Raw genomic sequence first — 56603 nt, 5'->3', positions numbered from 1 at the left:
GTGTCGAGACCAACACGGTCCCATCGAGCGGAGATAGGACCGTGTTGGTCTCGACACGCCTCCGCCTAGCGGCTCCGGCGGCTCGACCAGCGATGGTGGGATCAGACCGGGACGAGCTCGACGGCACCGACGGCGTAGCGGGCCAGGATGGTGCGGGCGACCTCGGGGTGGGCGCCCATCGGGTCGCTGACCGCGACGGCGCCGGCCTCGAGGGCGAGCTCCTTGGCGCGGTCGGGCAGCTGCCCGGGAGCCAGGAAGAGCATGCCGACGGCGATGTGGCGGCGGCCCTCGGCGCGGAACGTGCGGACGGCCTCGCCGGTGGCCGGCGGAGCGGCCGAGGCGTACGCAGCCACGACCGGGAGCTTGTGGTGGGCACCCCAGATCCGGGCCAGGCGGGCCACCGACTGGTTGGCCAGCGAGTCCGAGGAGCCGGCGGCGGCCAGGACGAGGGCGTCGAGCTCGCGCACCCGAGCGCCCTTCAGCGACGCCCGCAGCCGCTCGTCGAGCACCTGCAGGAAGACGCTCTCGAGGCCGAGGATCTCGCTGGTGTGGATGCGCAGGCCGGAGTGGCGCGCGGTGGCCTCGGCGATGACGGAGGGTACGTCGACGCGGGCGTGGAAGGCCTCGGTCAGGAGCAGGGGTACGACGACGATCTCGTCGTGGCCGGCCTTGACGAGCTTGTCGACGACGGCCTGGAAACGCGGCCGGGAGTGGTCGAGGAAGGCGGCTTCGATGCGGAGGTCGGGGCGCAGGGCGCGTACCTCGGCAATGAGGGCGTTGATGGTCGCGGCTGACTGCGGATCGCGGCTGCCGTGAGCCAGGGCTACCAGAGCGGGAGCTGCCATTGTCTTCATCCTTCGGTGTTGCAGGGGAGCGGTCGGGAAGTCTGTGTTGTCGTGCGCCCTTCGGCGCCGTCGCCGATCAGGCGTGGATGCCGCACTCGGTCTTGCCGGTGCCGGCCCATCGCCCGCTGCGCGGGTCCTCGCCGGGGGCTACCCGGCGAGTGCACGGCGCGCAGCCGATCGAGGGATACCCGTCGTAGACGAGCGGGTTCACGAGCACTCCGTTGTCCTCGATATATCGCTCGACCTGCTCGTCGGACCATCGCGCCATCGGCGATACCTTGACCTTCTGGCGCTTGGCGTCCCAGCCGATGACCGGTGCGATGACCCGGTTCTTCGTCTCCGCGCGGCGCAGGCCGGTGGCCCAGGCGTCGTAGGAGGCGAGCGAGTCGGCCAGGGGCTTGACCTTGCGCAGCGCGCAGCACAGGTCGGGGTCGGTCCGGTAGAGGTCCTTGCCGTATTCGGCGTCCTGCTCGGCCACGCTCTGCACGGGCGTGATCGTGAGGAGGTTGACCGGCATCGTCGCCTCTACAGCGTCGCGGGTGCCGATCGTCTCGATGAAGTGGTAGCCGGTGTCGAGGAAGACCACGTCGATCCCGGGTACGACCTTCGAGGCGAGATGAGCCAGGACCGCGTCACCCATGGAGGACGTGATCGCGAACCGCTCACCGAAGGTGGCGGCGGCCCACTCGATGATCGTCTCGGCCGGGGCGAGCTCGAGCTCGGCTCCCCAGTGGGAGACGATCTCGCGCAGTTCCTCGGGCGTACGCCCCTCGGCGTCCACCCCGCGGTTGGCCCGGGCGGCTGCTGTGCTGACGCTCATGCCTGCGCCTCCTTCGTGACGTCCCGAGAGATGTGCGGCCGAGAGATCTGGCCAAGTGACTTCAGCTGGAAGGCCCGCAGGCAGGCGCGGCATTCCCAGGACCCGTGCGCGGCCTCGTGCGGCCACAGGTCGGTCTCGCCACAGAACGGGCAGTGGAACGGGGTGCTGGCTCGCTCGCTCATGCCGCCACCTCCGTCGAGGAGAGCAAAGAGTACGGAAGCGGCGGCCTGAGGCCGATTGTCGCTCGCTGGCGCTCGCTCATGCGGTCACCTCGTCCAAGGTCTTCTCGCCGCGCAGCAGGACCTCGTCGGCCCGCGCGGTCCAGGCCGAGAACGTCTCGCCCTCGGTGCGGTCGGCCAGGTAGTTGACCGTCAGCGCGGAGATGTAGTCGTCGAGCCCGGCCGAGGTGACCTTGTGCGCGCGCAGCTTGCGCCCGAAGTTGGCGGTCAGCCCGGTCGCGCCGCCCAGGTGCACCTGGAAGCCCTCGACCTGGTTGCCCTCGTCGTCGAGGACCAGCTGGCCCTTGAGCCCGATGTCGGCGACCTGGGTCCGTGCGCAGGCGTTGGGGCAGCCGTTGACGTTGACGGTGATCGATGCGTCGAGCTCGGGGAACCGCGACTCGAGCGAGGCGATCAGGTCGCGGGCCCGGTCCTTGGTGTCCACGATCGCGAGCTTGCAGAACTCGATCCCGGTGCAGGCCATCGTGTTCTGGCGCCAGTTGGAGGGCCGGGCCGAGAAGCCGATCGCGTCCAGCTCGGTGACCAGGTCCTCCACGACCGCGGGGTCGACACCGATCAGCACGATCTTCTGGTACGGCGTGAGCCGAGCGCCCTCGACGGCGAACTTCTCCATGACGCCGGCGAGCTCGACCAGGTGCGTGCCGGAGATGCGCCCGGCGATCGGTGCCAGGCCGACGTACTTCTTGCCGTCCTTCTGGTCGTGGATGCCGACGTGGTCGCGGTGGCCCAGGGGCGACTCGGGGGACGGGTTGGAGACGAGCTGACGGTCGAGGTACTCGTTCTCGAGGACCTCGCGGAACTTCTCCTTGCCCCAGTCGGCGACCAGGAACTTCAGCCGGGCCCGCGAGCGGAGCCGGCGGTAGCCGTAGTCGCGGAAGATGCCCGCGACACCGGCCCACACGTCGGCGACCTCGTCGATCGGCACCCACACGCCGAGCTTCTCGGCCAGGCGCGGGTTGGTGGAGAGGCCGCCGCCGACCCAGACGTCGAAGCCGGGGCCGTGCTCGGGGTGGACGGTGCCGACGAAGGCGATGTCGTTGATCTCGGGCGCCACGTCGTGGGAGGGGTGGCCGGTCAGCGCGGTCTTGAACTTGCGCGGGAAGTTCGAGAAGGCGGGGTCGCCCAGGTAGCGGGACTCGATCTCGCGCAGCGCCGAGGTGCCGTCGATGATCTCGTCGGCGGCGACGCCGGCGACCGGCGAGCCGAGGAACGGACGCGGCGAGTCGCCGCAGGCCTCGGTCGAGTGCAGCCCGACCTCCTCGAGGCGCGACCAGATCTCCGGGACGTTCTCGATCTCGATCCAGTGGTACTGGATGTTCTCGCGGTCGGTGATGTCGGCCGTGTCCCGCGCGAAGTCGACGCCGATCTGACCCAGGGTGCGCACCGCGGCGGGGGAGAGGAGCTTGCCGTCGGAGCGTACGCGCATCATGAAGTAGCGGTCGTCGAGCTCCTCCTCGTCGAGGATGGCGGTCTTGCCGCCGTCGATCCCGGGCTTGCGCTGGGTGTAGAGGCCGAACCAGCGGAAGCGGCCGCGCATGTCGGCCGGGTCGATCGAGTCGAACCCGCGCTTGGAGTAGGTGTAGAGGATCCGGTCGCGAACGTTGAGCGGGTCGTCGTTCTTCTTCGACTCCTCGTTCTTGTTCAGCGGCTCGGTGTAGCCGAGGGCCCACTGGCCCTCGCCCTTCTTGGGGCGGGGGATCTCGGTGCGGGTGGCGCGCTTGGCCTGAAACCGGTTGTCGCTCATGTCAGAGAAACCTTTGCGTCGGTCGTGGACGCACGGCGGAGCAGGGACGTGCTCGCGGCGGGCGCCCGGGATGTCTGTCGGGCGGCGGGCCAGCGGCTCGACGCGGGGGATGCGGAGCGCTGGGCGTCAGTGGCGCCAACAGATCGAGCTGCGCATGCGGCAATAGTCCACGTGGCGTCGAACCACGAGGTGCGCATGTGTTGCAGCAGTGACCATGTCAAGGAGTCTCAGGTAGCGGACGGCTTTCACGCAATCTGGAATCCCGATATATGAGACATCGGTCCGTTATGTGGGACGTTCCCGCTTGTTCACGCGGGCGGTGTGGCCGAGGTCACCATCTGGTCACGGTCCCTTAACCAGGCTGAGCAGTCGGTCATTCCCGCGGGCGGTGATAGGGGACGTACGCAACGCACCGGGTGACCACGATGCTGCTCTCGTCCGCGCGGCTGACTAGGCTGTGGCCTATGAGCGATCTGTCTGCCCCGGTGAATTCAGGCACTGTGAGTTCTGCCTACAACCAAGCCCTCGAGGTGATCGCCTCTGTGGAGCCCCGCATCGCCGAGGCGACCAAGCAGGAGCTCGCTGACCAGCGCGCCAGCCTCAAGCTGATCGCGAGCGAGAACTACGCGAGCCCCGCCACGCTGATGACGATGGGCACCTGGTTCTCCGACAAGTACGCCGAGGGCACCGTCGGCCACCGCTTCTACGCGGGCTGCCAGAACGTCGACACCGTCGAGCAGATCGCCGCCGAGCACGCCAAGGAGCTCTTCGGCGCCGAGTACGCCTACGTGCAGCCGCACTCCGGCATCGACGCCAACCTGACGGCGTACTGGGCCATCCTCGCCCACCGGGTCGAGGGCCCGTGGCTGGAGAAGATGGCCGTCAAGAACATGAACGAGCTCTCCGAGGCCGACTGGGAGACGCTGCGTGCCGAGCTCGGCAACCAGCGCCTGCTGGGCATGTCGCTGGACGCCGGCGGCCACCTCACCCACGGCTTCCGCCCGAACATCTCCGGCAAGATGTTCCACCAGAACCAGTACGGCACCGACCCGGAGACCGGGCTGCTCGACTACGACTCGCTGCGGGCCAAGGCCAAGGAGTTCCAGCCGCTGATCATCGTGGCCGGCTACTCCGCCTACCCGCGCCGGGTGAACTTCGCCAAGATGCGCGAGATCGCCGACGAGGTCGGCGCCACCCTGATGGTCGACATGGCCCACTTCGCCGGCCTCGTCGCCGGCAAGGTGTTCCAGGGCGAGGAGAACCCGGTTCCTTACGCCGACGTCGTCACCTCGACCTCCCACAAGTCACTTCGCGGCCCGCGTGGCGGCTTCATCCTGGCCACCGAGGAGTACGCCCCGAGCGTCGACCGCGGCTGCCCGATGGTCCTCGGCGGCCCGCTCAGCCACGTCATGGCCGCGAAGGCCGTCGCCTTCGCCGAGGCGAAGCAGGAGAGCTTCCAGACCTACGCCCAGGAGGTCGCCGACAACGCCAAGTCGCTCGCCGAGGGCTTCCTCAAGCGCGGCGCCAAGCTCGTCACCGGCGGCACCGACAACCACCTCGTCCTGCTGGACGTGACCGGCTTCGGCCTCACCGGCCGCCAGGCCGAGTCGGCGCTGCTCGACTCCGGCGTGGTCACCAACCGCAACTCGGTCCCGTCCGACCCGAACGGCGCCTGGTACACCTCGGGCATCCGCCTCGGCACTCCGGCGCTGACCACCCGCGGCTTCGGCGCCGACGAGTTCGACCGCGTCGCCGAGCTCATCGTCGACGTGCTCTCGAAGACGACCCCCGGCACCACGAAGGCCGGCGGCCCGTCCAAGGCGTCCTACGCCATCGAGGACTCCGTCGCCGACAACACCAAGGCCGCCGCGGCGGAGCTGCTCGCGAAGTTCCCGCTGTACCCCGGTCTCGACCTCGCCTGAGCCCGTGCCTGCACCGAAGCGGCCCAGCTCGATCCCCGGCGTCGGGGCCCCTGAGAAGGTGGTCCCGACGGCGGCGGTACGTGTCGTCGTCGAGGACGAGTGGCCGGCGCTCAAGAAGGTGCGCCTTGCGGCTCTCCAAGACACCCCTCGTGCTTTCTGGGCCTCCTACGACGAGGTGGTGACCTGGCCAGACGAGCGTTGGCGGCTGTGGGCCGCGTCGGGTTCGGCTTACATCGCCTGGCTCGGCGAGAAGCCCTCTGGGCTCGCCGCCGGAATCATCCATGAAGACGAGCACCACCTGATCAACATGTGGCTCGCCCCCGAGGCGCGTGGTCACGGCCTCGCCGAGGGACTCATCCTGGCCGTCGCCGGCTGGGCGCGTCGTGACGGTGCCTCCGTGCTGACCTTGTGGGTCGTCGACGGCAACGAGTCCGGGCGCCGCCTCTACGAGCGCCTCGGCTTCGAGCTCACCGGTGAGACGCAGCCCTTCCCCGAGGGCGACCCGCGCACCGAGTCGAAGATGGCGCTCCGTCTCACCTGACCGCGATGGCCGACCCACGCGAGGGCGTGACCCCCGAGGGTCTGATCGTCACGGGAGCGCGCCGTGACCGGGTGCCGTCCGCGTACGAGCCGGTCCTGGCATACGTCCTCGGGCGGGTGCCGCCGGAGGTGTCGGTCCACGTCTACGGCTCGGTGGCCAACGGCACGGCCGCCGAGCCCACCTCCGACGTCGACCTGCTGACGATCGGACTCCCGGCGGCGGAGGCTGCCGCGCTCGGTGCCGAGGCGTCGGCGGCGTTCGCCGGCGTTTGCCGCGGCGTGGAGATGGCCGCGGTGTTCTCGGACGACTACCTCGGCGACGGCGACGAGGCGTACGGCAACCGGGTCTTCCTGCGCCACTACTGCGCCCATCTCGCAGGCCCCGACCCGGGCGAAGCCCTTCCGGGGTTCCCCGCAGACGCTCGTGCCGCGCGTGGCTTCAACGGCGATATCGGCCGTGCCCTGCGCAGGTGGCGAGGCGCCCTCGGCCGCGACGATGCGGCCGATCTGTCGCGTCGGATCGCCCGCAAGTCCCTCCTCGCCGTGGCCGGTCTGGTCAGCGTCCACGACGGCACCTGGACGACCGACCGGGCGGCGGCTGCCGCCCGGTGGAGCGAGATCGAGCCGTCCCTCGCGGTGGATCTGGAGCGGCTCGAGACGCTGTGCGACCGCGGTGGGGCCTCCGCGGAGGAGACCTCGGGCCTGCTCGGTGCGCACGGCGTGATCGAGCAGGTCACTGGCCGCTTCGCCGCCGACATCGGGCTCTGGCCAGACACCTAGAATCGGTCCAGTTACGGACCGGGCTGATCAGCGACGCGGCGAAGGTCGCAGCGTCGCGCTGGCAGGCGGCGTACGCTCCGGAGCATGACGCCCGCTGAGGTCGACGCCTACGTCGCGACTCTGGAGGGCTGCAGTCGCAAGCCGCGAGGCTGGTACGTACACCACACCCGTCTCGTCGCCAGGCTGACCGACCCGACAACGCTGCTGGTCCGCGTTCCGATCGAGCAGCGTGACGCGCTGATCGAGCGCTGGCCGGACGCGTTCGGCATCCCGCCGAGGCTGGAGGCGCACCACAAGATCGAGGCCTATCTCGACCGCGCCGCTCCCGAAGCCGTCCGGGAGGCGATCCGTCTCGCCTGGCACTTCCAGAGCTGATCCCGCCGGCGTAGCGGCCACGACGAGCGCGAAATCGCTCGCGACACGCCGGTATGTCGGAGTGTCGTGGCGCTCCTCGGTCGGTACGTGGCCGCTCAGCCGAGGAGGGCGGCGATGTCGACCGGGACCTCGACGTCGCCATAGGTCAGTGTCGCCGACCCGTCCGTGAAGCGGCCGGTCTCGACGAAGTACCCGTCCTCGAGGCGGTGGGTGAGGATCACGTGGTCACGAGGGTCGACGATCCAGTAGCACGGCGCGCCCCACTGCGCGTAGCGGTTGAGCTTGCCGACGAGGTCGTCGCGACGGTTGCTGGCGAGGATCTCGACGACCAGGTGCGGAGTGGCCCGCAGGGTACGCTGCTCGTCCGTCTCAAGTCTCGCCGATCCTCGGTTGAGGGTCCAGCGCTATCGGGGTCTCCGCCACACAGAGACGTGGCTGCTGGACTCGCTGGTGAACGCCGAGCGGTCCCAGCCGGCGTGCCTCGCCTCCAGCGTCATCCCGGCCAACCGCGCCATCAGGTCGAGCTCGGAGGGCCACACGAACCGGAAGTTGTGTGCCCCGTACCGGAAGCGGCCGTCGGCCTCGCGGGTGTAGTGGTGCGAGATCGCCTGCTGGGTGACCAGGTCGTAGGTGTCGAACCCGAGGTGCGCCGCGGAGACGTCGAACGGGATCGCCGGGCTGCCCGGGGGCAGCCGCCGCAGTCCGGGCACGCCGACCTCGACCAGGAAGCGCCCGCCCGGAGCCAGATGACGTGCGGCGTTGGCGAAGCAGGCGACCTGCTCGTCCTGCGTACGCAGGTTCCCGATCGTGTTGAAGACCAGATAGACCAACGAGTACGTCCCCACCCCCGGCGCTTCGGCGGAGGCCATGTCGCCGACCACGACCGGGATCTCCTCCTCGGTGACCTTGCGCCGTAGGACGTCGACCATCGGCTGGGACAGCTCGATGCCGGTGACCGGCACACCCAGCTCCCGCAGCGGTACGCCGATCCGGCCCGTCCCGATGGCGAGCTCGAGCGCGGGGCCGCCGTCGGCGAGCTCGGCGAGGAGGCGGGCCGCCGGCCCGGTCACCTCGGCTGCGTTGACCCAGTCGTCGGGGTCGTCGTAGCGCTCGGCGTCGTCGCGGGTCCACAGATCGCTGCTGGTCATGGGCATCGACTCTGCCCGGTGACACATGCGGGGCGCGAACGATTTAAAGGCCTGCCGTCCTGTTCAGAGCCAGGAGTAGCCGACCTCGGGCCGTCCGCCACTGGGACCGTAACGGACCCCGCGAGCGGCCAGGCCCTTGTCGGCAAGATGTTCGAGGTAGCGCCGCGCGGTCACCCGCGACGCGCCGACGACCGCGGCGACCTCGCTCGCGGACAGGTCACGTTCGGCCTCGCGCAGTGCGGCCGTCACAGCCCGCAGCGTCTCCGCGCTCATGCCCTTGGGCAGCGGCGTGCTGCCGGTGGGCCGCAGCGACCCCAGCAGCTGGTCGACCTCGTCCTGGACGACCTCCTCGGGAGCCGCGTCCAGTCGGGCACGATAGTCGGCGTACTGCTCGAGCTTGTCCCGGAACGTCGCGAACGTGAACGGCTTGAGCAGGTAGAGCACGACCCCTTGCACGACGGCCTGCCGCACCACCTTGGTGTCCCGCGCCGCCGTCACCGCGATCACGTCGCACAGGTGCCCGGCGGTACGCAGCCGGCTGAGCAGCCCGAGCCCGTGCCCGTCGGGCAGGTTCATGTCGAGCAGGATCAGGTCGACCGGGGTGCCTGCGTCGCGGGCCGCATCGAGCGCGCGGACCGCCTCGCGCGCCGACCGCGCGATCCCGGCCAGGGCGAAGCCCGAGACCCGCCCGACGTACGCCGCATGGGCCTCGGCGGCGAGCGCCTCGTCCTCGACGACCAGCACCTTCACGCTCATGCCGTCACCTCCCTGCCGAGGGTGACGGTGAATTCGGCCCCGCCGAGGTGCGAGCGGCCGATGACGACCTCGCCACCATGACGCCGGGCGATCTGCCCGACCAGCGCGAGGCCCAGGCCTCGACCGGTGCCGGGCTCGGCCTTCGTGGTCCAGCCGCGGTCGAGGACGCGCGCCGAGTCGGCGTCGTCCAGGCCGGGTCCGCTGTCGCCCACGCGCACCGTGAGGGTGTCGTCGTCACCGGTCAGGTGGACCTCGACCTGGCGGGACTCGAAACCGGAGACGGCGTCGAAGGCGTTGTCGACGAGGTTGCCCAGCACCGTGACCAGGTCGCGGGGCGGGATGCCCGTGCCCGGCGGCACCTCGCCGACGATGCGGAACTCGACGCCCTGCTCGGCCGCCTCGGCCGACTTGCCGAGCAGGAGCGCGGCCACGACGGGATCCTCGACCGCGCCGACGACCCGGTCGGTGAGGAGCTGGGCGACCTGGAGCTCCTCGGTGGCGAACTCGACCGCGTCCTGCTCGCGGCCCATCTCGATGAGGGAGACCACGGTGTGGAGCCGGTTGGCCGCCTCGTGGTTCTGGGACCGGAGCGACTCGGTGAGGCGGCGTACGACTTCCAGCTCGCCGGTCACCGAGCGCAGCTCGGTGTGGTCGCGCAGCGTCACCACGGCGCCGACCTCGCGGCCGTCCCACAGCGCTGGCGCTGAGGAGACGACGAGGATCCGCTCGCCGGCGAGGTAGAGGTCGTCGGACTCGGCGGTGCGGCCGCGGGCGGCGGCGACCAGTCCGGGCGCCAGGTCGAGGTCCTCGATCCGGGTGCCGATCACATCCTCCGGCAGCGCCAGCAGGCGCCGGGCCTCGTCGTTGACCAGCTGCACGCGTCCCTCCCCGTCGAGCAGGAGCAGACCTTCGCGGACCGAGTGGAGGACGGCGGAGTAGTACTCGTACATCCGGGCCAGCTCACGCTCGCCCATGCCATGGGTGAGCCGGTGCAGGCGCCGGCTCAGCAGCCAGGCACCGGTCAGACCGACGGCCAACACCAGCGCGCCGCACAACAGCACGATCGTGACGTCGCGCCTGAGACCGCGGTTGATGTCGCTGACCGTGATGCCGACGGACACGAGCGCGACGACCTCGTCGCCCTCCTCGACCGGCACCACCGAGCGGACCGACGGGCCGAGCGTTCCGGTGTACTGCTGGGTGAAGACCTCGCCGTCGGGCGCGCCGCCGAGGTCGCCGACGAACTCTCCACCGATCTGACGTGGATCGGTGTGGGTGTAGCGGGTGCGGTCCAGGTCCATCACCACGACGAAGTCGGTGTCGGTGTCGCGGCGTACCTGCTCGGTCCAAGGTTGGAGGGTCGCCGTCGGGTCCTCTCCTCGCAGCGCCGTGCTGACGGTGGGGGAGTCGGCGACGGTCTGGGCGACGGCCACCGCCCGCTGCGTGGCGCGGCTGTAGGAGTCGCGCTGGGCGTCGTAGGAGGCCATCAGGATGCCGGTGACGACGAGCAGCAGCACCGTGGCGAACTGGAGGAGAAGCACCTGCTGGGCCACCGGCCGGTCGCGGAGAACGCGGGGGCGGAACGGGTGGACACGGGGCACGACAACATTCTGGACCACCTCCGTTGCGTGGTTGTGATCGTGGCCACGAACACAACGAACACAACAGTGACGGTCGTCACGTTCTCCCGGAGAGTTGCCCGAGTTGCCCCGGAGGGCAGGACACACCGGACCAGGAGGAACGATGAGTACGACCACCACTGAGACAAGACCCAAGAAGGACCGGACACATTATCTCTACATCGCGGTGATCGCCGCGGTGGTCCTCGGCATTCTGGTCGGGTTGATCGCCCCGTCGTTCGCGGTGGAGCTGAAGCCGATCGGTACGGCCTTCGTGAACCTGATCAAGATGATGATCCAGCCGATCATCTTCTGCACCCTGGTCATCGGCGTCGGCTCGGTCGCCAACGCGGCCAAGGTCGGCAAGGTCGGTGGCCTGGCGTTGATCTACTTCATCGTGATGTCCACGGTCGCCCTGGCGATCGGCGTGATCGTCGGCAACATCATCGACCCGGGCACCGGCCTCCAGCTGAGCTCGGACGCGACCAGCGCGGGCCAGGAGGCCGCCTCGGAGGGACACGCGAGCACTACCGACTTCCTCCTCAGCATCATCCCGACCTCGCTCTTCTCGGCGCTGACCTCCGGCGTGGTGCTGCAGACCCTGCTGGTCGCCCTGCTGGTCGGCTTCGCGCTGCAGCGGATGGGTGAGTCGGGCAAGCCGATCCTCAAGGCGATCACCTTGATCCAGAACCTGATCTTCCGGGTGCTCGCGATGATCATGTGGGCCGCTCCGGTCGGTGCCTTCGGTGCCATCGCCGGTGTCGTGGGGGAGACCGGCGTCGACGCCCTGAAGAGCCTCGCCGTGATCATGATCGCCTTCTACGTCACCTGCGCGATCTTCGTCTTCGGCATCCTGGGCGTGATCCTCAAGCTGGCGACCGGCGTCAACCTCTTCAAGCTGCTCAAGTACCTCGCCCGCGAGTTCCTGCTCATCCTCTCCACCAGCTCCTCCGAGTCGGCGCTTCCGCGCCTGATCGCGAAGATGGAGCACGCCGGTGTCGAGAAGGCGACCGTCGGTGTCGTGGTCCCCACGGGCTACTCGTTCAACCTCGACGGCACCGCGATCTACCTGACGATGGCATCGATCTTCATCGCCGACGCGATGGGTGACCCGCTGAGCATCGGCGAGCAGATCGGCCTGCTGCTGTTCATGATGATCGCCTCCAAGGGTGCCGCCGGTGTCACCGGTGCGGGCCTGGCGACCCTGGCCGGCGGTCTGCAGTCCCACCGCCCGGAGATGGTCGACGGGGTCGGGCTCATCGTGGGCATCGACCGGTTCATGTCCGAGGCCCGCGCGCTGACCAACTTCGCCGGAAACTCGGTCGCCACCGTCCTGGTCGGCCACTGGACCAAGACCATCGACCACGGCCAGCTCGACCGTGTCCTGGACGGTCAGGACCCCTTCGACGAGACGACCATGGTCGACGACCACGCCGCCCCGCCTGCGGCGGAGACCGACAAGGCGCTCGTCTAGACCCCACGACATCAGGCCGTACGCCTCGCGGACACGCGCGACGTACGGCCTGGTGTCGTCATCGGTTGCGGTAGAGGATCCGCGCCAGCTCGAACGGCGCGAAACGCCAAGAGCCGATCGGCTCGTCGTCGAGCCCGATCCGGCCGAGGGCGGCGACGATCCAGGAGAACGCGAAGCAGCCGATGCCGGCGACGGCCCAGATCCCGACCGTACGCCAGGCCAGGTCGCCACCGAAGGCGCGGAAGATGCCGATGACGGCAGCGATCACGGCGATCGCTGCGATCAGCCAGAAGAGGATCGAGCAGATGACAGCGGCCAACCGGCCGGCCACGGCCAGCGGGTCGCGAGGCGGCTGGTGATGGGGCCCTTGACCGGGGCCTTGATGGGGAGGGTGCGGATAGTTCATTTGGGCGCTGATTCTGGCCTAACTCGGCCGCAGGAGCCACACCGGGCTGGCGGGTCTTCAGAGCGCCGGACTGCGTGACAGGTATCCTCCTGCGCGTTCTCGGGTGAGTGTTCGACAATTTGCCCGGGACATCGATGGGCCATAACGACTAATGTTATGGAGATCACATAACGAGGCGCTGCCTCGTGGACCCGACGCGGCCTGCGTGGCACGACTCCGTGGATCAAACGACGATGGAGGGTGCAATCAGATGCACGTGCGAAAGTGGCAAATCGGAGCAGCAGTCGCAGGTCTGCTCGCCGTGACCGGGTGTGGGGTGCCGGGCGGCGGTGGCAACAACGATGCCGGCGAAACCGAAGAGGGAGACGGCAGCATCCAGATCCTCGGCGCGATTCCCGAGGGCGAGGCAGTGGGGCTCAACGCGGCCCTCGAGACGTTCACCGAGGAGACCGGGATCGAGGTGACCTACACCCCCTCCACGGACTTCACCACCGAGATCCGCACCAAGGTCAACGGAAACGACGCACCCGACATCGCGTTCTTCCCCCAGCCCGGTCTGGTCGGCGACCTGACCGAGTCGGGTGACACGCTCCCGCTCGACGATCTCATCGACGTCGGCTCGCTCGACGACACCATGATCCCTGGTCTGATGGACTCGGTCGAGATCGACGACAAGACCTACGGCGTCCCGATCCGCGTCTCGATGAAGTCGCTGGTCTGGACCCCGAAGGGCTTCGAGCAGTCCGGCTACAAGGCGCCCACCACCTGGGACGAGCTGCGGAGCCTCGAGGACCAGATGATCGCCAAGGGCCAGACCCCGTGGTGCCTCGGCGCCGAGGCCGGCGCCGATACCGGCTGGGTCTACACCGACTGGGTCGAGGAGATCGTCCTGCGCCAGGAGGGCCCGGAGTTCTACGACGACTGGGTCTCCCACGAGGTCCCCTTCAACGACCCGAAGATCGTCGAGGCGATCGAGACCATGGGCGACATCATCAACAAGCCGAAGAACGTACGCGGCGGGGCCGACGGCACCCTGAGCGAGCCCTTCGGCGACTCGCCGCTGCCGCTCTTCGACGCCAAGCCGGGCTGCGAGATGCACCGCCAGGCCAACTTCATCACCACCTTCTTCCCGAAGGACGTCCAGGCGGACCTGGCCGGCAACGTCGGCGTCTTCGCGCTGCCGGGCAACATGGAGGGCGGCTTCGAGGGCAACCCGGTCCTCGGCGGCGGTGACATGGCGACCGCCTTCACCAACGACACCGACGTGGTGGAGCTGATGGAGTTCTTCGCGTCGCCCGACTTCGGTGCCGAGTGGGCCCAGGCCGGTGGCTGGCTCTCGCCGAGCACGGAGTTCGACAACTCGCAGTACGCCGACCCGATGTTCGGTGAGATCGCGACGCTCCTGCAGGACGCCGACACGTTCCGCTTCGACGGGTCGGACCTGATGCCCGCGCAGGTCGGCGCCGGCACGTTCTGGAGCGAGATGAACGCCTATGTCGGAGGTGAGAAGAGCGCTCAGGAGGCTGCCGACGCGATCGAGGAGAGCTGGCGAGGATGACCGATGATCCGTATCTGAAGATCCTCAACGGCCTGGTAGCTATCGTCCTGGGAGTCGGTGGCACCGCTGCTCTCTACTGGGTGCTCAACTTCCTCTCAGGCCTCCTGCCGGGCAAGTGGGAACGGCGGGTCAAGCCGTACGTCTTCATCGGCCCGGCCATCTTGGTGGTCACCGTCTTCCTGGTCTACCCGGCCGTGATGACGGTGATCTACAGCTTCGCCGATGAAAACAGCATCAACTGGGTCGGGTTCGGGAACTACACGTCGCTCTTCCGGGACGATGAGTTCATCGGCACGTTGGTCAACAACCTGCTCTGGATCCTCATCGTCCCGGCAGGGAGCGTCATCGTCGGCCTGCTCGTGGCGGTGCTGGCAGACCAGCTCAAGGCGTTCCCTGAGCGGGTCGCGAAGTCGGTCATCTTCATGCCGATGGCGATCAGCTTCGTCGGGGCGAGCACGATCTGGGGCTTCGTCTACGCGACCAGGTTCGCGCAGGGCGACAAGCAGATCGGGCTCCTCTCGGCGATCTCGACGAGTCTCGGGTTCGAGCCGGTCGCCTGGCTGCGGATCTCCGACTACAACCTCAACGACCTGCTCCTGATCGTCATCATGATCTGGTTGCAGGCGGGGTTCGCGATGGTGCTGCTCTCCTCGGCGATCAAGGGCGTCCCCGAGGACACCGTGGAGGCGGCGCGCATCGACGGGGCTAGCGAGATCCAGATCTTCTTCAAGGTCGTCGTACCGCAGATCTGGCCGACGGTGATCGTGGTCTTCGTGACCGTCCTCATCCTGGTCCTGAAGGTCTTCGACATCGTCTACGTGATGACCGGAGGCGGCTCGGGCACCTCGGTGCTGGCCAACACCTTCTTCGTCGAGCTCTTCGAGTTCGGTGACTCGGGCCGGGCGGCCGCGGTGGTGGTCGTTCTGATGATCGCCGTGATCCCGGTGATGATCTACCAGATGCGCCAGTTCAAGAAGCAGGAGGCCCGTTGATGAGGAGCTTCACCCTCGGCGGCGTTGCTGTTCGTGTAGGCATCGTCCTGCTGTGCGTCCTCTGGTTCATCCCGACGCTGGGTCTGCTGATCTCGTCGTTCCGCGACGAGGCCGACGTGAAGTCGTCGGGCTGGTGGACGGTCATCACCGACCCGTTCTCCCAGTGGACCCTCGACAGCTACACGCAGGTCCTCGAGAGCGGGATGGCGAACGCCTTCGTGAACTCGATCGTCGTCTCCGTCCCCGCGACGGTGCTGCCGATCATGATCGCCGCGTTCGCTGCGTACGCGTTCACGTTCATGCGGTTCCCGGGGCGCAACGTGCTGTTCATGCTGATCGTCGGGTTGCTGGTCGTCCCGCTGCAGGTGGCGTTCGTGCCGCTGCTCAGCTTGTTCAGCGACTACGACCTCAACGGCACCTTCCTCGCTGTGTGGCTGGCCCACACGGCGTTCGGGATGCCGTTGGCGGTCTTCATCCTGCGCAGCTACATGTCGAGCCTGCCGCAGGAGATCATCGAGTCGGCCGAGATCGACGGGGCCTCGCACTTCCAGACCTTCTGGAGGTTGATCGTACCGATGTCGGTGCCCGCGCTGGCAGCGTTCGCGATCTTCCAGTTCCTCTGGGTCTGGAACGACCTTCTCGTCGCGCTCATCTTCCTCGGGGCGGGTGACAACGAGGTCGTCACGATCACGTTGCGTGACCTGATCGGCGACCGTGGCCAGGAATGGCACCTGCTCACCGCTGGTGCGTTCATCACGATGACGGTGCCGCTGATCGTGTTCTTCTCGCTGCAGCGCTACTTCGTCCGTGGGCTCACGGCCGGGTCCGTCAAGGGCTGAGGACCGGTCCGCAAGCGGCGGGCGCCATGTCTCCTTCGAGACATGGCGCCCGTTGCGCGTCCAGGCACCTCTACAGGGCCGGCGTCGCCCGCTGCACGACCGCCCTCTGGTCGCCGCCGGCGAGCATGCCGTACGTCCCGCCGTGGCCCGGCAGGCGGCTGGCGCAGAAGATGTCGGCCACCTCGTCGGGGCCGTGCTGGACCAGGAGGCTCCCTTGGAGGAGGGTGGCCATGCTTCCGGCCAGACGCCTGGCTGAGCGCTCCAGCTCCTCGGGACTGGTCATCGACTCGCCCAGCAGGGAGAGGGTGGCGTCGACGGCGCGGTCGTAGCGCCGGTCGGCGCCCTTGGCCCTGCCGACCTCGGTGATCCACGCGTCGAGAACCCCGGGTTCGCGTTGGATGGCACGCAGGACGTCGAGGGCGTTGACGTTGCCGGAGCCCTCCCAGACCGAGTTGAGCGGGGACTCGCGGAAGAGCAGCGGCATCACCGACTCCTCCACGTAGCCGTTGCCGCCCAGGCACTCCAGCGCCTCCGCGACCATCGCCGGGGTGCGCTTGCAGACCCAGAACTTCGCCAGCGGCAGGCCGATGCGGCGCAGGGCCCGCTCGTGCTCGTCGTCGGGTCGGTCGACGGCGGCGGCCAGGCGCATCGCCAGGGTCGTGGCCGCCTCGGACTCGACGGCCAGGTCGGCGACCACGTTCTGCATCAGCGGCCTGTCGGCCAGGGCGCCGCCGAACGCGGAGCGGTGGGCGACGTGCCAGCTCGCCTCGGCCACGGCCCGGCGCATCAGCGAGGCTGAGCCCAGCACGCAGTCGAGGCGGGTGGCGGCGACCATCTCGATGATGGTGCGTACGCCGCGGCCCTCCTCGCCCAGCCGGTAGGCCGTGGTGCCGCGGAACTCGAGCTCGGAGCTGGCGTTGGAGCGGTTGCCGAGCTTGTCCTTGAGCCGCACCACGTCGAGGCGGTTTCGCTCTCCCGAGGGAAGGACACGGGGGAGGAGGAAGCAGGTCAGGCCAGCCGGCGCCTGGGCGAGCACGAGGAAGACGTCGTTCATCGGGGCCGAGGTGAACCACTTGTGCCCGTGCAGCTCGTAGAGGCTGTCGCCGACGGGATGCGCCTCGGTGATGTTCTGGCGTACGTCCGAGCCGCCCTGCTTCTCGGTCATCCCCATGCCCGCCAGGGCGCCGAGCTTCTCGGCGGGGTCGCGGAGACCGAAGTCGTACGTCGTGGAGGCGAGTCTCGGCACCCACTCCTCGGCGACGGACTCGTCGGCGCGGAGCGCGGGGACCGCGGCGTACGTCATGGAGATCGGGCACAGGTGGCCGGGCTCGGTCTGGGACCAGGCCAGGAACCCGGCGGCGCGGCGTACGTGGGTGTGCTCCTCGCCCTTCTCGGCCAAGGCCCAGGGCGTGGCGGCCAGACCGTGGCCGACGGCCCTGTCCATCAGCCAGTGCCAGGAGGGGTGGAAGGCGACCTCGTCGATCCGGTTGCCGTAGCGGTCGTAGGGGACCAGCTCGGGGTGGAAGCGGTTGGCGAGACGGCCGTGCTCCTGCGCCTCGGCGGTGCCGGCCTCGGCGCCCAATGGGACGAGCGAGTCGAGGGTCTGCTCGCCCGCGTGACGCAGGACCGCCGCCGAGAGCGCGGCATCCCCGGTGACCACGTTGTGACCCGCGAGCGCGGGCGTCTGGTTGGTGACACGGCGGATGTCGGAGGCACTCATGCAACAGACGATAGAGCGCGGCGGATAGGGTCACAGATGTGTCCGAGACATCTGCATTCACCCCGAAGTGGGCCGGTGTCGAGCAGGTCGCTCTTCCTGAGACAGTGCGGTCGCCGTGGTGGCAGCTCGGGCGGCGGCTGCTGGCCGCGCTGGCGATCCTGGTCGGGACGGTCCTGCTGGTCTATCTCGACCGCGACGCGTACGCCGACAACAACGACCCCACCGGCCAGATCAGCCTGATCGACGCCATCTACTACACGACGGTGACACTGAGCACGACCGGCTACGGCGACATCGCCCCGGTCGAGGCGCACGCGCGGATGATCAACGCGTTCATCATCACGCCGGCCCGCATCGCCTTCCTGGTGCTGTTGATCGGCACCACTCTCGAGGTCCTCACCAAGCAGGGCCGTGACCTCATCCGAGTCGCTCGCTGGAGGAAGAAGATGTCCCAGCACATCGTCGTCGTCGGTTACGGCACCAAGGGCCGTAGCGCCGTGGAGACGCTGCTCAGCAGCGGAGCGGATCCGGAGGAGTTCGTCGTGGTCGACCCGGACCCGGTGGCTCGCTCGGATGCCCACTCCGACGGGATCGCGGTGGTCACCGGCGATGCGACCCGGCGCGAGGTGCTGATGCGGGCGGGCGTCAAGGACGCCGAGCAGGTCATCATCACCACCAACCGTGACGACTCCAACGTGCTCACGATCCTGACGGTGCGGCAGATCAATCCCGAGGCGTGGATCGTCGCTGCCGCGCGCGAGCGCGAGAACGCGCCGTTGATGAAGCAGTCCGGAGCCGACTCGGTGATCACCTCCGCCGACGCGGTCGGCCGGCTGATGGGTCTGTCCACCATCTCGCCGACCCTGGGGTCGGTCATGGAGGACCTGCTCAACTCCGGCACCGGCCTGGAGGTCTCCGAGCGCGACCTGCTGGTCAACGAGGTCGGCAAGCAGCCGCAGCAGCTGGCCGACCAGGTGATCGCGGTCGTACGCGACGAGAAGGTCTTCCGCTACTTCGACCCGGTCGTCGGCACCCTGTCACGTGGGGACCGGCTGGTCGTCGTGCGGGCCGCGAGGGAGCTGCCCTGGGCGCCGCGTCCGGGGACGCACGGTGAGGACACCGCGGAGGCGTGACACCCGCCGAAATAGAAGTCAGCCGCTGGCGTCTCGGGTCACCAGCGGCTGACATGGAAGAGATTAGCGGATGGTCCGGCGAGCTTCAAAGAGTTGATCTGCACTTTTATGAAGATGGCCCAGATGGGCTATCCCGGGTAGTTCGAGACGGTGGCGCGTGGCGGTTTCGAGGGCGCCCTTCACGCCTGGGATGATGTACGCATGACCGAGGCGCCCCACAGCCCCGGGTCTGCCGACGGGCAGCCGGGTCTTTCCGAGAACGAGAAGCGACTGCTGGACTTCGAGCGCTCGTGGTGGTCGGCCGGCACCGGCCGCGACGACGCGGTCCGAGAGCAGCTCGGGATGAGCGCGGCCGAATACCACCGAGCCGTCAACGATGTGATCGACAGGCCCGAGGCGCTCGCTTACGACGGCGTCCTGGTGCGCCGGCTGCGGCGGCAGCGCGACGCGCGGCGTACGCAGCGCTCGAAGAACCCGCGCTCATAGTCCTCTCGGGTGGTCCGAGTAGCCCGGTCGGATCATTTGCAGTCTTCTGCATTGCAGGTGCTTGCACGCGTTCGACTCTGTCGGCTAACGTTCTTCTTGTCAGCCGCTGGTGACCCGAGACGCCAGCGGCTGACTTCTGTTTTGCCGCCCTGCGCCGAGACGTCAGCCGCCCTGCGCCGAGACGTCAGCCGCGCAGGCCGAGACGTCAGCCGCTGCCCAGTCGGCCGACGGTAGTGACGCTTCGGCCGACGTACCTGACGCCTCGGCAGGGGTTGGTCAGTCGCGAGCGGTGAGGATGAGCGGGCCGTCCTCGGTGATCGCGACGGTGTGCTCCATGTGAGCGCCACGGGAGCCGTCGGCGCTGCGCAGGGTCCAGCCGTCGGGGTCGGTGAAGATCTCGTCGGTGGTGTGCAGGAACCACGGCTCGATCGCGATGACGAGACCGGGCTGCAGCTTGAAGCCGCGGCCGGGCCGACCGTCGTTGGCGATGTGCGGGTCGCCGTGCATGGTGCGGCCGACGCCGTGGCCGCCGAACTGGGTGTTGATCTTGAGGCCCTTCGCGCGGGCGACGCCGGCGATCGCGTGAGAGATGTCGCCGACCTTGTTGCCGGCGCGCGCGGCGTCGATGCCGGCGGCGAGTGCCTGGGTGGTGGTCTCGATCAGGTCGAGGTCCTCCTGGCGGGGCGTACCGACGACGACGGAGAGGGCCGAGTCGGAGACCCAGCCGTCGACGCTGGCCGCGAAGTCGACGCTGAGCAGGTCGCCGTCCTGCAGCTTGTAGTCGAAGGGCAGGCCGTGCAGCACGCCGTCGTTGACCGAGGTGCAGAGCACCTTCCCGAACGGCATCGCGCCGAAGCTCGGGTGGTAGTCGATGTAGCAGGACTCCGCGCCGCGGTCCTTGATCATCTTGTGCGCCAGCTCGTCGAGCTCGAGCAGGTTGACACCCACGGCAGCGTGCTCGCGGAGTGCGGTCAGGACATCGGCCACGAATCGGCCGGCGGGCTTCATCTGCTCGATCTGGGTCGGGGTGCGCAGTTCGATCACAGGCCCAGCGTAGCCTGAGAACGGTTCTCAGTAGAACTCAGCGGTGCCTCAGCAGCGAGCATCGCGCAGCGCGGCCGCCTTCGAAGTCAGGAAACGGCGCTCGGCGAGGTTGGTGGCCCGCACCGAGGCGAGATCGTACGCAGCGGCAGCACCGTCCAGGTCGCCGGCGAGCTCCAGCAGATGAGCGCGCACCGCGGGCACGCGTGGATGGTCGGCGAAGCCACCGGCGCCGTTCTGAGCACAGTCGCGCAGGAGCTCGTCGAGCAGCGCGAGCGCGGGACCCGGGCCGTCGGCGTACCCGACCGCGACGGCCTTGTTGAGCGTCACGATCGGCCCGGGCGCGACCTTCTCCAGCAACCCGTAGAGCGCGGTGATCTGCAACCAGTCGGTCGCCTCCGCGGTGGGCGCGCGATTGTGGAGCGCGGCGATCGCGGCCTGGATCTGGTAGGTCCCCGGCCGGCCGGTGCCGATGACGGCGTCGACCAGCGCGACCCCCTCCCGGGTGGCCTCGTGACGCCACAGGCTCCGGTCCTGGTCGGCCAGCGGCACCACGGCGCCGTGCGCGTCGATCCGGGCGGGGCGGCGAGCATCGAGCAGCAGCATCAGTGCGAGCAGACCGCCGAGCTCGCCGTGCGCGCTCCCCGTCATCCTGGCAAGCGCGGAGCGGGCGAGGCGGGTCAACCGGATCGCCTCGGCGCACAGGTCGACCCGCTGCAGCTGGTCGCCCTCGGTCGCGACGTACCCCTCGTTGAAGAGCAGGTAGAGCACCTTCATCATCGCCGGGATCCGCGCGGCGAGGTCGGCGGCGCCGTCGATCCCGAGCGAGCGCCCCTTGATCGTGGCCTTCGCCCGGGAGATCCGCTGCGCCATCGTCTTCTCCGGGACGAGGTAGGCGCTAGCGATCTCCCGCGTGGAGAGCCCGCCGACCGCGCGCAGGGTCAGCGCCACCGCCGAGGCCGGAGTCAGGCTGGGATGACAGCAGAGCAGGAGTACGTCGAGGGAGTCATCTGCTGAAGCGGAGCCCGAAGCGGTCGGGTCCGCTCCAGAGGCGTCCTGCCCCTCGGGCTCGGCGATATGGTCAGCCTGCTCGCGGTCGCGGCGGCGCGACTCGCTGCGCTTGGCGTCGATGAGGCGGTGCATCGCGGTGGCGATCAGCCAGCCGCGAGCGTTCTGCGGGACCCCGCGCTCCGGCCAGGTGCGTACGGCCTCGACGAGCGCCTCCTGGACGGCGTCCTCCGCGGCGTCGAAGTCCCCGCAGCGCCGGGTGACCACGGCGACGACCTGCGGAGTGAGGTCGCGCAAGAGGTCACCCGGCAACGCCTCGGTCACTCGATGCTCGCCTCGCCGAAGGCGATCGTGTCGTCGACCGAAGAGCCGTCGGTGCCGTGGTACATCCGGCGCACCTGGATCGGCTGCTCGATCGGCCGGCCGCCTGGGCCGGGTGCCGCGGAGTAGAGCCCGGCGATCTCGAGGGCGCGCTCCCGGGTCTCGGCGTCGATGATCATGTAGCCGGCGACCCACTCCTTGAACTCCTGGAACGGCCCGTCGGTGACGGTCTCGTCGGTGCCGTCGGAGGTCACCACGAACGCCTGGTCGGGCGGCGTCAGGGCCTCGACGTGCACCAACTCGCCGGACTCGGTGAGGGCCTTGTTGAGCGCTTCGTAGTAGCTCATGTGACCCTGCACCTCCTCCGGCTTCCACCCGGCCATGCCGCCGGGAGTCTCGTCGTTGCCAGCTTGGTAGTCGAGGATCATCAGGTAGCGAGGCATGTCCTCACCCTTCCACTTCGGGCGCTCCTTGTAAGCGCCATTCACGAGGGGAACGGAGCCGGCGGCCCGATAACTACATGCTTCGGCGTACGACTTCGGCGTAGGTTTCTCGCCGTGCTGAAGGCCTATGACGAACAGCTGCGAACCGATGCCGAGACCTCCGGGGCGGTGTCGGTGACCCGGCACGGACCGCTGCGCCTGGCGACCTTCGGTGGTGGGCGCGGATTCATCTCCTACCAGGATCTCGACGGGGCAGACGCGGCCGGGATCGAGGAGCTGGTCGCCGCGGCGGTGGCGCACTTCGACGCAGACCCGGCGATCGAGGAGGTCGAATGGAAGACCCGCGGCCACGACCACGCCCCGGGGCTCCACGAGACACTGCTGCGGCACGGCTTCGTGGACGAGGAGCCGGAGTCGATCATGATCGGCGAGGCCCGGCTGCTGGCCGTCGACGTGCCGCTGCCCGACGAGGTCGGCCTGCGTGCCATCACCAGCGAGGAGGACGTACGCGCCGCCAGCATCGTGCAGGACAGCGTCTTCGGCTCTCCGGCCTCGGAGGCTCGAGTTGAGAGCCAGCTGGGTGGGATCGCGGCGGGGGAGAGCGAGATGTGGGTCGCAGAGGCGGACGGCGAGATCGTCAGTGCCGGCCGTATCGACATGGTGCCGGGAACGGAGTTCGCCGGCATCTGGGGCGGAGCGACGCTGGAGAAGTGGCGCGGCCGCGGCATCTACCGCGCCCTCACCGCCGCTCGAGCACGGACCGCCATCGCCCGGGGCAGGCGCTACATCCACAGCGACTCCACCGAGTTCTCCCGGCCGATCCTGGAGCGCTCGGGGCTGGTAAAGGTCGGCACGACCACGCCGTACGTCCGGCGCAGCCCTCGCTGATCAGGGAGCGACCGACGCGTCCTGCCCCGAGCTGGCCAGCGACTCGGCGATCCGGCCGCTCGCCTTCAGGTCCTCGACCAGCTCGTGCAGGAAGCTCACGGTGGCAGGCGAGTGATCTCGCGCGACCGCCACGGCCTGGCGGATCTGCATGAACCGCGGCTCGACCAGCCGCAGACCGGGGTCGGCGGCGACGTGCCGGGTGAGGGGCTGCCGGATCCCGGCGGCGACGTCGAGACCCTGCTCGCGGAAGGCGTCGATCCCGTCGGCGCCGCGGACGACCTCGGCGTTCTCCAGAGTGCGGGTCAGGAAGAGGTCGTAGGCCGAGCCCTCCTTCACTCCGACCCGAACGCCCGGGCGGTCGATGTCGTCCGCGGTCCGGATCGGGGAGTCGGCCGCGACGGCGTAGACGCCCTCGATGAGGACGTACGGCGCGGTGAACTCGACCTCGGCGGCCCGGGCGGGCTCGACCGCGAGGAAGGCGACGTCGGCGGCCCCGGTCAGCAGCGCCTCGAAGGACTTGCGGGCGGCGTCGAAGCACTGGAAGGCGACCGGTACGCCGAGCCGGCGCGCCAGCTCCCGGGCGATGTCCACGGTGACCCCCCTCGGCGCCTCGGGCGTGCCCTGGGCGAGGACCGGGTTGCCGAGGTTGATCGAGGCGCGCAGGGTTCCGGTCGGTGCCAGATCGGCGGCGAGCTGGATCGGGTCAGGCATCAGGGTCCTTCGGCAGGAGGGTGCGGAGCGGGTCACCGGCAAGCCAGGCGGCGATGTCCTCGACGGCGCCACCGTAGAAGCGGCGGTAGTTGTCCTCGGTGACGTAGCCGAGGTGCGGCGTCGCGACGACGTTCGGGAGATGGCGCAGCACGTCGTCGGCGGGCAGCGGCTCGACGTCGAAGACGTCCAGGCCCGCTCCGGCGATCGTGCCGGAGCCGAGGTGGGCGATGAGCGCCTCGGTGTCGACCAGCCCGGCGCGCGAGGTGTTCACCAGGTGGGCGGTCGGCTTCATCGAGGCCAGGTCGGCGTGTCCGACGGTGTGTCGCGTGGTCTCCGACAGGACGAGATGGAGGGAGACGATGTCGCTGGTCTCGAACAGGGTCGCCTTGTCGACCGCGCGCACCCCGAGCGGCTCGGCGCGCTCGGCGGTGAGGTGGGGGCTCCAGGCGACCACGTCCATCCCGAACGCCTGGCCGACGGCCGCGACCCGGGCACCGATCTTGCCGAGCCCGAGCACGCCGAGCGTCCGGCCGTGCAGGTCGCTCCCGACGGTCCGCTGCCAGCCGTGACCGGTCGCCTCGGTCACGACGTGGCGGGTCAGCGCGTGGATCAGCGCCCAGGTCAGCTCGACCGGCGGATGCGGGCTCGACGGGGTGCCACACACGTTGATCCCCAGCCGGGCCGCCGCGGCGAGATCGATCGAGGCGTTGCGCATCCCGGTCGTGACCAGCAGCTTCAGGTCTGTCAGCCGTTCCAGGACGGCGGCCGGGAACGGCGTACGCTCCCGCATCGCGACGACGATCTCAGCACCCTCGAGCGCCCGGACCAGGGCGTCCGGCCCGAAGTGCTCGGTCAGCGAGATCACCTCGACCCCATCGAGAGAGTCCCATGCGGCGTACGTCCTCGCCACGTCCTGATAGTCGTCGAGAATCACGCAGCGCACGGCCCCAACCTATCGACACCGCCTATCGGGTGGCTGGTGTTCTGCTGCTGTGGGCAGATCTGCCTACGGCAGATTCGCTGGTACGTGGCGGGGGAGTCCTTCAGAGTCGAAGACATGACCCAGACACCCATCACGGCCGGGCCGCTCGACGAGCAGCTCACGGCGCGACTGCAGAACCAGAGGATCATCGTGCTCGGCCAGGAGGTGGACGACGCGATCGCCAACCGCATCTGCGCGCAGCTGCTCCTGCTGAGCGCCGAGGACCCACACCGCGATATCTCCCTCTACATCAACTCACCCGGCGGCTCGGTGACGGCCGGGATGGCGATCTACGACGTGATGCACCTGATCCCCAACGACGTCTCCACGCTGGGGATGGGGATGGCGGCGAGCATGGGGCAGTTCCTGCTCACCGCCGGCACGCCGGGCAAGCGCTACGTCCTGCCGCACACCGAGGTGCTGTTGCACAAGGGATCCGCGGGGATCGGCGGCTCCGCGGCCGACATCGAGGTGCAGGCCGCGCGGCTGGCACGGATGACCGAGCAGATGCTCCGGATCACCGCCGCCCACACCGGTCAGAGCGTGGAGCAGATCGACCAGGACTCGCTGCGCGACCGGTGGTTCACCGCCGAGGAGGCGCGCGAGTACGGGTTCGTGGACGAGGTGCTCAACGACGTGCAGTCGGTGACGCCGGTGCAGCAGCGCAGCGCCGCGTTCGGTCTCACCTCGGCGGGGAGTGCCCGATGAGCTCCTACACGATTCCCTCGGTCATCGAGAAGACCCCACGTGGCGAGCGGGCGCTCGATGTCTACAGCCGCCTGCTCTCGGACCGCATCGTCTATCTCGGTACGCCGATCGACGATGGCGTCGCCAACGTGGTCATCGCGCAGCTGATCCACCTGGAGTCGGACGCGCCCGACACGCAGATCGAGCTCTATCTCAACTCTCCCGGCGGCGACCCGACCGCGATGCTGGGCATCTACGACACGATGCAGTTCCTGCGTTCTCCGGTGGCGACCACCTGCGTGGGTCAGGCGGCGGGCTCCGCGGCGGTGCTGCTGGCAGCGGGGGAGCCGGGGCGGCGTACGGTCCTCCCGCACGCGCGGGTCGTGCTGCAGCAGCCGGGCCAGGACGGTCAGCGGGGCGATGTCACCGACCTGCAGGTCGCGGCGAAGGAGATCGGCCGGGTGCGAGCCGAGATGGACACGCTGCTGGCGCGTCACACCGGCCACGGCACCGACCAGATCCACCTCGACACGGAACGCGACCTCGTCCTCGGGGCCGAGGAGGCGGTGGCGTACGGACTGGCGGACGCGGTGCTGGAGAGCCGCAAGCTCGCTTCGGTGTGACCTCCGGCCGGGTCAGGCGGCGAGAGCCATGGGGCCGGACGGGCGGGCGCCCGCGCGCAGCGTGCGGGTGACCCGCTCGGTGAGGTCGACCAGGCCGAGGCCCAGCGCGCCCCCGACCGCCTCGAGCACCTCGGAGCTCGGCTCCTTGCGGCCGCGCTCGATCTCGGAGAGATACTGCGTCGAGACACCGGCGTCGCCGGCGACGTCGGCAAGCGTGCGCTCCTGGCGGGACCGCTCCTCGCGGATCACCTGGCCGGCGGCCTCACGCCACAGCGGTGCCGGCTTGTCGTGGTCCGGCAACGGATGGCCGGGAAACCTGATCACTTCGCCCATGCCAACACACTAGCGCTGCCCAGGACGGCGGAACGCGGCGTTCGCGCCGGGCGAACAGAGGTCCTACCAGGGGTTATATCGGTCGAACGATAGATGACAAGGACTTGCCAAGGAGGCTCGACACTCCGATAGTGGTCGCACAGTTTCGACCTTTGTAGGTCTACTGTGCACGACCAGAGAACTTGTCGAGTCATTGGTATCACGGGGGAATCGTGTTGCATCGCAAGCAGATCGCCTTGGCTGGAATGGCAACGGGGCTGGCCATGACGAGCATCGGGATTGGTGGCCTGATCGTCGGCAACGCCGGAGCGGAAGAGCCAGGACACAATTACGCCACGGACGAGTCCGGCGTCAGCCTGATCTCACCGGTCTCGCCGGTGGCGCCGCTGGAGAAGTCGTCCTCGACGCCGTCGCAGGCTGGCCCGCCCAGTCAGATGGGCCCGGAGGGCGAGGTTCCTGAGGTTGCTGAATCGGTCCCGGCGAGCCCGCGGTCGGTCGAGGAGTCGGCCGATGGGTCGATGTCCCCGGTCCCGGCGCGACCCACTCAGGTTCCGTCGGACTCGAGGCCGACGGGCAGGCCGACCGAGTCGCCGGGCGAGCCCAGCGAGTCACCGAGCGAAAGCCCCAGCGACCCCAGCGAGTCGCCGAGCGAGCCCAGCGAGTCGCCGAGCGAGCCGACCGAGTCGCCGAGCGAGCCCAGCGAGTCGCCGAGCGAGAGCCCGACCGACTGACCCGGGCTCCCGGGTGAGGTGCCGCGATGCCCCGGGGTGGATAACGCTCGAGGCATCGCTGCCCTACGCTGTGCGCCACACCAGGCGCGGGGCGGGCACAGGGAGTCGAGTTGCAGAGCAAGCAGGTCGCCGTGGCAGGCATCCTGACCGGCACGGTCGTGACCGGTCTCGGGGTGGTCGTTCTACTCGCCGGCCTGGCGGAGGCCGAGCGACCCGATCGTGACCCGGTCACGGGTTTCGAGGACGTCGGGAACACCTATCCCGATGTCGATCCGTTGCCGCCGCCCGGCTCGAAGCCGTCGAAGGAGCCCTCTGCCGGCTATTCGTCGCGTCCGCATGGCGTGGGGGTCGATCGCGACGGCCCGACGTACGGACCCGGGGAGACGGACCCCTCCACGGCCGGCGACCCGACCCGGCCGAGGGCGTCGCGTGACCCGGACGAGCCCGCCGAGACCGGTGGCTCGACGCCCACCTCCAGGCCCACGCTCACGACGGAACCGGAGCCGACCGCCGAGCCGACCGAGTCGGCTGATCCGACCACTGATCCGACGCCGACGGAGACCGTGACCCCGACTACGGAGCCGTAGTCACCATCCTCGCTCGCGCCATTCGGCGAGGTGCGGACGCTCGGCGCCCAGCGTGGAGTCGTCGCCGTGGCCCGGGTAGAACCAGGTCTCGTCGGGGAGGGTGGCGAAGATGCGCTCCTCGACATCGTCGAGCAGCTGGGTGAAACGTACGGGATCCTGTTGCGTGTTTCCGACGCCGCCCGGGAAGAGGCTGTCGCCGGTCCACAGATGAGGCGTGCCCTCGGGGTCGCGGTAGACGAGGGCGACCGATCCGGGCGTGTGCCCGCGCAGCGCGATGACCTCGAGGGTGCAGTCGCCGACGGTGACGGTGTCCTGGTGGGCGAGCGCGCGAGAGATCGGTACGTCGGTGGCCTCCGTGATCGCGGCGGCATCGGGCTCTCCGGCGAGCGTGGCGGCGCCGGTCGCAGCGGTGACGTCGGCCAGGGCTCGGTGGTGGTCCCAGTGCTGGTGGGTGGTGACGACGGTGGCCAGCTCCTTGCCGATGAGGGGGAGCAGGGTCTCCGGCTCGGCAGCGGCGTCGATGAGAAGCTGCTCGCCGGTCGTCCGGCAGCGCAGCAGGTAGCAGTTGTTGGACATCTGGGCGTCGACGGCGACCTTCGTGATGGTCAGTCGGCCGAGCTCGCGTACGTCGGCCGGGCCGCCCGATTTCACCGCGCCTGTATAAGTGGTAGTGGCATCGCTCATGCGTCTATGCAAGCACGTCGGACACGACCAGAAGTAAAATGTCGGTGCTCCGTGAGAGGGTGCCGTCTGGGAGTCTTCCCGGCGTCGTATGATGCGAACATCTGTTCGACGCAGTAGCGCGATGCGATAAGCACTGGACGAGGAAAGAACGTGGCGGAGCAGCAGCTGATCATCCGGGGAGCCCGGGAGCACAACCTGAAGGATGTCTCCCTCGACCTGCCTCGGGACTCGATGATCGTGTTCACCGGCCTGTCCGGAAGTGGGAAGTCGAGCCTCGCGTTCGACACCATCTTTGCCGAGGGCCAGCGTCGCTACGTCGAGTCGCTGTCGGCCTACGCTCGACAGTTCCTCGGTCAGATGGACAAGCCCGACGTCGACTTCATCGAGGGGCTCTCCCCGGCGGTCTCGATCGACCAGAAGTCGACCTCGAAGAACCCCCGCTCGACGGTCGGCACCATCACCGAGGTCTACGACTACCTGCGTCTGCTCTACGCGCGCGCGGGCCGTCCGCACTGCCCGACCTGTGGTGCGCCGATCGAGCGGCAGACGCCGCAGCAGATCGTCGACCACGTGCTCACGCTGGAGGAGGGGCGCCGCTTCCAGGTGCTGAGCCCGGTGATCCGGGCGCGCAAGGGGGAGTACGTCGAGCTCTTCAGCCAGCTGCAGCAGCAGGGCTACTCCCGGGTGCGGGTCGACGGCGAGACCCACCAGCTCGACGCGCCGCCGAAGCTCGAGAAGCAGAAGAAGCACACCATCGAGGTGGTCATCGACCGGCTCGCGGTCAAGGAGTCCTCCAAGCGGCGGCTGACCGACTCGGTCGAGACCGCGCTGGAGCTGGCCGGCGGCCTGGTCGTCTTCGACTTCGTCGACACTGGCGAGCAGATGAAGTTCTCCGAGCGGATGTCGTGCCCCAACGACCACCTGCTCGACACCGACGAGCTCGAGCCGCGCTCGTTCTCCTTCAACTCGCCCTTCGGTGCATGCCCGGCCTGCACAGGCCTCGGCACCCGGATGGAGGTCGACCCCGAGCTGGTCGTCCCCAACCCGGCAGCCACCCTCGCCGAAGGCGCGCTGCAGCCCTGGTCCCAGGCCCACGTCGCCGAATACTTCCTGCGCCTCCTGGAGGCCCTCGGTGGTGAGCTCGGCTTCGACCTGGACACCCCCTGGGACGGCATCCCGGCCGCCGGGCAGAAGGCGATCCTCGACGGTCACGGACGCAAGGTGCACGTCGTCTCGGTCAACCGCTACGGCCGTCGCCGTTCCTATGACGCCGAGTTCGAGGGCGTACGCCGCTGGGTGGAGCGGCGCCACAAGGAGGCCGAGTCCGACACCACCCGCGAGCGCTTCGAGGGCTACATGCGCCAGGTGCCGTGCCCGACCTGCAAGGGCACCCGGCTCAAGCCCGTCTCGACCTCGGTGACGCTGGGGGAGCGGAGTGAGGGCGGTCTCAACATCGCCGAGCTGTGCGCGCTACCGATCAACGAGGCCGCGGACTGGCTCGACCAGGTCGAGCTCAGCGGCCGGGAGCGGCAGATCGCCGAGCAGGTCCTCAAGGAGATCCAGGCGCGGCTGCGCTTCCTCCTCGACGTCGGCCTCGACTACCTCTCCCTGGAGCGACCCTCGGGGTCGCTCTCCGGCGGTGAGGCCCAGCGGATCCGGCTGGCGACCCAGATCGGGTCCGGTCTCGTCGGCGTCCTCTACGTGCTGGACGAGCCCTCCATCGGCCTGCACCAGCGCGACAACCACCGGCTGATCGAGACCCTCGAGCGACTCAAGCGGCTCGGCAACACCCTGATCGTCGTCGAGCACGACGAGGACACCATCAAGGTCGCCGACTGGGTCGTCGACATCGGCCCCGGGGCCGGCGAGCACGGCGGTCAGGTGATCCACTCAGGCACGGTCGAGGACCTGCTCGCCAACGAGCATTCCGTGACCGGTCAGTATCTGGCGGGTCGACGCGAGATCGCGGTCCCGGCCGTACGGCGCCCCCGCACCGCCGGGCGCGAGCTGACCGTCCACGGTGCCAAGGAGAACAACCTCAAGGACATCGACGTCACCTTCCCGCTGGGGCTCTTCCTCGCGGTCACCGGCGTCTCCGGCTCGGGCAAGTCGACGCTCGTCAACGACATCCTCTACACCGCCCTGGCCAAGGAGTTCTACCGCGCCCGCACCGTTCCGGGTCGGCACACCAAGATCTCCGGCCTGGACAACGTCGACAAGGTGATCCACGTCGACCAGTCCCCGATCGGGCGTACGCCGCGGTCCAACCCGGCCACCTACACCGGGGTCTTCGACCACATCCGTAAGCTCTTCGCCTCCACCCCGGAGGCCAAGATGCGGGGCTACCTGCAGGGCCGGTTCTCGTTCAACGTCAAGGGCGGCCGCTGCGAGGCCTGCTCGGGTGACGGCACGATCAAGATCGAGATGAACTTCCTCCCCGATGTGTACGTCCCGTGCGAGGTCTGCCACGGCGCGCGCTACAACCGCGAGACGCTGGAGGTGCACTACAAGGGCAAGTCGATCGCCGAGGTGCTCGACATGCCGATCGAGGAAGCGGTGGAGTTCTTCGCCGCGGTGCCCGCGATCGCGCGGCACATGAAGACCCTGGTCGAGGTCGGCTTGGGATACGTGCGCCTGGGGCAGCCGGCGACCACCCTGTCGGGCGGTGAGGCGCAGCGGGTCAAGCTCTCCGCCGAGCTGCAGAAGCGCTCGACCGGCAAGACGCTCTACGTCCTCGACGAGCCGACGACCGGCCTCCACTTCGAGGACATCCGCAAGCTCATCGGCGTGCTCTCCTCGCTGGTCGACAAGGGCAACACGGTGCTGGTGATCGAGCACAACCTCGACGTGATCAAGACCGCCGACTGGATCATCGACATGGGTCCGGAGGGCGGCAACCGTGGCGGCACGGTGATCGCCGAGGGCACTCCCGAGACCGTCGCCGAGACCCCTGGCAGCCACACCGGCGGCTTCCTCGCCCCGCTGCTCGACGGCAAGGCCGCCGAGCAGCCGCCGGACAAGCCGGTGAAGGCGAAGGCGGAGCCGACCAAGGCGGCGGCCAAGAAGACGGCGGCCAAGAAGACGGCGGCCAAGAAGAAGCCGGCGACGCGGAAGAAGGTCAGCGCGTCCTGACCCGGGATCGAGATTTGCCCGACGGTTTGCGCTCGGCGAGGGACGTCCGCTGCCGACGCGCCTATTCTGGGCGGCATGAGTGAATCTCGAATCACCCGGCGGAAGGTCGTCACAGGCACCGCGGTGACCGCGGTCGGCGTCCCTCTCCTGGCAGCATGCGGCAGCGGTGACGGCGACACCGGCTCCTCGGGTGACGGCGGGTCAGGTGGCAGCGGCCCGCTGGTCGCGACCAGCGAGGTCCCGGTCGGCGGGGGAGTGATCGTCGCCGACCGCAACCTGGTGGCCACTCAGCCGACCGAGGGCACGTTCAAGGTCTTCTCCGCAGTCTGCACCCATCGCAGCTGCGCGGTCACGAAGGTCGCTGGTGGCACCATCGACTGCCCGTGTCACGGCAGCCGGTTCTCGATCGAGGACGGGTCGGTGACGCAGGGCCCGGCGACGAGTGCCCTGGAGGAGGTCGCCTTCGAGGTCACCGACGGCGAGATCGTTCCCAGCTGAGCCAACCTCGTCGAGACGTCGCCCCCGCAGGCCGAGGCGTCACGCGCACAGATCGAGGCGTCAGCTCTGCAGGCTGACACGTCACGCCGCTGCCCACTCGACCTGCGTAAGTGACGTTTCGGCAGGAATGGCTAGGCGCGTGCGAGGGCCTGTGCCCGCCACAGCTCGTCGCGCGGGGAGCGACGTCGGTCGAGACGAGCGTCGAGCAGCACCCGGGCCTCGTCCCAGCGGTCGGCGCGGAGCAGGGCGGCGATACGGGCCTCCTCGATGATCTCGCGCTGCGCGTCGGAGCCGCCGAGACGGCGGATCGACGGCGCTAGCGCGGCGAGCCGGTCGGCCGCAGCCGTATTCTCGCCGCGGGCCATCATCCCCAGCGCCTCGGCGAGCGGGGAGACGACCGTGGCCATGGTCGGATGTACGTGTCCGGCGGCCCACGACCTCAGCTCGTCGAGCGCACCGGCGTCTCCGGTGGCGAGGTGGGTGACCGCGGTGTGCATCGCCAGGAACGGGGTGGCGGGGCGGATCATGGTCTCGCGGCCGGTGACGCGTACGACCTCGGCAATGTCAGGCACGTCGTGAGCACCCGGTGTGAGCGCCCACCGGAAGAGCAACGAGCCGGAGTCGACCAGCGCCCGGCAGCCCAGCGCGTGGCCGGGCTGGAGCTGGGTCTCGTAGCGGCGGCGTACGGCTTCCAGGTCGCCCAGCGAGAGCTCGTGCAGCGCGGCGTGCCAGGAGAAGTGGGACAGTGAGTCGATCTGGGCGCCGTCGCCGAGCACCCACGAGGACATCCAGGTGAGACCGGCCTCGTGATCGCCGGTCTCGTAGTGGGCGTGTGCGCGGGCGTGAGCGGAGTGGCCGGCGCCGGGCTCCACCGCCAGCGAGGCACAGGAGAGCGACATCGCGTCGTCGAAGCGGCGCTGCTCCTGGCGTACGAATGCGAGCAGGCCGGCGAACCACCAGTCGTCACCGTAGGCGGGCCGGGCGCGTTCGACGATCGCCCACGCCTCCTCAGGCACCTCGGTGGCCCCGGCGAAGGCGATGGTCGGCACCGCGGTCGAGAGCAACAGCGCGTCTCGAGGGAAGGCTGCCAGGTGGTCGATCAGCGGCCGCGGGTTGCCGCCGATGTGAGCCTCGACCGCATGGACGTGGCTGCGCTCGCGCTCGGTCCCCCGACGGGCGTGCAGCCGAGCCTGCTTCAGCCGAGCGCCGACGTCGACCGGCGCGCACATCTCGTGGCCGAGCAGTGCCAGCGCGGCGTGCCCGAGCGCGAACGTCGGGTCGAGGACGATCGAGGCCGCGAAGGAGGCGAGGGCGCCGTCCCGTAGACGAAGCACGTCGAGCAGCCCCTGGGAGTAGGCCAGGGCAGCTTCGTCACTGGTGGTCAGCGCGTATCCGTAGCGGTCACGACAAGGCACGTAACCATACTAGGCCACTAGACTTTAAAACCCAGGCCTGCGCAGCAGATTTCCCCAGACTCAGGGAACCGGGAGCTCTCCGGAGCCCCGGGGAATCAGCCTGGCGCCGATGGTGACCGTCTGGGGCGGCCCCGCGGTGTCGCCGGCGATTCGCTGGAAGAGGAGCCGCGCGGCGGCCGCGCCCATGGCTCCGGGATCCTGGGCGACGACGGTGAGTCCCGGCTGGAGGAGATCGCCGAGCTCGACGTCGTCGAACCCGACCAGGGCCAGTCGCGTCGATCGCCGGGCGAGCTCGCGGAGCACGCTGACGGTGGTGCGGCTGTTGCCGCACAGCAGTGCCGTCGCCGGTGACGGTCCGTCGAGCAGCCGGTCCAGTGCGTCGGCTGTCGACACGGGTGATGGGGGTGCCTGCGTGACGAGATCGTCGGAGAAGGGGATTCCTGCGGTCTCGAGCGCGTCGCGATAGCCGCGCAGGCGCTCGCCGGCGGTGTAGATCTCCGGCGCGTCGCCGATGAAGCCGATGCGGCGATGTCCGTGGGAGAGCAGATGCTCCACGCCGCGCCGGCTGCCACCGCGGTTGTCGGTGAGGATCATGTCGGCCTCGATGTCCCCGGGCGGGCGGTCGACGAACACGACCGGGATGCCGGCCCGCATCTCGGGGAGGAGGTAGGAGTGGCTGGTGCCGGCCGGTACGACGATCAGCCCGTCGACGCGCCGCTCGCAGAAGGCGAGAGCGAGCTCGCGCTCCCGGTCGGCGTCCTCGGCCGAGGATCCGGCGAAGACCATCGTCCCGTGATCGCGCGCAATCTCCTCGACCGCGCGGGACAGGATCGAGTAGAACGGGTCGGCGACGTCCTCGAGCAGCAGCCCGACGGTGCCCGACCGTCCCTGCCGGAGCTCACGAGCGCTGGCGTTGCGCCGGAATCCGAGCGCGGCGATCGCCTCGAGCACGGCCGCGCGTAGGTCGTCGTTGACGTTCGACTCGCCGTTGACCACCCGCGAGACGGTCTTCAGGCTCACTCCGGCCGACGCCGCGACGTCCTTCATGGTCGGGCGGCGCTGCTGACGGGTCTGCTCGGACGAGGGTGATGCCACGTGCTCAGCGTAGACGTCGATCCGAGCGCGACAACGATGTCTCGATTCTTCCCGTGTGTCGGCACAAGTTGCGCGGAATCCCGGAGGCGCTCGCGTAAAGCCTTCCCAAACGCCGTTGACAACGTTGTCATCTCACGGTTCCATCTGGGGTGGCCCCCATGTGAAGGAGATCACACCGATGCATCGTTGGGACGTACCACGCAGAAAGAGAGGCCGGGCCCGCCTGGCCGCGATGATCGCCGCGACGGCGGCGCTGATGGTCGCGATGAGCGGCACCGCACCCGCGCTCGCCACCCCCGAGGCACCCGAACCGACCGCCCCGAAGAGCGACACGGCCGACCCCCAGCAGTCCGCCGAGGGCGGTGACTGGGCGACCTCCTTCGAGGAGGAAGACCCGCAGCCCAGCTGGGCCGACCTCGTCGACACCGACGACGACGGCAACCCCCGCACCGCGGGCGTCACCGGACCCGACCCCTTCGGCATCCCCGGCGACATCTCCGAGCACATCACCGGCGTCACCGCCAGCGGCGAGAACAGCGGCTCGGGTGAGGGCGCCGCCGAGCTCGTCGACGGCGACATCAACACCAAATGGCTCACCTTCGCGACCACCGGCTGGGTGCAGATCGAGCTCGACCAGCCCGTCAGCGTCGTCAGGTACGCCCTGACCTCGGCCAACGACGCCGCCGAGCGTGACCCGAAGAACTGGGTGGTCCAGGGCTCCACCGACGGCCAGGCCTGGACGACCCTCGACTCGCGCACCGGCCAGTCCTGGGACGAGCGCTTCCAGACCCGAGAGTTCGAGATCGCCTCCCCGCAGGCGTACTCCCACTACCGCATCGACATCTCCGCCAACCAGGGCGGCGGCATCATCCAGCTCGCCGAGTGGCAGCTCTCCGACGGCTCCGAGCCCCCGCCGCCGCTGAAGAACATGACGAGCCACCCCGACGACGGCCCCGCCACGGCGTACGCCGCGAAGTCGAAGGTCGGCTTCACCGGAGTGCACGCCTTCGAGTACGCCGGCAAGATCACCGCCGACAAGGGCCACTCCTACAACCGCGTCTTCGACGTCGACATCCCGGTCGGCAAGGAGACCGAGCTGTCCTACCTGGTCTTCCCGGAGTTCATCGAGGGCGACCTGAGCTACCCGAGCACCTACACGGCCGTCGACATGGCCTTCACCGACGGCACCCTGCTCTCGGAGCTGGGCGCGCTCGACGCGCAGGGCTACGTACTGTCGCCGGAGGGCCAGGGTGAGTCGAAGTCGCTCTACACCAACCAGTGGAACAAGAAGACCTCCGTCATCGGCGAGGTCGCGGCGGGCAGGACGATCGACCGGATCCTGGTCGCCGTCGACGCCCCGAGCGGCCCGACGAAGTTCCGTGGCTGGTACGACGACATCGAGATCACCGCGTCCCCGGAGGCGCCGGAGGGGACCAGCCGCGTCGACTACGCCGTCACCACCCGTGGCACCCAGTCCAGCGGCAGCTTCTCGCGAGGCAACAACATCCCCGCGACCGCGGTCCCGCACGGCTTCAACTTCTGGGCGCCGATGACCAACGCCGGCTCGCTGTCGTGGTTCTACCGCTACCACCAGGACAACGACGCCCAGAACCGGACGAGCCTGCAGGCGCTGACGCTGAGCCACGAGACCAGCCCGTGGATGGGCGACCGGCAGACCTTCCAGGTGATGCCGTCGGCCGCCGAGGGCACCCCTGACCCGGGCCGCAGCGCGCGCAGGCTCACCTTCGAGCATGCCAACGAGACCGCGCGGCCCTACTACTACAAGGTCGACTTCGACAACGGTCAGCGAGCCGAGATCGCACCGACCGACCACGCGGCGATGTTCCGGTTCACCTATCCCGGCGACGATGCGAGCCTGATCTTCGACAACGTCAACAACGACGGCGGGCTGAGCCTCGACCCGGCCGCCGGGACGCTGCAGGGCTTCACCGACACCCGCAGCGGGCTGTCGAACGGCGCCACCCGGATGTACGTCTACGCGACCTTCGACCAGCCCGTCACCGGCGGCGGCAAGTACGCCACCGGCGAGCGCCCGAACGTACAGGGTCATCTCGAGTTCGACGCCGGCGCGGACAGGACGGTGACGATGCGCATCGCCACGAGCCTGATCGGCGTCGACCAGGCTCGGAAGAACCTCGAGCTCGAGATCGCCGACGACGACTTCGAGACGGTCAAGGACGACGCCAAGGCGCTGTGGCAGGACAAGCTCGACGTCCTCGACATCCAGGGCGCGACCAAGGACCAGAAGACGACCGTCTACTCCAACCTCGCCCGGCTCTTCCTCTACCCCAACTCGGGTCACGAGAACACCGGCACCGCCGACGAGCCGGTCTGGAAGCATGCCGTCCAGTCGACATCCGGTGACACCAACCCGCCGGGCACCACGCCCACCCACACCGGGGCCGACATCGTGGACGGCAAGGTCTATGTGAACAACGGCTTCTGGGACACCTACCGCACCACCTGGGCGGCCTACTCGCTCCTGGAGCCGAGCCAGGCGGCCGAGATGGTCAACGGCTTCGTGCAGCAGTACAAGGACAACGGCTGGATCTCGCGCTGGTCCTCGCCGGGCTACGCCAACCTGATGACCGGCACCAGCTCGGACGTCTCCTTCGCCGATGCGTACGTCAAGGGCGTGGAGGGGATCGACGCCGAGGCCGCCTATGCGGCCGCGGTGAAGAACGCCACCGTCCGGCCCCCGGGCTCCGCGACCAACTCCAACGTGGGCCGCAAGGGCATGCAGAACTCGGTGTTCCTCGGCTACACGCCCGCGGCCGTGAGCGAGGGCGTCTCCTGGGGGCTCGAGGGCTACATCAACGACTACGGCATCGGGAACATGGCCGCGAAGCTCGCCAAGCGCGACGGGATCTCCCGCGCCGAGAGGAAACGGCTGAAGGAGGAGTCGGAGTACTTCCTCGGCCGGGCCCGCAACTACGTCAACACCTTCGACACCAAGGTGGGCTTCTTCCAGGGCCGCAACGCCGACGGCACCTTCAAGAAGTCGCCGGCCGACTACAACCCTCTGATCTGGGGCAGCGACCACGACTACACCGAGACCAACGGGTGGAACTTCGCGTTCCACACCCCGCAGGACGGCCAGGGCCTGGCCAACCTCTACGGCGGTCGCGGCGGGCTCGCGAAGAAGCTGGACACCTTCTTCTCCACGCCGGAGACGGGGGAGTACCCGGGCTCCTACGGCGGCATCATCCACGAGATCCGTGAGGCCCGGGACGTACGCATGGGGCAGTGGGGCTTCTCCAACCAGGTCAGCCACCACATCCCGTGGATGTACAGCTACACCGGCCAGCCCTGGAAGACGCAGGAGGTCGTCCGCGAGACGCTGCGCCGGATGTACACCGGCTCCGAGATCGGGCAGGGCTACGCCGGTGACGAGGACAACGGCGAGACCTCGGCGTGGTACCTCTTCGCCGCCCTCGGCCTCTACCCGCTCCAGATGGGCAGCGAGAACCTCGTGCTCGGCTCTCCGCAGTTCACCAAGGCCACGCTCCACCTCGAGGGCGGCAAGGACCTGGTGATCAAGGCGCCGAAGAACAGCAACGAGAACATCTACGTCCAGGGCGTCAAGATCGACGGCAAGACCTGGGACAAGACGTACGTCTCTCACAAGGTGCTCGCCGACGGCGGCACGATCGAGTTCGCCATGGGCTCGAAGCCGTCGCGCTGGGGCACCTCGCCCAGCGCCGTCCCGCCGTCGCTGACCACCGGCTCGGAGCCGGCCACGCCGATCGCAGACAGGTCTGGCCCGGGCAAGGGCACGGTCTCCGCCAGCGGCGACGACGGCGAGACGCTCGTCGACAACGACTCCGGGACGCAGACGACCGTGGCCGGCGACGGCTGGGTGGAGTACCGGTTCTCCGGAAGCAAGGTGCCGGTGTCCTTCTACACCCTCACCAACGGAGCCGACGGTGGCTCGCCGAGCGGCTGGGTGGTCAAGGGGTCCAACGACGGCACCGACTGGAAGGTCCTCGACCGGCGCTCGGGCGAGGAGTTCGCCTGGCAGCAGGCCACCCGTCCGTTCAAGCTCGAGTCGAAGTCGAGGTTCAACCGGATCCGGATCGAGTTCACCGGGCCGGCCGCGCAGCAGTTCACGCTCTCAGAGGTGGAGCTGCTCGGCTAGCCGACCCGGGCAACCCCTGCGTACCGCCAGCCTGTCGGTCCTCGCCGATAGGCTGGCGGACGTGCCCGATCCGCAGAGCTATCGCCCGAAAGCTGGGAGCATTCCCACCCAGCCGGGGGTCTACCGGTTCCGCGATCCCAAGGGGCGGGTGATCTATGTCGGCAAGGCGATCAACCTGCGTCAACGGCTCGCGAACTACTTCCAGCCGATCCCCAGCCTCCACCCGCGCACGGCCACGATGGTCACCACCGCGGCCAGCGTTGAGTGGACGACGGTCAACAACGACATCGAGGCGCTCCAGCTCGAATACACCTGGATCAAGGAGTTCGACCCGCGGTTCAACGTCAAGTACCGCGACGACAAGTCCTACCCGTGGCTCGCGGTCACCGTCGGCGAGGAGTTCCCGCGGGTGATGGTCGGCCGCGGCGCGAAGCGCAAGGGCACCAGATACTTCGGCCCCTACGGCCACGCCTGGGCGATCCGCGAGACCGTCGACATCCTGCTGCGGGTCTTCCCGATGCGCTCGTGCAGCAACGGCGTCTTCAAGCGCTCGCAGCAGATCGGCCGCCCCTGCCTGCTCGGCTACATCGACAAGTGCACCGCCCCCTGCGTCGGCAACATCTCCGCCGAGGAGCACCGCGAGATCGTCGACGACTTCTGCGACTTCATGGCCGGCCACACCACGACGTTCACCAAGCGGATCGAGAAGGAGATGTACGCCGCGTCCGAGGCCCTCGACTTCGAGAAGGCCGCGCGGCTGCGCGACGACCTCGCCGCGATGCAGCGGGCCCTGGAGAAGCAGGCGGTGGTGCTGGGCGACGGTGCCGACGCCGACGTGATCGCCCTGGCGGAGGACCCCCTAGAAGTCGGCGTGCAGATCTTCTACGTACGCGGCGGCCGCATCAAGGGACAGCGCGGCTGGGTCGCGGACCGGATGGACGATGCCGAGACGGCCGGCCTGGTCGAGCACTTCCTGCTCCAGCTCTACGCCGGCGAGGATCCTGAGGCGATCCCGCGCGAGATCCTCGTCCCGGCGCTGCCGCCCGACCACGAGACCTTCGAGGAGCTGCTCTCGGACGTACGGAAGGCGAAGGTCAGGATCCGGGTGCCGCAGCGCGGCGACAAGAAGACGCTCCAGGAGACGGTCGCCAACAACGCCAAGCAGGCGCTCGCGCTCCACAAGACCAAGCGCGCCAGCGATCTGACCATCCGCAACCGGGCGCTCGAGGAGATCCAGGAGGCGCTCGAGCTCGACGAGGTGCCGCTCCGGATCGAGTGCTATGACATCTCCCACCTGCAGGGCACCGAGATCGTGGCGAGCATGGTGGTCTTCGAGGACGGCCTCGCCCGCAAGTCCGAGTACCGCCGGTTCATCATCAAGGGCCAGGACGGCTCCGATGACGTCAAGGCCATGCACGAGGTGATCACCCGGCGGTTCAAGCGGCTCCTGGACGAGCAGTCGACGTCGATCGTCTCGACCGAGGTGGAAGGGGCCAGCGGGCCGATGCTGGTCGACCCCGAGACCGGCCGGCCGCGCAAGTTCGCCTACGCCCCCGGCCTGGTCGTCGTCGACGGTGGCGCGCCCCAAGTGGCGGCCGCGCAACGCGCCCTGACCGAGCTCGGCATCAATGACATCCCGGTCGTCGGCCTGGCCAAGCGGCTGGAGGAGGTCTGGGTCCCGGACGAGGAGGACCCGGTGATCCTGCCGCGCAGCTCCGAGGGGCTCTACCTGCTGCAGCGGGTCCGCGACGAGGCGCACCGGTTCGCGATCACCCACCACCGCGGGCGGCGCAGCAAGTCGATGGTGGAGAGCCTGCTCGACGATGTACCCGGGCTCGGCGAGGTGCGCCGCAAGACGCTGATGAAGCACTTCGGCTCGCTCAAGAAGCTGCGAGCGGCGACCGCCGAGGAGATCGCCCAGGTGCCCGGCATCGGCCCCGCCACTGCGACAGCGATCAAGACCGCTGTGGAGCAGACGGCGAAGAATGGCAAGGTTAGCGCCATCAACGTCACCACCGGCGAGATCATCGAGGAGTAGGTCATGCACAAGGGGGAGGTCGTCGTCATCACCGGCATGACCGGTGCCGGGCGGAGCACCGCCGCCAAGGAGCTGGAGGATCTCGGCTACTACGTCGTCGACAACCTGCCGCCGAGCCTGCTCCCGCAGGTGGTCGAGCGGGTCGACGCGGCCCGCGGCCCGGAGCAGCCGGTGGCGGTCGTGACCGACGTACGTTCCGGGTCCTTCTTCGCCGAGCTCGAGGAGATCGTTGCGAAGAAAGCCACCGGGCGGCGTACGACCCTGGTCTTCCTCGACGCCGCCGACGACACGCTGGTCCGTCGCCAGGAGGCCGCGCGGAGGCCGCACCCGATGCAGCGGGGCAACGAGCGGCTGCTGGACGCGCTCGAGCGGGAGCGGGTGGTGCTGGCCAACCTGCGCGGCGCCGCCGACCTGGTCATCGACACGACCCAGCTCAACGTGCACCAGCTCACCGCGAGGATCGCGGAGGCGTTCGGCACCCCGGAGCGGACCACCCTGAAGGTGTCGGTGGTGAGCTTCGGGTTCAAGTACGGGATCCCGGTCGACGCTGACTTCATGGCCGACATGCGTTTCCTGCCCAACCCGCACTGGGTGCCCGAGCTGAAGGACGGCAACGGACGTGACAACCCCGACGTCGCCGCCTACGTCTACTCACGCCCTGGTGCGGAGGAGTTCCTGAGCGGGTATGTTCCGGTGCTCATCGGAGTGACCAAGGGCTACCTCCACGAAGGAAAGAGGTTCATGCGCGTGGCGATCGGGTGCACGGGCGGCAAGCACCGCAGCGTGGCGATGGCGGAGGAGATCTCCAGGCGGCTGCGAGATGCCGGCCTGGATGCGAAGGCGATCCACCGAGACCTCGGGCGGGAGTGAGAGTGGCCGGGGCCGACCGACCCGGGGCAGATGCCCAGGCCGTCGTCGCCCTGGGGGGAGGGCACGGACTGCATGCGTCGTTGAGCGCGCTGCGGCTGCTCGTCGACGACCTGACCGTCGACCAGCTCACCGCGATCGTCACGGTCGCCGACAACGGCGGCTCCAGCGGCCGGCTCCGACGGGAGTTCGGCGTACTTCCGCCGGGTGACCTGCGGATGGCGCTCGCCGCGCTGTGCGGCGCGGACCGCTGGGACGACACCTGGGCGCAGGTGCTGCAGCACCGCTTCGCCGGCGAGGGCGAGATGCGCGGCCACAACCTCGGCAACCTGCTGATCGTGGGCCTGTGGGAGCAGCTCGGCGACCACGTCGAGGCCCTCGACTGGGTCGGCCGGCTGCTGGGCGCAAAGGGCCGGGTCCTGCCGATGGCGCTGGTGCCGATGGACATCGTCGCCGAGGTCAGCGGGCTGGTCCCGGGCGACCCGGAGGCCCGGCTGGAGATCAGCGGGCAGGTCGAGGTCGCCACCACCGACGGCCGGATCGAGTCGATCCAGCTGGTCCCCGACAACCCACCGGCCGCCCCCGACGCCGTCAAGGCGATCTGCGACGCCGAGTGGGTGTTCCTCGGGCCCGGCTCCTGGTTCACCTCCGTCCTGCCGCACCTGATGGTCCGCGCCCTGCGCGAGGCCCTGGTCGCGACCTCGGCGAAGATCGTCGTCGTGCTCAACCTCGGCGAGCAGCCGGGGGAGACGACAGGCTTCGGCCCCGCCGAGCACCTCTCGGTCCTCCTCGACCACGCCCCCGACCTCCGCATCCACACCGTCCTCGTCGACTCCTCCCTCGACGGTCTCGACGATCTGTCGCGGGTGGCCGAGAAGTGCGGTGCGCAGGTCGAGGTCGCCGACGTCGCCGTCGGCGACGGGACCCCTCGCCACGACCCGGAGCGGCTGGCTGCCGCGTACGCGAGGGTGATTGGGGCGGGCTGAGGCGGCCCGAGAGGGCGTGTCGAAAGTGGTCGATCTGGGCTTCCACGGGGGGCCACCGGGAGCCCAAATCGAACACTTTCACGGTGGGTCGAGGGACATCTGCTGCTTGCGGCGGATGATGTCGCGAACACAGAGGACCAGCACGATGGTTCCGAGCATGCAACTGATCGCTCCATCCAGCTGGTATCCCCAGTCGGGTACGCCGCGCCGGGTTTCGAGCGGGGGCGCGCCGCGACGGATGCCCTGTACGCCGTACAGGAGGAACAGGAGGCCGACGACCGGATACACCACCAGGTTTGCGCGCCGCAGGAGGATCTCGTGCGTGCGCTACCAGCGGGTGACGATCCAGATCATCAAACCAAGCAGAACGACTTCGATACCCACAGACGTCAATCGCGACCAGATGCTGTCACTCCACTCCGGCGTTGTCGCAGCGCCGAAAGGGGCAGGGTGGCAACAAAGCCCGAGTGCGACGAGCCACCCCAGGTTCGGGGCTCGGTCGGCGCGACGGCCATGCGGGGTGGTCATCGCGCGGACGCTAGCCGACTGACGCACGGCACCTGATCGGAATCGCAAGTGTTCGGCGCTGGATTTGGGCCGGTGTCACGCCATCGATCGACGACGGCTCCGTCCCACCCACCACAACCCTCGCTGTCGCCGACACAGAGCGCTCTGACGTGGAACCGATTCGAGGGTCGTTGACATCAATGAAAGACTCTCGCCATGGCGATGACGGGACAGGTGAAGGCCGAGCTGGCCTCCACTCAGATCACCAAGACATGCTGCCGGAAGGCAGAGGTTGCCTCGACGTTGAGGTTCGCTGGGGGGATCCACATCGTGGCAGGCAGGATCGTGGTCGAGGCTGAGCTCGACACCGGTCTGGCCGCCAGGAGACTGAAGCGAGACATCGCCGACGTCTTCGGTCACGAGGCAGAGGTGGCTCTCATCCAGGCGAGCGGGCTTCGTAAGGGCAGCCGCTACATCGTGCGTGTGGTCAAGGACGGTGAGGCGCTGGCGCGTCAGACCGGCCTTCTCGACCAGCGTGGCCGACCGGTGCGGGGTCTTCCGCCTGCCGTCGTCTCGGGCGGAGCCTGCGACGCGGTGGCCGCCTGGCGCGGTGCCTTCCTGGCCCACGGCTCGCTCACCGAGCCGGGCCGCTCGTCCTCGATGGAGGTGACCTGCCCGGGCTCGGAGTCGGCTCTCGCCCTCGTCGGCGTCGCCCGTCGTATCGGCATCTCCGCCAAGCCCCGTGAGGTGCGTGGCGTCGACCGCGTCGTCATCCGCGACGGTGACGCGATCGGCCAGCTGCTGACCCGCCTGGGTGCCCACGAGTCGCTGATGGCCTGGGAGGAGCGCCGGATGCGCCGGGAGGTCCGCGCCACCGCCAACCGGCTGGCCAACTTCGACGACGCCAACCTGCGCCGTTCGGCCCGTGCGGCCGTCGCCGCCGGTGCTCGCGTCGAGCGCGCCCTGGAGATCCTCGGCGAGGACATCCCCGATCACCTGCGCCAGGCCGGCAAGCTCCGCCTGGAGCACAAGCAGGCCTCGCTCGAGGAGCTCGGCCAGCTTCACGACCCGGTGCTGACCAAGGACGCGATCGCCGGCCGCATCCGCCGCCTGCTGGCCATGGCCGACAAGCGGGCCGAGGAGCTCGGCATCCCCGACACCGAAGCATCGCTGACCGCGGAGATGCTCGCCGAGGACGCCTGAGAGCAACTTCCACGACCTGAAACCGGCCCGAGCCCCTCGACTGATCGAGGGGCTCGGGCCGTTTGCTACTCGTCCGTCTTTTGGAACGATCCAACCCAGTCTCCCGCTGTTCAGAGGCGCTGGGTAGTGTCGGCGTCAGCGGGTGATCCCGCGCACAATCTTTTCGACGCGAACCAGGAGTCCACGTGACAGTTCGAGTAGGCATCAACGGATTCGGCCGGATCGGCCGCAACTTCTTCCGCGCGGTGCGCGCCTCCGACCTCGACATCGAGATCGTCGGGGTGAACGACCTCAGCGACAACACGACCCTCGCGACGCTGCTGAAGTACGACTCGATCCTCGGCCCGCTCGGCGCTGACGTGTCCGCCACCGAGGACGCGATCGTCGTCGACGGCAAGGAGATCAAGGCGTACGCAGAGCGCGACCCGGCAAACATCCCCTGGAAGGACCTCGACGTCGACGTCGTGATCGAGTCGACCGGCTTCTTCACCGACGCGACCAAGGCACGCGCTCACATCGACTCCGGCGGGGCGAAGAAGGTGATCATCTCCGCGCCGGCGAAGAACGAGGACGCCACCATCGTGATGGGCGTCAACGAGTCGATCTACGACCCCGAGGCCCACACGGTGATCTCCAACGCCTCGTGCACGACCAACTGCCTGGCGCCGCTGGCGAAGGCGCTCAACGACGGCGTCGGCATCAACCAGGGCCTGATGACGACCATTCACGCCTACACCGCCGACCAGAACCTTCAGGACAACATCCACAAGGACATGCGCCGCGCCCGCGCGGCCGCCCTCAACGTCGTGCCCACCTCGACCGGCGCCGCCAAGGCGATCGGTCTGGTGCTGCCCGAGCTGAAGGGAAAGCTCGACGGGTACGCCCTGCGGGTGCCGGTGCCGACCGGCTCGATCGTCGACCTCTCCTTCGAGGCCTCGCGCGAGACCTCGGTCGAGGAGATCAACGCGATCATGGAGAAGGCCGCCGACGGGAAGTACCTCGTCTACTCGACCGACCCGATCGTCTCCTCCGACATCGTCACCAACCCGGCGTCCTCGATCTTCGACGCTCCGCTCACCAAGGTGATCGGCAACCAGGTCAAGGTCGCGGCGTGGTACGACAACGAGTGGGGCTACTCCAACCGGCTCGGCGACCTGGTGGCGTACGTTGGCGCGAGCCTGTGACCCAGCGACCTGCCTCACAGGTTAGGGTCTAGCCCGTTATGTCTCTGAATCTCACGCAGCTCATCGAGCAGGGTGTCGCGGGCAAGCGAGTTCTCGTGCGCTCCGACCTCAACGTCCCGTTGGAAGGCACGACGATCACCGACGACGGTCGCATCCGTGCCTCGGTGCCCACGATCAAGGCACTGGCCGACGCCGGCGCCAGGGTCGTGGTGGTCGCCCACCTCGGTCGGCCGAAGGGGGAGCCGGACCCGGCCTACTCGCTGGCGCCCGTGGCGACCCGCCTCGGTGAGCTGCTCGGTGCCGAGGTCGCCTTCGCGACCGACACCGTCGGCGACTCCGCGAGCTCGGTCGTCGGCGGTCTCGCCGACGGCCAGGTGGCGCTGCTGGAGAACGTACGCTTCAACGCCGGTGAGACCAGCAAGGACGACATCGAGCGGGCGACCTTCGCCGCCGAGCTCGCCGCCCTGGCCGACGCCTTCGTCTCCGACGGCTTCGGCGTGGTCCACCGCAAGCAGGCCTCGGTCTACGACGTCGCCAAGCTGCTCCCGAGCGCGCAGGGCGATCTGGTGGCCACCGAGATCGACGTGCTCAAGCGGCTCACCGAGACGCCCGAGCGGCCCTATGTGGTCGTCCTCGGGGGCTCGAAGGTCTCCGACAAGCTCGGCGTGATCGACAACCTGCTCGGCAAGGCGGACAAGCTGCTCATCGGCGGCGGCATGGTCTTCACCTTCCTCAAGGCCCAGGGCTACGAGGTCGGTCAGTCGCTGCTCGAGGAGGACCAGATCCTCACCGTGCTCGGCTACCTCGAGCGCGCCGAGGAGATCGGCGTCGAGATCCTGCTGCCGACCGACATCGTGGTCGCCGACTCCTTCGGCGACGAGGCCTCCGCCCGCGTGGTCGCGGCCAACGCGATCCCGTCCGATTCGCTCGGGCTCGACATCGGCCCGGAGTCGGGCCAGACCTACGCCGCAGCGCTCGAGGGTGCCAAGACGGTCTTCTGGAACGGCCCCATGGGCGTCTTCGAGCAGGCCGCCTTCGCCGAGGGCACCCGCGCGGTCGCCCAGGCGCTCACCACGATCGACGGCCTCTCGGTCGTCGGTGGTGGCGACTCCGCCGCGGCGATCCGCCAGCTCGGGTTCTCCGATGACCAGTTCGGTCACATCTCGACCGGCGGCGGTGCCTCGCTCGAATACCTGGAGGGCAAGACCCTTCCGGGCCTCGCCGTGCTGGACGAGGCGACCGTGGTCGGGGGACTGGGCTGATGGCCGCCAAGAAGCCCACGGGGCGCACCCCGCTCATCGCCGGCAACTGGAAGATGAACCTCAACCACCAAGAAGCGGTGGTCCTGGTCCAGAAGCTCGCCTGGACGCTCTCCGACAAGCGCCACGACTTCGCTGCCGTGGAGGTGGCGGTCTTCCCGCCGTTCACCGACATCCGTTCGGTGCAGACGCTGGTCGACGGCGACAAGATGCGCATCACCTACGGTGCCCAGAACGTCTCCACCCAGGAGTCCGGCGCCTTCACCGGCGAGGTCTCGGCCTCGATGCTGGCCAAGCTCGGCTGCTCCTACGTGATCGTGGGTCACTCCGAGCGTCGTGAGCACTTTGGCGAGACCGACGAGATCGTCGCGCTCAAGGCCAAGATCGCGCTCAAGCACAACATGATCCCGATCGTCTGCGTCGGCGAGGGCCTCGAGGTCCGCCAGGCCGGCAACCACCTCGACCATTGCACCGCCCAGGCGGAGGGCTCGCTGGCCGGGCTCACCGACGCCGAGGTCGGCCAGGTCGTGATCGCCTACGAGCCGGTCTGGGCGATCGGCACGGGCGAGACCGCCACCGCGCAGGACGCTCAGGAGGTCTGCGCCGGCATCCGGGACCAGCTCGAGAAGAGCCACGGCGCGGAGATCGCCGATGGCGTACGCATCCTCTACGGCGGCTCGGTGAAGCCCAACAACGTGGCCGCGCTGATGCAGGAGGCAGACGTCGACGGGGCGCTGGTCGGCGGGGCAAGCCTCTCGGTCGAGGACTTCGCGGCCATCTCGCGCTACTACGACCTGCCAGTCCTCTAGGCCAGTGCTGTAGGTTTCGGGCTCTCCAGATAGGATTTCAGACGTGGAACTTCTCTTCACCATCATCCTGGTCATCGCGAGTGCGCTGATGATCCTGCTCGTGCTGCTTCACAAGGGCCGCGGCGGCGGACTCTCCGACATGTTCGGTGGCGGTGTCTCGAGCTCGCTGGGCGGATCCTCAGTCGTCGAGCGCAACCTCGACCGGCTCACCATCGGCATCGGTGTCATCTGGTTCGCCTGTGTGATCGCGCTCGGCCTGCTGATGGCCTACTGAAACATTCCCCTTCAGCGCACGCGCGATAGCGTCTAAACTCATCGACGCTGGACGGAGATTTTGCCGTCCGATTCCCCCAAAGTGGCCTCTCGGGGCTGCGAACTTTAAGTTGAGAGAGGACACCGCAGCACCATGGCAGGTGGAGGGAACGCGATTCGGGGCTCCCGAGTCGGTGCTGGGCCGATGGGTGAGGCGGAGCGCGGCGAAGCTGCGCCGCGGAAGGCCGTCACCTACTTCTGCACCAACGCACATCGCTCGGTCATCACCTTCGCCGTCGAGGCGACGCCCCCGGACTCCTGGGACTGCCCGAAGTGTGGGCTCCCAGCTGGTCTGGACGAGGAGAACGCGCCCCCGGCGCCGAAGATCGAGCCTTACAAGACCCACCTCGCCTACGTGAAGGAGCGCCGCTCCGACGCCGAGGCCGAGGACATCCTGGAGGAGGCAATCGCCCTCCTCCGCTCTCGCCGCAAATCCGGCGAGATCATCTTCTGAAGCACCGGCCGAGTCGGCGCATCTGCTCCAAGCAGAGGCGCCGACTCGGCGCATTCTGACCAAAACCGCGTCGAGTCAGGACGAGTCGACTCGACGAGCTTTTCGGTCAGGACGAGCCGACTCGGCGGGATCGGGTCAGCAGGTTGCGCCGAAGATGGACTCGGCGTACTCCGGGTGGTCGATGAAGGGGTTTCGGTTGCGCTGGTAGGTCGAGTAGATGGCGTTGTTGCGGGTGCGTTCGGCTGCGGTGACGGGGTCGGCGTTGTGCCAGCCGAGCAGTACGCAGACCTTGCCGAGGTAGTTGGTCGAGCCGTTGATGGAGTTGTTGACCTCGAGGTCGGCGAAGCCGTCATCGCCGTTGTAGCGCACGGCCATGTAGAGGATGCCGCGGGCGAGGTCGCCCTTGACGCTGTCGCGCGGCTCGAAGGAGTCGGCATCGGTCCAGCAGTCGCTGCACTCCGAGACTGCCGACCCACCCAGGTCGAAGTCCTTGTTGCCGCGGGTGGAGTTGACGGTGACGTCCTCGGGCCGCAGGTGGTGCACGTCGGTGCCGGGGCCGTTGCCGGTGCCGAAGTCGCCGTGGCTCTGCGGCCAGGTGTGCTCGCGGTTCCAGTTGTTGGCGTTGCCGCCGTTGTTGGTCTTCGGTGTGGAGAGCCCGGAGTAGAACTCGATCACGTTCGCGGAGTTGTTCGGGTCCTGGTCGAGGACCTTCAGCGCCTCCCAGACCGCGCTGTAGGTCAGCGTGGTGTGCCCATCGATGATGTTGTGCAGCGCTGACTTCAGTGACGAGCCGGACAGGCCGGCGGCCGAGTCGTAGTAGCCCGCCGGAATGGTCGGGTCCGCGGTCGGGGTGGCTGTCGGAGTCGGGGTCGGGGTCGGGGTGGAGCCGGCGAACGCGAAGGCCGTGCCGTTCTTGTGGCCGGGATGGGAGAAGTACGCCGTCAGGGTGCCGGTGACGTCGATCTGACGCCCCTTGAGGCCCGGGTTGGACCGGAGGCCCCACGCGCTGCGGAACGCGTCGGGGATCTGCACGTAGAGCATCCTGGACGTGCTGGTCTCCGAGGCAGAGTCAGCGATCGCGAGAGCGTAGTCGTTGGGGTAGTTGCTGGTCACGACCGTGCTGGTCGCTGTGGGCTGACCGACGACGTAGCCGCGTACGGTGGCCGTCGAGCCGTTCTGGGTGGCGATCGCCGTGGTGACGTTGATCGTGGCCGCCTGGGCCGGGGCGGTCGTGATCACGACTGCCATGAAGCTCGCCAGGGCGAGGGCAACGAGGCTGGCCAGGGTCAGGCCGAGCCGCCGAGAGGCGCTGAAGGACATGCTCGGATGGTGGCAGGTCCGCAGGGGTGCGCGGCACCCGATGCGGGAAAGATTTACCCGGCGTTAGCATGCTGGGTAACTGAATTCCCGAGACGTTCGCGCCGACTCGGCGTCGGTCAGAGCTTCGAGGCGGCGGCCCGATCCAGGAACCAGGTGGTCTCGGTGGTGCCGGTCACCCCGGTGGCGGGGATCTCGGTGATCGGAGCGCCGCCATGTGCCTTGGCCACCGCTTCGGCCTTGCCCTCGCCGCTGACCAGGAACCAGACGGTCGTTGATCGGCGCAGCGCCTCGAAGGTGAAGGTGATGCGCTCGGGCGGGGGCTTGGGAGATCCGGTGACGCCGACGGCGATCGCGTCCTTCGCCTCGAGCTGCGGGAAGCCGGGGAAGAGAGAGGCGATGTGGCCGTCGGGGCCGACGCCGAGCATCAGGATGTCGAAGCCGCCGGAGCCGTGGCTGCGTACGTCCTCGGAGAACTGCGCCGCGGCCTCCTCGACGCTCAGGCCGGAGTCGGTGGCGGGCATCTCGTGGATGCGGTGGTCCGGGACGCCGACCTCGGTCAGGAAGGCGGCACGGGCCTGGCCGGCGTTGCGGTCGGGGGAGTCGGCGGCGACGTAGCGCTCGTCGCCGAAGAAGAACTCGACCGCACCCCAGTCGACACCCGACTCGGGTGCGAGACGGGCGATCTCGCGGTGGATCGCCTCGGCGATCGTGCCACCGGTGAGGCCGATGGTGGGGACGTCGCCGGCCGCCTGCAGGTCGGCAAGGCGGCTGAGGAACTCTCCGGCGACCGCCGAGGCCAGGGCCTCGGCGGTGTCGTGGACCTCGATGAGTGACTCGGGATGACCGTCGCTGGTCACGTGCGCTTCTCTCTGTAGTAGGCGATGAGGGATTGGGTGGAGGTGTCCTGCTGCTTGGCGGTGTCCGTGTCACCGGAGACCGCCGGGCTGATCTGGACGGCGAGCTGCTTGCCGAGCTCAACGCCCCACTGGTCGAAGGAGTCGATGCCCCACACCACGCCCTGGGTGAAGGTGATGTGCTCGTAGAGCGCGATCAGCTGGCCCAGTACGCCGGGAGTCAGCGACGGCGCCATGATCGAGGTGGTCGGCCGGTTGCCGGAGAAGACCCGCGCGTTGACGATGTTCTCCGCGGTGCCCTCGGCGCGCACCTGCTCGGCGGTCTTGCCGAAGGCGAGCGCCTGGGTCTGGGCGAAGAAGTTGGCCAGGAACAGCTCGTGCACGTCGATGCTCTGCCCACCACTGGCGTCCACGAGCGGGTAGGCGGGGTTGGCGAACGCGATGAAGTCGGCCGGGACCACCCGGGTGCCCTGGTGGATCAGCTGGTAGAACGCGTGCTGTCCGTTGGTGCCGGGCTCGCCCCAGAACACCTCGCCGGTGTCGGTGGTGACCGCGGTGCCGTCCCAGCGGACCGACTTGCCGTTGGACTCCATCGTCAGCTGCTGAAGGTACGCCGGGAACCGGTGCAGCAGCTGGGAGTAGGGCAGCACGGCGTGGGTCTGGGCGTCGAGGAAGTTGACGTACCAGAGGTTCAGGAGGCCCATCAGCGCCGGCACGTTCTGCGCGAGCGGGGTCTTCGCGAAGTGCTCGTCGATCGCGTGGAAACCGCCGAGGAACTCGGCGAACCCCTGCGGCCCGATGGCGATCGCCAGGGAGGTGCCGATCGCGGAGTCGACGGAGTAGCGGCCGCCGACCCAGTCCCAGAAGCCGAAGGCGTTCTCCGGGTCGATCCCGAAGTCGGCGACCTTGTCCAGAGCGGTGGAGACCGCGACGAAGTGCTTCTTCACCGCCTCGGCGGAGTCGACCTCGCTGTGCCCGTTCTCGGCGAGCGCGTCGAGCAGCCAGGTGCGCGCGAGGCGGGCGTTGGTCAGCGTCTCCAGCGTCGAGAAGGTCTTCGAGGAGACGACGAACAGCGTGGTGGCGGGGTCCAGCCCCTTCAGCTTCTGGCCGGCGTCGGTGGGGTCGATGTTGGAGATGAACCGGCACTCGATCTCCGGGTGACGGAACGGCTCGAGGGCTTCGTAGGCCATCACCGGGCCCAGGTCGGAGCCACCGATGCCGATGTTGACGACGGTGCGGATCCGCTCGCCGGTGACGCCCTTCCACTCGCCCGAGCGGACCCGGTCGGCGAAGGCGTACATCTTCGCCAGGGTCTCGTGGACGGCGGGCACGACGTCGGTGCCGTCGACCACGAGGGAGGCGTCGGCCGGAAGCCGCAGGGCGGTATGGAGTACCGCGCGGTCCTCGGTGACATTGATGTGCTCGCCGGCGAGCATCGCGTCCCGCCGCGCCTCCAGGCCGACCTGCTCGGCGAGAGCGAGCAGGCTGGCCAGGAGGTCGTCGGTGATGAGGTCCTTGGAGAGGTCGACGTGGAGGTCGGCCGCCTCGAAGGTGAAGCGTGAGGCCCGGCCGGGATCATCGGCGAACCACGAGCGCAGGTCGGGCTCGAAGCCGGCCCGCAGCTCGGTGAGTGCCTTCCAAGCGTCCGTCGTCGTCGCGTCGACCGGGCCTTGGCTCACTTCTTGACCGCCTCGATCTGAGAGACCACGGTGTCGACGAGCTCGGTCCAGGAGCCCTTGAACTTGTCGACGCCCTCGGTCTCCAGCACGAGGAACACGTCGTCGAGGTCGACCCCGACCGAGCGCAGCGACTCGAAGACCGTCGCCGCCTCAGCGCCCTTGCCGGTGACGACGTCGCCCTTGACCTCGCCGTGGTCGGCGAAGGCCTCCATGGTCTTCTCCGGCATCGTGTTGACCGTGTCGGCGACGACCAGGTCGGTGACATAGAGGGTGTCGGGGTAGGCCGGGTTCTTGACCCCGGTCGAGGCCCACAGCGGCCGCTGGGCGTTGGCGCCCGCACCGGCCAGGGCGGTCCAGCGCTCGCCGGCGTGGACCTCCTCGAAGGCGGCGTAGGCGGCGATCGCGTTGGCCACCGCGGCCTTGCCGAGCAGTGCGCTGGCCTCGGAGGTGCCGATCGCCTCGAGCCGCTTGTCGATCTCGGAGTCGACGCGGGAGACGAAGAACGACGCCACGCTGCGGATCGTGGACAGGTCCTTGCCGGCCGCCTTGGCCTGCTCCAGACCGGTCAGGTAGGCGTCCATCACCGCGCGGTAGCGCTCGACCGAGAAGATCAGGGTCACGTTGACCGAGATGCCCTCGGCGATCGCGGCGGTGATCGCCGGGAGCCCCTCGAGGGTCGCCGGGATCTTGATCAGCGCGTTGGGGCGGTCGACCGCGGCCCACAGCGCCTTCGCGGAGGCGATGGTCGCCTCGGTGTCGTTGGCCAGGGTGGGCTCGACCTCGATCGAGACCCGGCCGTCGTCCTTGGTGGACTCGGCCACCGGCGCGAGGATGTCGCAGGCGTTGCGTACGTCCTCGGTGGTGAGGCCGAAGATGACCTCGTCGACGGACTTGCCGTCGGCCACCAGCGAGCGCAGCTGCTCGTCGTAGCGCTCACCGTTGGCGATCGCGGCGGCGAAGATCGTCGGGTTGGTGGTCACCCCGACGACGGACTTCTCCTTGATGAGATCGGCGAGGTTGCCGGTCTCGATCCGCTCGCGGGAGAGGTCGTCGAGCCAGATGGATACGCCGGCCTCGGCCAGCGCCTTGAGACGGTCAGACATATTTCATGCTCCCTTGTTGATGGCGGCGAGGCTCTCCTTGGCGGCCGTGACGACCGCCTCGGGGGTGAAGCCATACTCCTTGAACAGCAGCGCACCGGACGCCGAGGCGCCGAAGTGCTCGAGCGAGACGATCCGGCCGGCGTCGCCGACGTACTCCCGCCAGCCCTGCTTCACGCCGGCCTCGACGCTGACGCGCGCCTTGACGTTGGGCGGGATCACCGAGTCCCGGTAGTCCTGCTCCTGGGCCTCGAACCACTCCAGGCAGGGCAGCGAGACGACGCGGGCGCCGATGCCCTCCTTCGCCAGCTCCTCGCGGGCGGCGACTGCGTACTGCACCTCGGAGCCGGTGCCGAGCAGCACGACGTCGACGGTGCCGGTGGGGGAGTCGAGGAGTACGTAGCCACCCTTCGCGACGCCGCTGGTGTCGGCGTAGCCGTCGACCCCGCGCGGGAAGGTCGGCACGGCCTGACGGGTCAGGATCAGTGCCGAGGGCCGGTCGTGGTGCTTGAGCACCTCGAGCCAGGCCGCAGCGGTCTCGTTGGCGTCGGCAGGTCGGATGACGTCGAGGTTGGGCATGGCACGGACCGCGGCGAGGTGCTCGACCGGCTGGTGGGTGGGGCCATCCTCGCCCAGACCGATGGAGTCGTGGGTCCAGACGTGGATCACCGGCAGCTCGGAGAGCGCCCCGACGCGCACGGCTCCGCGCATGTAGTCGGAGAACTGGAAGAAGGTGCCACCGAAGACCCGGGTCGGCGAGTGGGCCGCGATGCCGTTGAGGATCGCGCCCATGCCGTGCTCGCGGATGCCGAAGTGGAGCACGCGGCCCGCGTAAGGGTCGGCCTTCCACTCACTGGTGGAGCGCTCCTCCGGGACGAAGCTCGGGGCGTCGGAGATGGTGGTGTTGTTGGAACCCGCGAGGTCGGCCGAGCCGCCCCACAGCTCGGGCAGCACCGGCGCCAGGGCGTTGATGACCTTGCCGGATGCGGCGCGCGTGGCAATGCCCTTGGCGTCGGCCGCGAAGACCGGCAGTGCGTCGTCGATGCCCTCAGGGAGCTTGCCGCTCTGGAGACGCTCGAGCAGCTTCGCGCCCTCGGGGTTGGCTTCGGCCCACTTGGCCTCCTCGGCCCGCCAGGCCTGCTCGGCCTCCTCGCCGCGCTCGATGAGCCTGCGGGTGTGGGCGAGCACCTCGGGGTCGACCTCGAAGGTCTTGGCCGGGTCGAAGCCCAACACCTCCTTGGTCGCGGCGACCTCCTCCTCGCCGAGCGCCGAGCCGTGGGCGGCGCCGGTGTTCTGGGCGTTCGGAGCGGGCCAGGCGATGACCGTACGCAGCACGATCAGCGACGGCTTGTCGCTGACCTCGGCGGCCGCGTTGATCGCGTCGAACAGCTCAGGCACGTCCTCCTGGTAGCCCTTGCCGCCGTTGGTCCAGTCGACCTCCTGGACGTGCCAGCCGTACGCCTCGTAGCGAGCGCCCACGTCCTCGGTGAAGGCGACGTTGGTGTCGCCCTCGATCGAGATCCGGTTGGCGTCGTAGATCATCGTGAGGTTGCCGAGCTTCTGGGTGCCGGCGATCGAGCTCGCCTCGGCGCTGACGCCCTCCTGCAGGTCGCCGTCGCTGGCCAGGACGTAGGTCTTGTGGTCGAACGGGCTCGGCTGGTCGGCGGGGGTGTCGGGGTCGAGCAGACCGCGCAGCCGGCGCTGGGCCATCGCGATGCCGACCGCGTTGGCGACACCCTGGCCGAGCGGGCCGGTGGTCACCTCGATGCCCTTGGTGTGACCGCGCTCGGGGTGGCCCGGGGTCAGCGACTGCCACTGGCGCAGGGACTCCAGGTCTCCGATCTCGAGGCCGAAGCCCCCGAGATAGAGCTGGATGTAATGGGTGATCGAAGAGTGACCGACGGAGAGCACGAACCGGTCGCGACCGAGCCAGGCGGTGTCGGCCGGGTTGTGCTTCATCACCTTCTGGAAGAGCAGATAGGCAGCCGGGGCCAGGCTCATCGCGGTGCCAGGGTGGCCGTTGCCGACCTTCTGCACGGAGTCCATGGCGAGTACGCGGACGGTGTCCACGGCCTTGCTGTCCAGATCGGTCCACTCGAGTACAGGTTTGGTGCTCACGAGGTGCCTTTTCAAAATCGTAGAGTCCACTTGGGAAGTTCTTGGGCTGGCCGTGGGGGCTGCCGAATCCGAGCCTACTCACGCCCCGGGTTAGACTGCGAGCCGCATGCTGTGAAATGCCTGTATGAGCCGCATGTGAAGCCTCAACCCGATCGAGAAGGATCTTCTCAGTGACGCACGTCGAACAGCCGGTCCCCGACCTCGACCAGCGTAGCGACCGCGCGTCAATGCGCGATGTCATCTCGGCGTACGTCTCTTTGACTAAGCCCCGCGTGATCGAGCTGCTGCTGCTCACCACCGTGCCGGTGATGTTCTTCGCCGCCCAGGGTGTCCCGGGCGTCGGCCTGGTCGCGGCCACGGTCGTCGGCGGGATCTTCTCGGCCGGTTCGGCATCGGTCTTCAACTGCGTCTACGACCGCGACATCGACGAGCAGATGAGGCGTACGCGACGCCGGGCCCTGCCGCGCCACGTGGTCACCCCGCGGGCGGCTCTGATCTTCGGATCGGTCCTGGCGGTGCTGTCGGTGGTCGTGCTCGGCTTCTTCGTCAACTGGCTCTCCGCCGGCCTGTCGCTGGCCGCCAACGCCTTCTACGTCTTCGTCTACACGATGCTGCTCAAGCGGCGCACCACGCAGAACATCGTCTGGGGCGGGATCGCGGGCTGCTTCCCGACCCTGATCGGCTGGACCGCGGTCACGAACTCGGTGAACTGGGAGCCGCTGATCCTGTTCATGGTCGTCTTCTTCTGGACCCCGCCGCACACCTGGGCCCTGGCGCTGCGCTACCGCGAGGACTACGCCCAGGTCGACGTGCCGATGCTGCCGGTGGTCAAGTCCGCCCGCCACGTGGGCGCTCAGATCGTGGCGTACTCCTGGGTCATGGTCGCCACCTCGCTGCTGATGTGGCCCCTCGCCTCCACCGGCTGGCTCTATCCTGTCGCAGCCATCGGTCTCGGCGCCGTCTTCCTCGTCCAGGCGCACCAGCTGCACGCGCGCGCCAAGGGCACCGAGGACCTCACCAAGATCCGCCCGATGCAGCTCTTCCACTCGAGCAACCTCTACCTGAGCCTGCTCTTCGTCGCCCTCGCGGTCGACCCGCTCATCGGCTGACCGCCTCCCTCCGCTGGTCGAGCCCGCGAGCGCAAGCGAGCGGTGTCGAGACCAACACGGTCCCCTGGAG

Annotated in this window: 52 protein-coding genes and 1 pseudogene; 27 read left to right on the top strand and 26 right to left on the bottom strand. The window is 68.9% G+C overall.

All coding sequences use genetic code 11. The features are described from left to right. Positions 1 to 101 precede the first annotated feature (101 nt). The 4 genes from ACFWQC_RS22990 to ACFWQC_RS22975 form a co-directional block, all read right to left on the bottom strand. Positions 102 to 845: a sirohydrochlorin chelatase gene (locus tag ACFWQC_RS22990; RefSeq protein WP_378683390.1), complete on the bottom strand. Its 744-nt coding sequence runs from the start codon at positions 843 to 845 to the stop codon at positions 102 to 104. 76 nt (positions 846 to 921) lie between these two features. Further along, the gene (locus ACFWQC_RS22985; protein WP_378683387.1) at positions 922 to 1665 is read right to left on the bottom strand and encodes a phosphoadenylyl-sulfate reductase; all 744 of its coding nucleotides are present in this window, start codon (positions 1663 to 1665) and stop codon (positions 922 to 924) included. Continuing rightward, entirely contained in the window at positions 1662 to 1847 is a 186-nt protein-coding gene (locus ACFWQC_RS22980) for a hypothetical protein (RefSeq protein ID WP_378683384.1), read from the bottom strand. The genes ACFWQC_RS22985 and ACFWQC_RS22980 overlap by 4 nt, the downstream gene beginning before the upstream one ends. Before the next feature lie 76 nt (positions 1848 to 1923). Further along, complete coding sequence (locus ACFWQC_RS22975) at positions 1924 to 3648, bottom strand: nitrite/sulfite reductase (protein ID WP_378683381.1); 1725 nt, start codon at positions 3646 to 3648, stop codon at positions 1924 to 1926. 464 nt (positions 3649 to 4112) lie between these two features. Here ACFWQC_RS22975 and ACFWQC_RS22970 point away from each other — a divergent pair, with 464 nt between their 5' ends. The 4 genes from ACFWQC_RS22970 to ACFWQC_RS22955 all read left to right on the top strand — a co-directional run bounded on the left by ACFWQC_RS22970 (position 4113) and on the right by ACFWQC_RS22955 (position 7265). After that, entirely contained in the window at positions 4113 to 5570 is a 1458-nt protein-coding gene (locus tag ACFWQC_RS22970; protein ID WP_378683378.1) for a glycine hydroxymethyltransferase, read from the top strand. Positions 5571 to 5574: 4 nt separating this feature from the next. Beyond that, positions 5575 to 6111 (top strand): GNAT family N-acetyltransferase, encoded by a 537-nt coding sequence (locus tag ACFWQC_RS22965; RefSeq protein ID WP_378683375.1) that lies wholly within the window; start codon positions 5575 to 5577, stop codon positions 6109 to 6111. Between the two features lie 5 nt (positions 6112 to 6116). Further along, entirely contained in the window at positions 6117 to 6890 is a 774-nt protein-coding gene (locus ACFWQC_RS22960; RefSeq protein ID WP_378683373.1) for a hypothetical protein, read from the top strand. Between the two features lie 84 nt (positions 6891 to 6974). Further along, on the top strand, positions 6975 to 7265 hold the full coding sequence (locus ACFWQC_RS22955) for a hypothetical protein (RefSeq protein ID WP_378683370.1): 291 nt from the start codon (positions 6975 to 6977) through the stop codon (positions 7263 to 7265). A gap of 95 nt (positions 7266 to 7360) precedes the next feature. On the opposite strand, the pseudogene ACFWQC_RS22950 reads toward ACFWQC_RS22955, so the two are convergent. From ACFWQC_RS22950 to ACFWQC_RS22935, 4 genes and pseudogenes are all read right to left on the bottom strand, one after another. Then, positions 7361 to 7624: pseudogene (locus ACFWQC_RS22950) on the bottom strand (Uma2 family endonuclease); the annotation flags it as partial. 45 nt (positions 7625 to 7669) lie between these two features. Beyond that, on the bottom strand, positions 7670 to 8413 hold the full coding sequence (locus ACFWQC_RS22945; protein WP_378683367.1) for a class I SAM-dependent DNA methyltransferase: 744 nt from the start codon (positions 8411 to 8413) through the stop codon (positions 7670 to 7672). Positions 8414 to 8476: 63 nt separating this feature from the next. Continuing rightward, the gene (locus tag ACFWQC_RS22940; RefSeq protein ID WP_378683364.1) at positions 8477 to 9169 is read right to left on the bottom strand and encodes a response regulator; all 693 of its coding nucleotides are present in this window, start codon (positions 9167 to 9169) and stop codon (positions 8477 to 8479) included. Beyond that, positions 9166 to 10770: an ATP-binding protein gene (locus ACFWQC_RS22935; protein WP_378683361.1), complete on the bottom strand. Its 1605-nt coding sequence runs from the start codon at positions 10768 to 10770 to the stop codon at positions 9166 to 9168. Before ACFWQC_RS22935 ends, ACFWQC_RS22940 begins: the two co-directional genes overlap by 4 nt. Positions 10771 to 10912: 142 nt before the next feature. On the opposite strand from ACFWQC_RS22935, the gene ACFWQC_RS22930 reads away from it, so the two are divergent. Beyond that, the gene (locus ACFWQC_RS22930) at positions 10913 to 12262 is read left to right on the top strand and encodes a cation:dicarboxylate symporter family transporter (protein ID WP_378683358.1); all 1350 of its coding nucleotides are present in this window, start codon (positions 10913 to 10915) and stop codon (positions 12260 to 12262) included. A 58-nt stretch (positions 12263 to 12320) separates the two neighbouring features. On the opposite strand, the gene ACFWQC_RS22925 is transcribed toward ACFWQC_RS22930, so the two are convergent. After that, on the bottom strand, positions 12321 to 12668 hold the full coding sequence (locus ACFWQC_RS22925) for a hypothetical protein (protein WP_378683355.1): 348 nt from the start codon (positions 12666 to 12668) through the stop codon (positions 12321 to 12323). 256 nt (positions 12669 to 12924) lie between these two features. On the opposite strand from ACFWQC_RS22925, the gene ACFWQC_RS22920 reads away from it, so the two are divergent. From ACFWQC_RS22920 to ACFWQC_RS22910, 3 genes are read left to right on the top strand one after another with little or no spacing between them, the layout of a single operon-like run. Then, entirely contained in the window at positions 12925 to 14226 is a 1302-nt protein-coding gene (locus tag ACFWQC_RS22920) for an ABC transporter substrate-binding protein (protein ID WP_378683352.1), read from the top strand. Then, positions 14223 to 15218 (top strand): carbohydrate ABC transporter permease, encoded by a 996-nt coding sequence (locus ACFWQC_RS22915; RefSeq protein WP_378683350.1) that lies wholly within the window; start codon positions 14223 to 14225, stop codon positions 15216 to 15218. The genes ACFWQC_RS22920 and ACFWQC_RS22915 overlap by 4 nt, the downstream gene beginning before the upstream one ends. Next, complete coding sequence (locus tag ACFWQC_RS22910) at positions 15218 to 16057, top strand: carbohydrate ABC transporter permease (protein WP_378683348.1); 840 nt, start codon at positions 15218 to 15220, stop codon at positions 16055 to 16057. The genes ACFWQC_RS22915 and ACFWQC_RS22910 overlap by 1 nt, the downstream gene beginning before the upstream one ends. A 70-nt stretch (positions 16058 to 16127) precedes the next feature. On the opposite strand, the gene ACFWQC_RS22905 is transcribed toward ACFWQC_RS22910, so the two are convergent. Then, entirely contained in the window at positions 16128 to 17777 is a 1650-nt protein-coding gene (locus tag ACFWQC_RS22905; RefSeq protein WP_378683345.1) for an acyl-CoA dehydrogenase family protein, read from the bottom strand. A gap of 38 nt (positions 17778 to 17815) precedes the next feature. On the opposite strand from ACFWQC_RS22905, the gene ACFWQC_RS22900 reads away from it, so the two are divergent. After that, entirely contained in the window at positions 17816 to 18910 is a 1095-nt protein-coding gene (locus tag ACFWQC_RS22900) for a potassium channel family protein (protein WP_378683342.1), read from the top strand. A gap of 201 nt (positions 18911 to 19111) precedes the next feature. Further along, positions 19112 to 19396: a DUF3263 domain-containing protein gene (locus ACFWQC_RS22895; protein ID WP_378683340.1), complete on the top strand. Its 285-nt coding sequence runs from the start codon at positions 19112 to 19114 to the stop codon at positions 19394 to 19396. Between the two features lie 276 nt (positions 19397 to 19672). On the opposite strand, the gene map is transcribed toward ACFWQC_RS22895, so the two are convergent. Genes map through ACFWQC_RS22880 form a run of 3 tightly spaced genes read right to left on the bottom strand, consistent with a single transcriptional unit; the run spans position 19673 to position 22254 of the window. Next, positions 19673 to 20440, bottom strand: coding sequence for a type I methionyl aminopeptidase (gene map, locus ACFWQC_RS22890; protein ID WP_378683337.1), 768 nt, complete (start codon positions 20438 to 20440; stop codon positions 19673 to 19675). A 48-nt stretch (positions 20441 to 20488) separates the two neighbouring features. Then, the gene (locus tag ACFWQC_RS22885; protein WP_378683334.1) at positions 20489 to 21769 is read right to left on the bottom strand and encodes an RNA polymerase sigma factor; all 1281 of its coding nucleotides are present in this window, start codon (positions 21767 to 21769) and stop codon (positions 20489 to 20491) included. Next, entirely contained in the window at positions 21766 to 22254 is a 489-nt protein-coding gene (locus tag ACFWQC_RS22880) for a YciI family protein (RefSeq protein WP_378683331.1), read from the bottom strand. Before ACFWQC_RS22880 ends, ACFWQC_RS22885 begins: the two co-directional genes overlap by 4 nt. A gap of 69 nt (positions 22255 to 22323) precedes the next feature. On the opposite strand from ACFWQC_RS22880, the gene ACFWQC_RS22875 reads away from it, so the two are divergent. After that, complete coding sequence (locus ACFWQC_RS22875) at positions 22324 to 23097, top strand: GNAT family N-acetyltransferase (protein ID WP_378683328.1); 774 nt, start codon at positions 22324 to 22326, stop codon at positions 23095 to 23097. Here ACFWQC_RS22875 and ACFWQC_RS22870 read toward each other — a convergent pair whose 3' ends face one another. Then, the gene (locus ACFWQC_RS22870) at positions 23098 to 23808 is read right to left on the bottom strand and encodes a transporter substrate-binding domain-containing protein (protein WP_378683325.1); all 711 of its coding nucleotides are present in this window, start codon (positions 23806 to 23808) and stop codon (positions 23098 to 23100) included. Further along, complete coding sequence (locus ACFWQC_RS22865) at positions 23801 to 24751, bottom strand: D-2-hydroxyacid dehydrogenase family protein (protein ID WP_378683322.1); 951 nt, start codon at positions 24749 to 24751, stop codon at positions 23801 to 23803. Before ACFWQC_RS22865 ends, ACFWQC_RS22870 begins: the two co-directional genes overlap by 8 nt. A 114-nt stretch (positions 24752 to 24865) precedes the next feature. On the opposite strand from ACFWQC_RS22865, the gene ACFWQC_RS22860 reads away from it, so the two are divergent. After that, the gene (locus tag ACFWQC_RS22860; RefSeq protein ID WP_378683319.1) at positions 24866 to 25498 is read left to right on the top strand and encodes a ClpP family protease; all 633 of its coding nucleotides are present in this window, start codon (positions 24866 to 24868) and stop codon (positions 25496 to 25498) included. After that, entirely contained in the window at positions 25495 to 26100 is a 606-nt protein-coding gene (locus ACFWQC_RS22855) for a ClpP family protease (RefSeq protein WP_378683316.1), read from the top strand. Before ACFWQC_RS22860 ends, ACFWQC_RS22855 begins: the two co-directional genes overlap by 4 nt. Positions 26101 to 26112: 12 nt before the next feature. Here ACFWQC_RS22855 and ACFWQC_RS22850 read toward each other — a convergent pair whose 3' ends face one another. After that, complete coding sequence (locus tag ACFWQC_RS22850; RefSeq protein WP_350714745.1) at positions 26113 to 26433, bottom strand: helix-turn-helix transcriptional regulator; 321 nt, start codon at positions 26431 to 26433, stop codon at positions 26113 to 26115. Positions 26434 to 26977: 544 nt separating this feature from the next. Beyond that, the gene (locus ACFWQC_RS22845; protein ID WP_378683313.1) at positions 26978 to 27220 is read right to left on the bottom strand and encodes a hypothetical protein; all 243 of its coding nucleotides are present in this window, start codon (positions 27218 to 27220) and stop codon (positions 26978 to 26980) included. Positions 27221 to 27274: 54 nt separating this feature from the next. Between ACFWQC_RS22845 and ACFWQC_RS22840 the strand changes: the two genes are divergently transcribed. Further along, positions 27275 to 27751 (top strand): hypothetical protein, encoded by a 477-nt coding sequence (locus tag ACFWQC_RS22840; protein WP_378683310.1) that lies wholly within the window; start codon positions 27275 to 27277, stop codon positions 27749 to 27751. Here the strand turns inward: ACFWQC_RS22840 and ACFWQC_RS22835 are convergent, their stop codons facing one another. Continuing rightward, positions 27752 to 28435 carry an MBL fold metallo-hydrolase gene (locus tag ACFWQC_RS22835; protein ID WP_378683307.1) on the bottom strand — a complete coding sequence of 228 codons (684 nt, stop codon included), beginning with the start codon at positions 28433 to 28435 and terminating at the stop codon, positions 27752 to 27754. 150 nt (positions 28436 to 28585) lie between these two features. Between ACFWQC_RS22835 and uvrA the strand changes: the two genes are divergently transcribed. Both uvrA and ACFWQC_RS22825 read left to right on the top strand, forming a co-directional pair. Beyond that, positions 28586 to 31567 (top strand): excinuclease ABC subunit UvrA, encoded by a 2982-nt coding sequence (gene uvrA / locus ACFWQC_RS22830; protein ID WP_378683304.1) that lies wholly within the window; start codon positions 28586 to 28588, stop codon positions 31565 to 31567. A gap of 75 nt (positions 31568 to 31642) precedes the next feature. After that, on the top strand, positions 31643 to 32065 hold the full coding sequence (locus tag ACFWQC_RS22825; RefSeq protein ID WP_378683301.1) for a Rieske (2Fe-2S) protein: 423 nt from the start codon (positions 31643 to 31645) through the stop codon (positions 32063 to 32065). A 131-nt stretch (positions 32066 to 32196) separates the two neighbouring features. Here the strand turns inward: ACFWQC_RS22825 and ACFWQC_RS22820 are convergent, their stop codons facing one another. Beyond that, positions 32197 to 33480, bottom strand: a complete 1284-nt coding sequence (locus ACFWQC_RS22820) for a pyridine nucleotide-disulfide oxidoreductase (protein ID WP_378683298.1) — start codon at positions 33478 to 33480, stop codon at positions 32197 to 32199. Positions 33481 to 33540: 60 nt separating this feature from the next. Further along, positions 33541 to 34575 (bottom strand): LacI family DNA-binding transcriptional regulator, encoded by a 1035-nt coding sequence (locus ACFWQC_RS22815; protein WP_378683295.1) that lies wholly within the window; start codon positions 34573 to 34575, stop codon positions 33541 to 33543. 232 nt (positions 34576 to 34807) lie between these two features. Here ACFWQC_RS22815 and ACFWQC_RS22810 point away from each other — a divergent pair, with 232 nt between their 5' ends. The 4 genes from ACFWQC_RS22810 (at position 34808) to yvcK (ending at position 42625) form a co-directional block, all read left to right on the top strand. Continuing rightward, a complete protein-coding gene (locus ACFWQC_RS22810) occupies positions 34808 to 38734 on the top strand; it encodes a GH92 family glycosyl hydrolase (protein WP_378683292.1) in 3927 nt (1308 codons plus the stop codon). Between the two features lie 61 nt (positions 38735 to 38795). After that, the gene (uvrC, locus tag ACFWQC_RS22805) at positions 38796 to 40772 is read left to right on the top strand and encodes an excinuclease ABC subunit UvrC (RefSeq protein WP_378683289.1); all 1977 of its coding nucleotides are present in this window, start codon (positions 38796 to 38798) and stop codon (positions 40770 to 40772) included. A 3-nt stretch (positions 40773 to 40775) separates the two neighbouring features. Continuing rightward, positions 40776 to 41642 carry an RNase adapter RapZ gene (gene rapZ / locus ACFWQC_RS22800; protein ID WP_350658997.1) on the top strand — a complete coding sequence of 289 codons (867 nt, stop codon included), beginning with the start codon at positions 40776 to 40778 and terminating at the stop codon, positions 41640 to 41642. Between the two features lie 2 nt (positions 41643 to 41644). After that, a complete protein-coding gene (gene yvcK / locus ACFWQC_RS22795) occupies positions 41645 to 42625 on the top strand; it encodes a uridine diphosphate-N-acetylglucosamine-binding protein YvcK (protein WP_378683285.1) in 981 nt (326 codons plus the stop codon). Positions 42626 to 42703: 78 nt separating this feature from the next. Here yvcK and ACFWQC_RS22790 read toward each other — a convergent pair whose 3' ends face one another. Further along, entirely contained in the window at positions 42704 to 42916 is a 213-nt protein-coding gene (locus ACFWQC_RS22790; RefSeq protein WP_378683282.1) for a hypothetical protein, read from the bottom strand. A 432-nt stretch (positions 42917 to 43348) separates the two neighbouring features. Between ACFWQC_RS22790 and whiA the strand changes: the two genes are divergently transcribed. From whiA to ACFWQC_RS22760, 6 genes are all read left to right on the top strand, one after another. After that, entirely contained in the window at positions 43349 to 44335 is a 987-nt protein-coding gene (gene whiA / locus ACFWQC_RS22785) for a DNA-binding protein WhiA (RefSeq protein ID WP_045547796.1), read from the top strand. Between the two features lie 185 nt (positions 44336 to 44520). After that, positions 44521 to 45519 (top strand): type I glyceraldehyde-3-phosphate dehydrogenase, encoded by a 999-nt coding sequence (gap, locus tag ACFWQC_RS22780; protein WP_378683279.1) that lies wholly within the window; start codon positions 44521 to 44523, stop codon positions 45517 to 45519. 38 nt (positions 45520 to 45557) lie between these two features. Next, positions 45558 to 46781 carry a phosphoglycerate kinase gene (locus tag ACFWQC_RS22775; protein ID WP_378683277.1) on the top strand — a complete coding sequence of 408 codons (1224 nt, stop codon included), beginning with the start codon at positions 45558 to 45560 and terminating at the stop codon, positions 46779 to 46781. Next, the gene (gene tpiA / locus ACFWQC_RS22770; RefSeq protein WP_378683274.1) at positions 46781 to 47587 is read left to right on the top strand and encodes a triose-phosphate isomerase; all 807 of its coding nucleotides are present in this window, start codon (positions 46781 to 46783) and stop codon (positions 47585 to 47587) included. The genes ACFWQC_RS22775 and tpiA overlap by 1 nt, the downstream gene beginning before the upstream one ends. Before the next feature lie 43 nt (positions 47588 to 47630). After that, the gene (gene secG, locus ACFWQC_RS22765; RefSeq protein ID WP_008357155.1) at positions 47631 to 47861 is read left to right on the top strand and encodes a preprotein translocase subunit SecG; all 231 of its coding nucleotides are present in this window, start codon (positions 47631 to 47633) and stop codon (positions 47859 to 47861) included. Positions 47862 to 47993: 132 nt separating this feature from the next. Next, positions 47994 to 48353 carry an RNA polymerase-binding protein RbpA gene (locus ACFWQC_RS22760; RefSeq protein ID WP_160022595.1) on the top strand — a complete coding sequence of 120 codons (360 nt, stop codon included), beginning with the start codon at positions 47994 to 47996 and terminating at the stop codon, positions 48351 to 48353. A gap of 135 nt (positions 48354 to 48488) precedes the next feature. Here the strand turns inward: ACFWQC_RS22760 and ACFWQC_RS22755 are convergent, their stop codons facing one another. The 5 genes from ACFWQC_RS22755 to tkt all read right to left on the bottom strand — a co-directional run bounded on the left by ACFWQC_RS22755 (position 48489) and on the right by tkt (position 55424). Next, complete coding sequence (locus ACFWQC_RS22755; RefSeq protein ID WP_378683270.1) at positions 48489 to 49673, bottom strand: endonuclease; 1185 nt, start codon at positions 49671 to 49673, stop codon at positions 48489 to 48491. Between the two features lie 116 nt (positions 49674 to 49789). Continuing rightward, positions 49790 to 50530, bottom strand: coding sequence for a 6-phosphogluconolactonase (pgl, locus tag ACFWQC_RS22750; protein WP_378683267.1), 741 nt, complete (start codon positions 50528 to 50530; stop codon positions 49790 to 49792). Next, positions 50527 to 52206 (bottom strand): glucose-6-phosphate isomerase, encoded by a 1680-nt coding sequence (gene pgi, locus ACFWQC_RS22745; RefSeq protein ID WP_378683264.1) that lies wholly within the window; start codon positions 52204 to 52206, stop codon positions 50527 to 50529. The genes pgl and pgi overlap by 4 nt, the downstream gene beginning before the upstream one ends. Continuing rightward, complete coding sequence (gene tal / locus ACFWQC_RS22740) at positions 52203 to 53309, bottom strand: transaldolase (protein WP_378683261.1); 1107 nt, start codon at positions 53307 to 53309, stop codon at positions 52203 to 52205. Before tal ends, pgi begins: the two co-directional genes overlap by 4 nt. 3 nt (positions 53310 to 53312) lie before the next feature. Continuing rightward, a complete protein-coding gene (gene tkt / locus ACFWQC_RS22735) occupies positions 53313 to 55424 on the bottom strand; it encodes a transketolase (RefSeq protein ID WP_378683258.1) in 2112 nt (703 codons plus the stop codon). 170 nt (positions 55425 to 55594) lie between these two features. Here tkt and ACFWQC_RS22730 point away from each other — a divergent pair, with 170 nt between their 5' ends. After that, the gene (locus tag ACFWQC_RS22730; protein ID WP_378683255.1) at positions 55595 to 56533 is read left to right on the top strand and encodes a heme o synthase; all 939 of its coding nucleotides are present in this window, start codon (positions 55595 to 55597) and stop codon (positions 56531 to 56533) included. Positions 56534 to 56603: the final 70 nt, after the last annotated feature.

This window comes from Nocardioides sp. NPDC058538 (genome assembly GCF_042719275.1).
GTDB lineage: Bacteria > Actinomycetota > Actinomycetes > Propionibacteriales > Nocardioidaceae > Nocardioides.
This window is presented reverse-complemented; position numbering and strand designations above follow the sequence as displayed.

What these genes read in the sequence shown, in the direction of transcription:
- ACFWQC_RS22990 (WP_378683390.1), bottom strand. Translation starts at nt 845, where the DNA reads ATGGCAGCTCCCGCTCTGGTAGCCCTGGCTCACGGCAGCCGCGATCCG.
- ACFWQC_RS22985 (WP_378683387.1), bottom strand. Translation starts at nt 1,665, where the DNA reads ATGAGCGTCAGCACAGCAGCCGCCCGGGCCAACCGCGGGGTGGACGCC.
- ACFWQC_RS22980 (WP_378683384.1), bottom strand. Translation starts at nt 1,847, where the DNA reads ATGAGCGAGCGAGCCAGCACCCCGTTCCACTGCCCGTTCTGTGGCGAG.
- ACFWQC_RS22975 (WP_378683381.1), bottom strand. Translation starts at nt 3,648, where the DNA reads ATGAGCGACAACCGGTTTCAGGCCAAGCGCGCCACCCGCACCGAGATC.
- ACFWQC_RS22970 (WP_378683378.1), top strand. Translation starts at nt 4,113, where the DNA reads ATGAGCGATCTGTCTGCCCCGGTGAATTCAGGCACTGTGAGTTCTGCC.
- ACFWQC_RS22960 (WP_378683373.1), top strand. Translation starts at nt 6,117, where the DNA reads ATGGCCGACCCACGCGAGGGCGTGACCCCCGAGGGTCTGATCGTCACG.
- ACFWQC_RS22955 (WP_378683370.1), top strand. Translation starts at nt 6,975, where the DNA reads ATGACGCCCGCTGAGGTCGACGCCTACGTCGCGACTCTGGAGGGCTGC.
- ACFWQC_RS22945 (WP_378683367.1), bottom strand. Translation starts at nt 8,413, where the DNA reads ATGACCAGCAGCGATCTGTGGACCCGCGACGACGCCGAGCGCTACGAC.
- ACFWQC_RS22940 (WP_378683364.1), bottom strand. Translation starts at nt 9,169, where the DNA reads ATGAGCGTGAAGGTGCTGGTCGTCGAGGACGAGGCGCTCGCCGCCGAG.
- ACFWQC_RS22930 (WP_378683358.1), top strand. Translation starts at nt 10,913, where the DNA reads ATGAGTACGACCACCACTGAGACAAGACCCAAGAAGGACCGGACACAT.
- ACFWQC_RS22925 (WP_378683355.1), bottom strand. Translation starts at nt 12,668, where the DNA reads ATGAACTATCCGCACCCTCCCCATCAAGGCCCCGGTCAAGGGCCCCAT.
- ACFWQC_RS22915 (WP_378683350.1), top strand. Translation starts at nt 14,223, where the DNA reads ATGACCGATGATCCGTATCTGAAGATCCTCAACGGCCTGGTAGCTATC.
- ACFWQC_RS22910 (WP_378683348.1), top strand. Translation starts at nt 15,218, where the DNA reads ATGAGGAGCTTCACCCTCGGCGGCGTTGCTGTTCGTGTAGGCATCGTC.
- ACFWQC_RS22905 (WP_378683345.1), bottom strand. Translation starts at nt 17,777, where the DNA reads ATGAGTGCCTCCGACATCCGCCGTGTCACCAACCAGACGCCCGCGCTC.
- ACFWQC_RS22895 (WP_378683340.1), top strand. Translation starts at nt 19,112, where the DNA reads ATGACCGAGGCGCCCCACAGCCCCGGGTCTGCCGACGGGCAGCCGGGT.
- ACFWQC_RS22870 (WP_378683325.1), bottom strand. Translation starts at nt 23,808, where the DNA reads ATGCCTGACCCGATCCAGCTCGCCGCCGATCTGGCACCGACCGGAACC.
- ACFWQC_RS22860 (WP_378683319.1), top strand. Translation starts at nt 24,866, where the DNA reads ATGACCCAGACACCCATCACGGCCGGGCCGCTCGACGAGCAGCTCACG.
- ACFWQC_RS22855 (WP_378683316.1), top strand. Translation starts at nt 25,495, where the DNA reads ATGAGCTCCTACACGATTCCCTCGGTCATCGAGAAGACCCCACGTGGC.
- ACFWQC_RS22850 (WP_350714745.1), bottom strand. Translation starts at nt 26,433, where the DNA reads ATGGGCGAAGTGATCAGGTTTCCCGGCCATCCGTTGCCGGACCACGAC.
- ACFWQC_RS22845 (WP_378683313.1), bottom strand. Translation starts at nt 27,220, where the DNA reads ATGCCTCGAGCGTTATCCACCCCGGGGCATCGCGGCACCTCACCCGGG.
- ACFWQC_RS22835 (WP_378683307.1), bottom strand. Translation starts at nt 28,435, where the DNA reads ATGAGCGATGCCACTACCACTTATACAGGCGCGGTGAAATCGGGCGGC.
- ACFWQC_RS22825 (WP_378683301.1), top strand. Translation starts at nt 31,643, where the DNA reads ATGAGTGAATCTCGAATCACCCGGCGGAAGGTCGTCACAGGCACCGCG.
- ACFWQC_RS22810 (WP_378683292.1), top strand. Translation starts at nt 34,808, where the DNA reads ATGATCGCCGCGACGGCGGCGCTGATGGTCGCGATGAGCGGCACCGCA.
- rapZ (WP_350658997.1), top strand. Translation starts at nt 40,776, where the DNA reads ATGCACAAGGGGGAGGTCGTCGTCATCACCGGCATGACCGGTGCCGGG.
- whiA (WP_045547796.1), top strand. Translation starts at nt 43,349, where the DNA reads ATGGCGATGACGGGACAGGTGAAGGCCGAGCTGGCCTCCACTCAGATC.
- ACFWQC_RS22775 (WP_378683277.1), top strand. Translation starts at nt 45,558, where the DNA reads ATGTCTCTGAATCTCACGCAGCTCATCGAGCAGGGTGTCGCGGGCAAG.
- tpiA (WP_378683274.1), top strand. Translation starts at nt 46,781, where the DNA reads ATGGCCGCCAAGAAGCCCACGGGGCGCACCCCGCTCATCGCCGGCAAC.
- ACFWQC_RS22760 (WP_160022595.1), top strand. Translation starts at nt 47,994, where the DNA reads ATGGCAGGTGGAGGGAACGCGATTCGGGGCTCCCGAGTCGGTGCTGGG.
- ACFWQC_RS22755 (WP_378683270.1), bottom strand. Translation starts at nt 49,673, where the DNA reads ATGTCCTTCAGCGCCTCTCGGCGGCTCGGCCTGACCCTGGCCAGCCTC.
- tal (WP_378683261.1), bottom strand. Translation starts at nt 53,309, where the DNA reads ATGTCTGACCGTCTCAAGGCGCTGGCCGAGGCCGGCGTATCCATCTGG.